The sequence below is a fragment of the Aeribacillus composti genome (assembly GCF_007827555.1).
Classification (GTDB): Bacteria; Bacillota; Bacilli; order Bacillales; family Aeribacillaceae; genus Aeribacillus; species Aeribacillus composti.
This window is the reverse complement of the sequence record NZ_VISS01000003.1, coordinates 57,672-115,342: the sequence shown is the minus strand read 5'-3', so window position 1 is coordinate 115,342 and position 57,671 is coordinate 57,672. Positions and strand designations below refer to the sequence as shown.

Genomic DNA, 57,671 nt, shown 5'->3' with positions numbered 1-57,671 from the left:
GCGATTTCATTAATATGTTTATAAAAAGATAACACTTGAATTTATCTGTGAAAACGGGGGAATTTTCAGTGACGATGATAGGGCCGTCGCTAATGTGTGCAGACATGGGAAATTTAAAAAGGGATGTGCAAGAACTTGATCAGGCCGGGGTCGATTTTTTTCACATTGACATTATGGACGGTTCGTTTGTTCCGAATTTTACGATGGGGCCGGATATGGTCAACGTCATCCGTGCGGCAACGGATAAGCCGTTAGATATTCATCTCATGATTATGAGGCCGGAGGAGCATATAAATTTATTCGCTGATGCCGGTGCAGATATGATTTCGGTTCATATTGAATCAACTATTCATTTGCAGCGCGTTTTGCAAACGATCAAATCTAAAGGCATAAAAGCGGGAGTGGCCTTAAACCCCTCCACTCCAATTGAATCGATTGAATATGTGATGGATGTGATTGATTATGTCACATTGATGACAGTGAACCCCGGTTTTGCCGGTCAAAAATTCATACCGACGATGTATAACAAAATCAAGAAACTTCATCAATTGATTGAAAAAGAAAGCTACAATATTTTAATTCAAGTTGACGGCAATATAGGTTATGAAACGATCCCAAAGGTTTTGGAAAATGGAGCAAAAATGCTCGTTTGCGGCACATCCAGCTTGTTTAAATCCAAAGGGTCTCTTCATGATGCTGTTATTCATCTTCGTCAATTTATTGAAGGAACAGCCAAGGTAAAAACGGGGGATTAATATGTCTTCAATTACAGTAGTTGGCAGCATTAATATGGACATTGTTGCGATGACAGACAAATATCCGAGCCATGGTGAGACAGTTTTCGGGAACAGCATGGTTTTGTTTAGTGGAGGAAAAGGCGCCAACCAAGCAACAGCTTGTGCAAAGCTTGGAAAAAAAGTTTATTTGATTGGTGCGATCGGAGAAGATGCTTTTGGCGCCGAACTAACAAAAAGACTAGTGCAAAACTGTGTCGACACGACATTAATCAAAATAGTGCCGAACGTTCCTACAGGCAGCGCCTTAATTACAGTTGATTCATCAGCTGAAAACACAATGCTCGTTATAAAAGGCGCAAATGATTCATTAACCGCTGAAGATATATTGGAAAGGATCAATACGATTGAGGACAGCAAGGTGCTTCTCATTCAAATGGAAATACCTGTTGAAGCCGTTATCCAGGCGATGAAAGCAGCAAAACGAAAAGGGATGTTTGTTATATTAGATCCGGCTCCTGCAGAAGGCATAGTACTCGAGGCTCTCCAGTATGCCGACATTATAACGCCGAATTTACAGGAAACCTATACATTGACAGGCATTAAAGCTGATTCAGAAGAAAGCGCAATCAAAGCAGCAGAACATTTCCACCTTCATTTTGGAATGAAAAAGAGCATTATTAAAATGGGCGGAAGCGGTCTTTTGCTTTATGATGAAGGCAAGACTTTATTCATACCTCCGTTAAAGGTAAAAGCTATTGATACGGTTGGAGCTGGAGATTCCTTTGCCGGGGCTCTTGCATGCGCAATTGCTGATGGAAAAACATTAGAGGAAGCTGCCAAATTTGCTGTTATTGTTTCCGGCATCAAAGTAACTAGAAAGGGTGCGCAAGACGGCATTCCGACACTTGAGGAAGTAAAGCAATATTGCAAAGAAAATGGAATAACAACTGGTTAGAAATAAGGTGATAGCATGAGTGAATACTTGCTTCAAATGTTAAATATCAGCAAAACATTTCCTGGTGTAAAAGCATTAGATGACGTGAAGCTTGAAGTAAAGAAAGGGGAAGTTCATGCCCTTATTGGAGAAAACGGCGCCGGTAAATCCACACTCATTAAAATACTAGCTGGAGTTTATCAGCCTGATCCAGGAGCCCAGTTTTTCTTTGAAGGAAAGGAAGCAAAAATACGAAGACCAATTGATGCCACTATGCGCGGCATATCAATTATTTACCAGGACTTAAGCTTATTTCCGAATTTATCGGTAGCAGAAAACATTTATATAGGAAGAGACAGCGATAAGCATTCTTGGAAAAAAGTTGATTGGGCTCTTATGGAAAAAACGGCCAAAAAGGCTTTAAAAGAGCTTGATTTTGAGATTGACGTTTCAACACCGGTAGAAAAACTGAGCATAGCCCAGCAGCAGATGGTCGAAATAGCGAGGGCGCTTGCGTTTGATGCGAAATTAATCGTCATGGATGAGCCGACATCATCACTTTCCGCCGGTGAAGTAGAGAAGCTGTACGAAGTTATATTTTCTTTGAAAAAAAGAGGGATTTCAATTATTTTTGTAAGCCATAAATTAAAAGAACTGTTTACAGTTTCTGATCGATTCACCGTTCTAAGAGATGGCAAATATGTCGGTACGTATCATGCAAATGAATTAACAGAAGAAAAACTAATTACGTTAATGGTTGGCCGGAAAATTTTATATGAAAAAAATAAAGAAAAGGCAGCCTCAGGCAAAACATTGCTTGAAGTAAGAAACCTTGCGAAAGAAGGAAATTTCAAAGATATTTCATTTGAACTGAGGGAAGGGGAGGTTCTTGGAATTACAGGGCTTGTAGGCTCTGGTCGAACCGAGCTGGCGCAAGCTATTTTCGGCATTAATCGTCCTTACAAAGGGGACATCATCATTAACGGTCAAAAGACTGTGATTAAGTCTTCAGAAGAGGCAGTAAAAAAAGGAATTGCTTATATTCCTGAAAGCCGGAAGACGCAAGGGCTTATTTTAAGACAATCAATCATTAACAATATTTCGCTTCCTGTGTTGAAAAAATTAAAAAATAAATTTTTGCTGATTAATCGAAGAAAAGAAATAGAATTAGCTGAGCATTATATACAATCATTAGATGTCAGACCGCCGCTGCCATACAGGGCTGCCGGCGATTTGTCAGGCGGAAATCAACAAAAGGTAGTCATAGGAAAGTGGCTGTCAACAAATCCTAAAATTTTGATTATCGATGAGCCGACTAACGGAATTGACATCGGTGCCAAGTCAGAAATCCATAAGCTTTTAAGAGGATTAGCGGCAAATGGAATGGGAATCATTGTGATTTCTTCTGAACTTCCTGAGGTGCTTGCTGTTAGCGATCGCATTATCGTTATGCGCCATGGACGAATTGCAGGCGAACTCGGGATTCATGAAGCGACACAGGAAAGCATCATGAACCTTGCATTGCTTGGGCAAAAGGGTAAGATCCGCGAGGAGGCACAATTATGAAAGCGTTTTTAAAATCAAAAGAAATGAGCGTTGCTGTCATTATTTTACTTCTATGCATCATATTGGCCTTCATTAGCCCGGTATTTTTAACAGCAGATAATTTGTTGGATGTTGTGAAAGGAAATGCAGTATTAGGCATTTTGGCTATTGGAATGACGCTTGTCATCATTACAGGGGGGATTGATGTATCTGTTGCAGCAGTGACAAGCGCGGTATGTGTCGTTTTGGGCAAGACGATGATGTTTTTGCCTGATAGCCCACTGACCATTGTGTTAATTTTTGTCATTGCTCCGCTTTTCGGAGTGCTGTTAGGCTCCATCAATGGAATTTTAGTTGCAAAAATTCAAATTCCGGCGATTGTCGTTACTTTAGGGATGATGAGTATTATTAACGGACTTGTTCTGTATATTACAAACGGCCAATACTTGAACAGCAGCAACTTCCCAACTGTTTTCTTGAAATTTTCGAATTTCTCTGTTTTTGGAATATCCATTATTATTTGGCTTTTTATCATTACAGCAGCTTTGACATGGTACATTCTTAAATACACATTAATCGGCCGCGAAGTAATGGCTATTGGCGGAAACAAAGAATCGGCTGTCCGAGTCGGAATTAACTACAGCAAAGTTCAAATATTTGTTTTTTCTTATATGGGCTTTTTAGCAGGGATTGCTGCGATTGCTCAAACTTCTTATACAAAAGCGGTAGATCCGAACGGAATGCTTGGCTTGGAATTAATGGTTATTGCTGCAGTGGTGCTGGGAGGAGCCAATATAATGGGAGGACGCGGAACAATATTTGGAACGATATTAGGTGTTCTTCTGCTAGGAATTATACAAAATGGATTAATATTAGCGAAAATTGATACTTTCTGGCAAAAGGTTTTTACAGGGGCAATTATATTAATCGCTGTATCGTATGACCATATTCAATATAAACGCTCGCAAAAGCAGCTTTCAAAAATTGAAGTGGAAGCTTAAGGGGGGAGAGGATGAAACAGGTTACGCTTTCAAAAGAAAATATACTCGGACTCATTGCCATCGGTCTATTTGTTTTGATGAGCATAAGTGTTCCGGGGTTTTTATCAAGCAATAACTTAACAAATATGATGTTTCAGCTGCCTGAGTTCGGTTTGTTTGCTTTAGCCATGATGGTGGTGATCGTAACAGGCGGAATCGATTTGTCGATCACGTATACGGCAGCGCTGGCAGGGGTAGCAATTGCGATATTATCAAGCAATGGATATCCGATGATCATTGCGATTTTAGGAGGCATTGCAGTTGGACTTCTTTGCGGTTTTATGAATGGATTTATTATAGCCAAGATCGGAGTATCACCGATTCTTGTAACACTTGGGACAATGGTATTGTTTGAAGGGCTTATTCTCAGCATTACAAAAGGAAATTCAATATCCGGATTCAGCCCTGAGTACACGCTGATTGGAAATGGTTATTATCTGGGGCTCATTCCGCTTTCGATTATAATCTTTCTCTTTGTCGCTATTTTGACTTCCGTACTGCTGAATAAAACAGTATGGGGAAGATCAGTTTATATGGTTGGAAGCAATCCGGTTGCATCCTTGTTTTCAGGGGTTAATAACAGCAAGGTTTTAATGAAGGTGTATTTATATAGTGCTTTGTTAGCAGCAATTGCTTCTATCATCATGACATCAAGATATAACACAGTAAAAGTTGATCTTGGATCATCCTATTTATTGCAAAGCGTTGCAGCAGCCGTTCTTGGCGGTACTGAAATCCAAGGAGGCTATGGGAAAGTGATCGGCACGTTATATGCAGTTATGATTTTTCAAATGATATCCAGCGGCTTAAATCTAATGGGAGTGCCGAGACCGATTGTGACAGTGATTATGGGGGTTATTTTAATCGCGGTGTTAATTATTAACTTTATTAAAGTAAAGGCTGATGAAAACAAGCAAAAAAAGCTTGCAGAAACAGCATAATGACTTTTCTTTAATTGGTTAAAAGATTTATAAACTATAAATTTACAAGGAGGAACAGTATGAAAAAAATTGCAGGTTTATTTGTCGCTTTATTGCTTGTATTTGGTCTTCTTGCAGGATGTGTTTCTCAGCAGGGTGCAGGGGGGAATTCAAATTCATCTAAAGATGGAAAAGATGAGGCTGGCGGGGGCGATGGAAAAATCAAAATTGCCGTTGTTCCTAAACTAATTGGCATTCCTTATTTCAATGCATCTGAAAAAGGAGCAATTCAAGCGGGAAAAGATCTTGGAGTCGAAGTGATTTATACAGGTCCAACAGAGGCAGATGCTGCCCAGCAGGTTAAGGTGATTGAAGATTTAATTAGTCAAGATGTGGATGTAATTGCTGTTGCACCGAATGATGCAGCTGCATTATCGCCTGTATTACAAAAAGCGAAGGATAAAGGAATTATCGTGATGGACTGGGATACACCAGCAGATCAATCTTTAGTTGAACTTTCTGTCCACCAAATTGATGACGAAGCTTATGGCCGTCATATCGCAAAATCATTAGTTGAACAAATGGGGACTGAAGAAGGGGAAATTGCCATTCTCACAGGTGGTCTTGCGGCAGCAAACTTAAATTCATGGATCGATGCAGCGAAGAAGGAGCTTGAAGAAAATTATCCAGGAATAAAGCTAGTAACAGATAAAATTGCGACTGATGAAAAGCAGCAAGTGGCATACCAAAAAACGCTTGATTTAATTAAATCATATCCGAACCTTAAAGGGATTATGGCATTTTCAACTCCTGCTCCTCTTGGCGCAGCTCAAGCTATTCAAGAGAAAGGTCTTCAAGACAAAATCGCTGTTGTCGGAACAGCACTTCCGAAGGATTCAGCTCCATTTTTAGAGGATGGCTCATTAGATGTAGCAATCCTTTGGGAGCCTGACAAATTAGGATATTTGACAGTTGCTTTAGCTAAAGATCTTGTTGATGGCAAAAAGCCTGAAAACGGCCAAAATATAGATGGTGTAGGAGAAGTGGAAGTTTGGGAGGATGGTAAAACGGTCATTATGGGACCGCCTACAGATTTCACAAAGGATAATGCCAAAGACTATGACTTCTAATTTTCGTTAAAGAGATTACCCCTCTCACATTTTTGCAATTGGAGAGGGGTTTCGTTATTTTGGAAAGTATTGCTATTTTTGCAGGTCCGGTAAGTTCTTTGCCTTGAAATAAAAAAGTGAAGGCTAAAATATCAATATTTTTATTGGCAGGAAACGTAAAGAGATTTGTGGAAAGGGAAAATTTTTTTAATGGTTACTGCCAATGAATTTTTTGAAGAATGGAAGAAAAGTTGTTTGCAAATGTTTACTCAGATTTTGACCTGCTGCATGAGCAGCAAGAAAATGTCTAGTTATGGAATGCTATCCTAATTTTTAAGCTAAACATTTAGCAGCTTCATAGATTGTGTGAATTTTAGGAGGGATAAAATGACACATATCGCAGTTGACATCGGTGCATCAAGCGGACGGCTTGTCATAGGGGATATAAAAAATGGGAAATTGACAATTGAAGAAATACACCGATTTGCCAATGGTTTTACGGAACGAAATGGAACGTATTATTGGGATATTGATCATTTGCTGACGGAAATTGTAAAGGGATTGGCATATGCCAAAACATTGGGAGTGAAAAGGTGTACACTTGGAATCGATACTTGGGCTACAGATTATGTGCTGGTCGATCAAGAAGGAAAAAGGGTGCAAGAGGTCATAGCATACAGAGATAAAAGAACAGAACGGACGATTGAGAAAATTACGAAGCATATTTCCAAAAAAGATATATATGAAAAAACAGGCATTCAGTTTTTATCCTTCAACACCTTATACCAGTTATATGAAGAAAAAAAAGAAAATCTTGAAAAAACGAAAATGATTATGACAGTTCCTGATTACTTAGGATACAAACTGACTGGATGTGCAGTGACGGAAGTGACAAGCGCATCTTGTACTCAGCTTTTAAACGTGAAAGAAAAAGATTTTGATCAAGATTTGCTTCAGCTGCTGTCAATTGAGCGTGAGCAGTTTCCGCCGTTTTCTTACCCCGGGGACATGCTCGGATATGTCAGAAACGAATATTTTCCTGATTACGATCTGCCCGAAACAAAAGTGATTATAGTTGGTTCTCATGATACAGCTTCCGCAGTTGCAGGAGTACCTGCTGCTGAAAAAAATTGGGCGTATTTAAGCAGCGGAACTTGGTCTTTGATTGGGATTGAATCGGATGCGCCAATCATTACGGAAAAATCATTATTTTACAATTATACAAATGAGTGGGGAGTGTTTGGGACATACCGTTTTTTAAAAAATATTATGGGCATGTGGATTATTCAAGAAGTGAGAAGACATTTAACGAAAGATTACAATTTTGCCCAAATGGTTGATGAGGCAAGAAAGGCGCCTCCGTGCAAACAATTTATCAATTTTAACGATCAGCGATTTTTTAATCCGGACAATATGGTAGAAGAAATTCAGAAATATTGCAGGGAAACGCTTCAGCCTGTGCCGCAATCAACAGGAGAAATTGCGAGATGTGTATTTACAAATATGGCTATACTATATTCCTTGTCAATGGATGAAATTGAAAGTATATCGGGCAGAACAATCGATTCATTATATATTGTCGGAGGCGGCTCGCAAAATGATTTCATAAACGAAATGACCGCTGCTGTAAGCGGAAAAACGGTTTTTGCCGGTCCCTCTGAAGCAACGGCTGTAGGAAATATTTTAATTCAGCTAATAGCGGAGAAAAAGCTTGCAAATTTACAGGAAGGACGGAATCTAGTCTTGAACTCTTTTTCTATTAAGCGTTTTGATCCAAGAGAAAGCGGAAACGATGCATTAAAAGAACAATTTAAACAAGCTGTTTTCTCCTGGATATGTACAGAGTACCGGCTCCATAAGAAAAATTGATCATAACACAATAACTCATAGTGCCTATGTTACATCAGGAATGAGCGGCGCTCCAATTTGTGTTCACCAGCAATTGGAATGCATTATCATTAAAAAGTACATCGAGTTGGGGAATAGCATTTCCAACAGCCTCAAAAAATTTCATTTAAACTTAGGGGCGCAAAATGAAACAGAATATGGAAAGGTTCCTTTTGATGGTCTTAATAGATTAGCTGCTGTTTTATCGGATCATGTACAATAAAAGAGATTTTAGAATAAAGACACTATTCCAAAAGGCAAATAAATGAACTTCAAAAGGAACCAAAAAAATTTTTCTCTCAATTTATTGCTCCAAGAAAAATGTTAACGGAATGTTGAACATAAATTTTAATAGAGAAATATTTAAAAAGGTAAACCGATTCTTTTTACAGTGAAAAAGTCAAGAAAAAGCGGTAAGACTTTACTTTAGCTGTTTAATTTTTTTCATCATTTTGTGAAAACCTTCCTCTCCCATTGTTAATAATTCTTTCTTCATTTGTTGATTGACTAGGCAAAAAGCAGGGATTCCTTGAATACCAAAAGATTGTGCGATTGCATAGTTTTGATCTAAAACTACAGGAATTGTAATCTTTTTTTCCTCTACTCGTGTTTTCACAAGCTCCAACGCTTTCTCTTCAGCTGTATAAGGTACATGAACGGCAATGACATGAAAGGTTTCAAGATTAACTGTTTCTTCTAATAACTGATCCGTTAATTCACTGCAATACGGGCAGCTAATTGACCAAAAATAAAACAAAAGCCGATTGGATGATGGGAAATCATGGCCATTTTTTGGAACGTTCAGCCACGGCAAGTCTTTTGTCATTGTTTGTATTAAATCCATGTGCTGTTCCTCCTCATTGATCCTTTAGTTGCATAGCGATAATTTTACCAATTGCTTCCTCCGCGGCAAAAGGACTGACCATTCCGGACGGCTTATCCAGTTCTTCTTTTAGACACTTCAACATAAGAGGTTCAATTTTAGACGGATCGATCAAGGAGATTGCCCATGATGCCCAAAAACGCGGTTTTCCTTCTGTATTTCGTGCAACTTCAACGAGGGCGTTCAGACTGTGATGTCCGATTCTCATTAAGGATAAAGCAGCTGACATTCTTATATCTTCGTCGTCATCTTTTAAAAGCGAAGCGAGTTCGGGAACTGCTTCCTTTGCATCTGCACCAAATTCCCCCAGCACAACGGATGAAATCATTCGGAGGGATTTCTCATCTTTTAAGGCTTTTATGAGTATTGGGACAGCGGCTTTTCCCGTTTTTTTTAGCTCTTTCACTCCTTGAAATACCGTTGCTTCATCGCTGCTTTTTAGTTTCGTTAAGGCTTGAGAGATTATTTCATTTGAACTCATGAAAATTCATCTCCTTAAGAAAAAGTATTAAATCCCTTCTGATTCAACGTTCATATTGATAGAAAGATAAGAATAAAATCGTGCTTAACACGATCATGAAAAGAGGCAGCCAATAGAAAAGAAGGTTTTTGAAAAGAAAAAACAAAACGATGTAACAAAGGGTGCTCCCCATACAAATGAAAGCAAAATTTTTATAGTATGAAATCAGGCTGAGAGAGGGGTCTTTTTTATATGTTCTAACAAATGCCGCCCAGCGGATGGAAAGCATGAGCATGTATCCTCCAAACCCGTACAAACTAAATGAAAGGAAATCTGTAAAAGCAGTGTTGAAATGGAAATGCCACATACCCACGCAATAAAGATAAAATAGAAAGATCCAAGCGGTATTCGATCCTTCCAGCAGCAATGCTTTTTTCCATAGTTTTCCCGGCAGCAAAAAAAGATCTCCAGACTTTGCATGTCTAATTAATCCTGAATAGTAGGAACTGCTGAAAAAAGCTCCGATTGTAAAAACGACCAAAATATAAAACCAATAAATGTTTTTTGCAATGAAAACGGGAACTAAGATGAGAAGAACAAACAAATGAGTAGCATGAAAAAAAATGTATTTCTTGGCAAGCAATATTTCGAGCCAAAGGAAAGAAAAAATACCGTTTAATCCTTTCAGCCCCCACCATGTGTGCATCTCTTTCAGGCTGTTTTTAAAAAAATCGGTTTGATGATCTTGAAACTCCGCCCAAAAATCAGCTTCTTTTACCAATTTTTCTTTGCATTCCGATTTTTTCGTTGTTATTCGAATAATCATGAACGAAAGGGCGATCATGATTAGAAAGGCAAGAAACCCTTGCAGCAAAAAGCTGTTTGTAAATAAATAGCCGATAAAGCCGATATGGTAGCTAATATACTTCTGCCAAATCAATTCATTGGCTTGAAAAAAAGAACCATAGAGAGCAATACCATATATAACGGTGAGAATGAAGGCAACAAAGGAGAAAGCAATTTTTGTTCCTTTTACAGTTCTGGCACAGGACATAGCCATTATCCATGATTCTAATAAAACAATGAGACAAAGTAATCGGATTGATTGTGCTGTTAACCGGCCAAATGGATTTCCTGCCAAAAAATAAACGGCATCAGCTGTGATTCCTGAGAGAAGACAGAGCAACCCTTTCCAAGACAATCGCCATAATAATATGGAATAAACGATTTTAGTGAAAGAATAAGGGGCGGTATAAAGCCATATGACGTCTTGCGTGAGCCCAGGTATGCGGTTGGAAAGCAGCCCAAAAATGGTCATGACAATAAAAATTCCTGAGCAAATCCATCCTGTATAGGCAATGTCCCAACTTCTGGAATTAGCCCCCCATTCAAGTTGAAATAGAAAAAACCATATAAATAAAACAAAAATGAACAGAAAGAATTTTATCCCGTGTTTTTGGCTATCGATTTCTCTTTTCGCTTGAAGGAACAAAAATGACCAAATATTAATCATTTGACCAATCCCCTAAACTGCGTATGACTTCTTGCTTCCAGGCTGGATATTCTTCGTTGTTTTTTGGTACGGCCATTTCTTTTACAATACGGCCTTCTCGAATTAATAACACTCTGTTAGCCGTTTCCAATACAAATTCGAGGCTGTGGGTGGATATGAGAATGGCGCAATGATGTTTTGATTTACGGACAAGCCAGTTGGCAAGCCATTGTTTGGAAGAAATATCCAAACCGATTGTTGGTTCATCCAATATATATATAGAAGCGTTTTGTATAATGGCGCCAGCCAAAATAACCCTTTGCTTTTGTCCCCTTGACAATTGCCCGCTTAATCGATCCGCCAACGATTCAATATTTACCGCTTTTAAAGCTTCATAAACTTTTTTTTGAAGGTCTTTTTTTTCAACTTTGAAGGCTCTGGCGCGAAATTGCAAATGTTCCGCTACGGTTAAGGTAGGGTACAAATATGGGTGATCCGGAATTAGCGAAGCGGATTGCTGCGCTTCAACCGTACCAGGGGAATGCCCCGCAATTTTGATCGTCCCATCATCAGGGGTGTATAATCCAGCGAGACACCTAATGGTTGTTGTTTTACCTGCCCCGTTTGGCCCTAATAAGGCTACGATTTCTCCTGAATGAACGGAAAAAGTTATATCTTCTACACCATCACCGTTACGATATTTTTTCTTCAAATTGGTTACTTGGATGATCTTCATGCCTCTCCTCCATTGTTATACTGAGGGTTGTTTGAAGGTTTCACTGGCCTTCAATTTTTTCTGGAAAGTGTAATCCCAAAGCGGCTTCATGACAAGAATAAAATTGTAAATAAAATGAATGGTTAAGGAGGACAGAAAACCGAACTGGATGAAAAAGAATCCCAGTATAATGCCAAAGATTACTAATTGGATCCATCTGATCCATCTGGGATGAAATCCTGTTCCTTGGTGCATAATGGCCCATAGAATGGAGGAAATGATGATCGCCAAAGCCCAATTGCCGCTCAACCACCATATCGTCGGAATGATCAACAAACGGTAGACTGTTTCCTCTGCAATGGAGCTTTGCAGGCCGATGCTTAATCCTTGTTTAAATGTAAAGCCTGACAAGTAAATGGTACGATTGGACAACTCGGGAGAAATTCGCAGCCAATTTTTCTCTTCCAGCCATGAAAAAATTGCTGAAAAAAAACCTAAGCAGCCGATGCCGACACTTAAGCCGACGAAAAACTGCCATACAGCATTATCAAAAAAAGCTATTTGGAGAACATTACTCAAAGAGTGCCCTGCCAATGAACATATATATACGACGAAACCTGTGGCCAATCCTGCTAAAATTGCCGATAAGATTCCAAGAGCATAAACCGTTTTTATGCTGAGGCGGGAATCATAAGTATTGACGATGCTCAGTTGAATGTCTTCTTTTATTGTTATGATGTTACAAAAGAATAGAACCGCCCCCAGCAAGATGCTTGCAGTGATGCCGGCATTTTGGCGAAGGTTGATAAGGATGATGATCGCTGCAATAACGGCCAGGCATGACGCTAATACTCCCGTCATATTTAAGGTAGATTCCATTTGCTCTTTCTTAACCGCTGTTTCGATGTCTTCTGTCAATATCTCTTGTTCTGAACCGATATAGAATATTTGCCCGTTATGGATTTCAACCGTTATTTTCATTCTTACTGGTTGAGATTCGGCAATATACCAGTACGTTTCAATATTTTCCAAGTCTTCTTCTTTTCTGCCTGCACCTGTGAATTGAGATGCAGCCCATAATCCATTATCTGAGACGGCAAGCTCTTTTTTTAATTGTTCCGGAGAGGAAAAAGCGCCTTTATGTTTCGCCATTTCTTTCTTTGACAGGTTCGCGGTGTAAAACGTAATTTCTCCATTTGAATTGATGCCAATGATGACTGATCGGTTTTCTCGAACGAATCTAATTCTCCATGATTCGACTAAACCCCAATGATATAAAATATGGCGAACTTTGTTTAACAATCCTAGGTGATGCAGCATATTGACGGTATTTCGGTCGTACCAATACATCGCATAAAAATCCCAATCTGATACATCAATGCCGGAATACCGTTTAATGAATTGCACTGCCAATTCCCGAGCTTCTTTTTTATGTAATAATAGCGATTCGTACGTTTTTGGTTTGAATTTGTAAAACAGAAAGGTTCCTGCAATAGGAAGGATGATCCATAATAAATGGATGATGGTCGTCATCATGGTTTAACCTCAGCTTCTTTTTGAATGGTAAAAGGCAAATCGGCTTCAGGTAATTCTATCTTTCCTATACATCTACATTGTTTAGCAAGTCGCTTCGCTTGCATTAGCCTTTCCGGTGAACCGATCTCCTGCATGCTGTTTTTTAAGACGTTTCCAAGGGATGTATCTTCAATTTGACAAGGTGTAACTTGTCCATCCGCACGAATATACCATGACAAAAATCCCGGCGTGCAGAAATCTGTAAGACTATCATTTTGATGGTGGTCTTCCCAATCCATAATAATGATTTGATCACTCCATCTTTTTTTTGCGTCTGCCAACTGCTGCTTTACTTTCTCCTTCATTTCGCTTGTCATGTCTTGATATTCAGATGCTCTGCCTACGGGAATAGTTTGACCCGCACGAAATACAACTGCGCCAACTTCCACCGATTTTTCGATTACTTCATAAACTTCTTTGTAGTTGAGTTGGTTAACAGTCATAGCAATGAGGACGGGAACCGATGATTGAGCAAAACGTTCGGCATTTTTCAAGCTTTCGGAAAATCCTCCTTCTCTCCCTCTTAACTTGTCATGGGTGCTGCTGTTTCCATCTATACTTATTTGGACACTGACATTTCCCAAGTGGCTGATCAGTTCAATCTCATCGTCGCGCCAATTTAGGCCATTGCTAAAAAGGTTGACGTTCGTAAATAAAGAACTGGCTGTGGCAATGATTTTCAAGAAATTTTTTGTTAGCTTTGCTTCTCCGCCTGTAATGGTGATGTCAGCTACACCGTGAGATGCGAGTTTTTGCAACACTTTTATCCATTGGGAAGATGATAGTTCATCTGGATACGGCTTTCCTGAGCTTGCATAACAGAAAGGACACTTCAAATTGCACATATTTGTTAATTGAAGGGTGCAGCTGATTGGCAAATAGTACTCTGTAGATCCGGTGATCATCAAAGGGTGATTTAGCAGGCCTTTTTTCCACGCTGATGTAAATGGATGTGAATCTAGCTCGTTATTTAATTCTTCCTCACTTACCTTTTCTTTTGAAAGAATCTCCCAAATTCTTGCCGTTTTTTGAACACTGTTATTTTTGGCAAGCATTAAAGCTAATTCTGTTCCCCTGCCGCTAAGTCTAAAATAGAACATGCTTTTTCTGTCAAGCAAAATGGCCCCATGAGGTTGGAAGTGGATCGCAAATTCTGGTGAAGTGTTAGTTGCCGTTTCTAACAATTTTGACATAAAATCCTCCCTCTATAAATGTTGATATATCAATGGTTGTAGCCATTTTAAGGGGTGTCAAAAAATTTTTTTTCGACACGTTTTCTAACTTTGTTTCTCAAATCTGTATATATATGACATTGGATGGGTGCGCTTCACTGCCGCTACTCCTTTACTTTAGGGAGCAGTTAAAAAACTGCTCCATTGCAATCCTTTTGAATATAATGGTTATAGCAGGCGCATTGCCGGATGTGGGAGCCAGCAGACTCTAGTCATCGAGATACTTTTTGAGGCCCAGCAGCTCATACATCCAGCCGCTTTCACAATCGAGGTGCCTGCTGGCTTTTTCAGTTCCTTGATAGCTGTTGGCTCCCACTGTTTTTTTTGCTTCTCCATAATCCCATCTCCTTCCAATTAAAAATGGTCATTATTGGAATAAAATATAACTGTTTAAAATTTAGCATAGCGATAATGTCGAAGTAAGAAATAAATTGTCATTTTGTTATAATTTTTTGAAAATTTAATATAAAGATTTCATAACAGCTTGTATTGGTGCAAGAGCTGTTTATTATTGATACAAGTTTCATGCTTATTAGCCTTTTGATACAGGATGTCCGTTTCAGCAACCGGTAAGCCTTATCATCCAACCAGCGATTAGCGATTTACGCTACGGTTTTTGTATAAACTCAAATCCATATGAAGACCTTGCCACTTCCTTCACCTCAGCCCTTTCAGTTACAAAGCGTTTCATTGATGAAAGGCATTTAGAGCGCCGCATCAGGAAAATGAAAAAAATATATAAAGCGCGGCGTGACTATGTAAAAAAATGTTTGACTGAACAATTTGGCGACACAGTTAAAATTTTTGGCGATTCCACCGGTTTGCATTTAGTCGCAGAATTTCAAAACATCGTGTTTTTAATCAAGTAGTAAATGAAATAATGAAGAAGCATAAAGTGAAAATTTATCCTGTAGAAGTTCATGCTATTCAAAAAGGAATCCATCAAAACAAAATTATTTTAGGATATGGAAATTTAACAAAAGAAGAAATTGCGGAAGGCATTTTTAGATTAAGGCAGGCTCTAAATTAGGAGGTGTTCATCGTGGGGCATCTAAACGTTTGATGAAGATGAAAACATGTAGGATATTCATTTTAAATGTCGATAATAAAATTGTCCAAACATGCCCATGAAACGATAATATTGACCAAATACAAAATTTGATGAGAGCGCTGTTTATGGAGGTAAGTTTGCTGGGACTTTAAGTCATGCAGGGTTTTAATCAAACGTTTGTTTAAGGGGTTAAACTCTCTCACAACTTTGAGGGGGTTTTTTTATGTGCTAAAAATTCGTTTCAAATGAATCAATTTCAGAGGATTTTATTTCATCAAATGAATTATCATAGACAGCCCCCGAACAAAACGGGGAAAAAGTTGGTATCATGCAAAACCACATGTATTTTGCCCTTTTGAGTTTTCGCTGGATCTTCAAATTCTAAGCGAATACATTTTACTTCAAGTAGAATGAAAGACAGCGGATCTTAAAGCATGCCGGATAGTGCGTCTGCTAAGTTTAAATGCCTGTATTGATTATAATATACGTTAGTTTTTATGTTGATGGCACATCATTTTGCTTTCATTCGTACCGTCTATGCCGAGTTTCTTTTTCAACGCTCGGATTTTTTCCTCAGGCTCTCGGTCGGGATTTCTGTTTTTTCCCTTTTCAGCATTATGTTGCCTGCATTGAATTTAAATTTTTGTTTGATTTGTTTGATGTTATAAGATATTATAAATCTGTAAAAAAGCGGAAGGATGATGGTTTGGATATGACTAACTAATTCTATCTTTAAGCTGCATTTTTAAGGAAGCGAATATATTTTCTGGATAGGATTAGTATGTGTTTGAAAATGCTAAATACAAATCACCGCAGTATGCCTGTAGAATAAACCTGCTGTCCAGAAAACAGAATAGCAGGTTTTCTATGTGCTTGAAATAGACCGGAAGAAAGCGTAGGTACTCACTATGTCAATGTCTCAGTGGAGAAAAATGATTATTTTAATGATTAACATGTTTATAACTATTGGAAGCTTCGGCATTATTATCCCCATATTGCCTGCTTATTTGGAGTCCATTGGTCAAGGCGGTACGGCAGCTGGTTTAATGGTCGCAATATTTGCAGGAGCCCAGCTTGTGTTTTCTCCAATTGCAGGGAAATGGACAGATCAGTATGGCCGGAAAAAAATGATTGTTTTAGGATTAATCGGTTTAACTGTTTCTATGTTTATCTTTTACGCATTTGATTCCATTTGGTGGCTGTACGCTTCGCGTGTAGTCGGAGGGATAGGCTCCGCGCTTCTGGTACCCGCTATTTTTGCTTATATTGCCGATATTACGACAATTGAGCAGCGGGCTAAAGGCAACAGTTTCATATCAGCAGCCATGTCGCTTGGGATTGTAATAGGACCAGGGGTTGGCGGTTTCTTTGCTGATTTTGGGTTGAAAATGCCTTTTCTTGTTGCAACGATCGTCTCTTTAGCTGCTGTTATTTTTTCATTAACAGTTTTAAAAGAAAGTGTTGAACAACAACATACCCCGGAACAAAAAACGCAAATCAATGATGAGCCGATGTTAAAAAAATTGGTTTCGTCCGCTCATAAGCCGTATTTTATGCTGTTGATTATTACTCTTGTTATGAGCTTTGGTTTAATGGCTTATGAATCTGTCATCGGGTTATATATGGATGATCAGTTTGGGGCAACACCGCAAGAAATTGCTTGGATGGTTACATTAACTGGACTGATAAGTGTGATTGTGCAGTTGTTTGTGGTCGATAAGCTTGTCGGCCGCTTTGGGGAAGGAGCCGTTTTAAATTTCTTTTTAGGCGTAGTTGCAATTGGATTTTTCCTTTCATTGTTTGCCGACAGCTATTCTCTGTTTTTTGTCATCACCCTCTTGATTTTTCTTGCAACATCCATCTTGCGTCCTGTTTTGAACACTCTTATTTCAAAGATGGCTGGAAATGAACAAGGCTTTGCCATGGGGTTAAACAACGCCTATATGAGTATAGGAAATATATTGGGGCCGATGTTGGCGGGAATATTATATGATATTCAAATTTTGTATCCTTTCATTTTAGGATGCATTTTATTAGTGTTTACACTTTTTATTACTGTCTTTTGGCAAAACAAGTCATTGAAAAATACGAAACTGGCCAAATCCAAGTCGTCTAGTTAACGCTAAGAACTGTTGTTATTTCTCACCTTTTTTAGACCGAAGTGACAAGATGAATAGGCTTGTAAAAATCTATTCTCGTTGGGAAAATTGATCCCAACCCGTAACTTGTTTTAAACAGTGCGGGGAATTGGATCATTTGCTGGCGCCGAAGTTCAATTGAAGCCGTCGTACAAGGAAAATAAAGCGCGATCGCTTGGGCGTTTACGGATTTTTGGACAGCCTCTTTAATCAATGGCTGTCCTTTTTTTGTATTTTGGCATGCCATTCGCATGAAACGTATTCGACCAGCTTGAAATATTGGTATTAGAAATTAGTTAGATAGTTTAAACTGTTGAACGAACCCGTTGAGCTCTTCTGACAGATTTGCCAACTTCATGGAATTTCTTCCATCGAGCTGTTCGTCTGTTCGTATGCGGCAGATGTTTGTTCAATTCCTGCTGCAGACTGTTCAGCTAAAGAAAATCCGCATAACATTTTTGCTTTTAAGCTTATTCTCATTTGCTTTCACCTCTGTTTTGATCTTTATTTTTGCATATGCCCATAAAGCAGGGGAGAAAATGAACTAAATGAAATGATAAAGATGAATAATTTTTATTCATATTAGATTATAACCAAATATGTTAATTATTGTAAATTTTAGCAGTACCTTTCCTTCTTCTAGACTAAAAAGAATTTGTCATATTTGGATGAAGAAATCATATACATTTAGTGAATTTTTTCACCTTGTTTTAAAAGAAAAATAAAAAGGCGCGGGGGGATATTGTGGATCATTATGTACAGGTGGAAAAAAGAATAGATGTGAGACGAGACCAATTTGCGCTTTCTGAAGGTTATATCCATTCTTCTTTAGAAACTTCGCCATGGGTCCCGTTTGTAGAAAACGTCTGGATACGCCATTTGTCTTTTGATATTCGCAGCAATACTTCCATCAATGTTCTTCGGGTTGGATCTGGCGGCACGCTTGGCAGGCATCGCCACCGCGGTCCTGTCACTGGTTATGTGATTAAAGGAAGCTGGTATTACAAAGAATACGACTGGATCGCAAAACCGGGAGATTTTATTCGCGAAAGTCCGGGCAGGACACATACACTCGTTTCCGACGAAGGGATGGAAACTGTGTTTCATTTAAACGGACCGCTTGAATTTCTCGATGATCAAGACCGTATCATTGAAACGGTAGATGTATTTTGGTTTATCGATCATTACTTAACTTATTGCGAGAAAAATAATTTGCCCATTAATAAAGATTTGTTTTTATGATCCTTTGAAACTGATACAAAAAATGACAGCGTTTACAAATATAAAGAACCGTTCTAGTTCGGAACGGTTTTTTTCATTTATATCTAAGAATTTCTATTTCATGAGTCAGTGCATTTGACATAATACCTTGTGGTTTCATATAATTTGAAACTAAATGATGGTAAAAAGGAGCAAGACTATGGAAAAAAATCATCAAAATCCATTACAAGACATTCATCAATCAATTGTATTAGAAGCCTTAATTGAAAAAGTTTGGGAGGCGGCGGCTACGTCAGAGGGGATTGCGTCATGGTTCATGCCAAATGATTTTCAGCCAAAGCTGGGACATGAATTCCATCTGCAATCTCCTTTCGGGCCGTCTCCATGTAAAGTGGTAGAACTTGAACCGCCTTACCGCCTCTCTTTCACATGGGATACAGAAGGCTGGGTTGTTTCATTTATTTTGAAGGATTTAGGGGATAAAACTGAATTTACTCTTATTCACAGCGGATGGAAGCATCCTGACGATGTGCTGCCTAAAGTAAATGAAAAAAGCTCTGTTGTTCGTGAACGGATGAATCATGGCTGGATGAACATTTTAAAAAAATTGCAAAAGGTTGTGGAATAACAAAAAATTCATTTACGTTTTCAGATCCAGCTCGAGGAAATAACTTGGAGGAAAAGAAAACAGCAAAAAAATTAGGGAGATGATGATCTCCCCAATGCAATCGCCATATCGTCCGAAGAATAGAGGAAAAGGCGGCTGCACTTTTTTGAACAACTGAAAAAAAGATTTTTTATTAAATCTTTTCGAATACTTCCAATTTTAGCGGATGTGCTAAAGCTTCAGTCATTAAATAGGAAAGAGTTGATTCCGCGCCCCGATTTTGATTAGGGCCATCGGAATTCAGACCGTCACAGCAGCTGCCATCGCTAGGATCGACTAAAGGAATGTGATGGTCATTCCCGCCATAAAACCAGTCTCGGCAGCGCAGTACAACTTGTAAGTAAGCAGAATCATCCAAAATATGATAAGCTTCGTTTGCAGCTAAAGCTAGTTTCATAACATCAATGGGCTGCTGATCCCAGTCGGCGCGATTGTGGCGGCTGCACCAACCCCGATTGCCGATTGGCCGAATGGGGGAACTGTTGAATCCGCCCATCTTTTCGATGAGAAAATCAAGACTCTCCTTGGCAATTCGCAATGTTTCATTGCGACGGTTGTATCGATAGGATAAAAATAATCCCCAAGGCAAAATTCCATTAGCATATGTCATTTGTTTTTCGAACCAATGCCAATCTTCCGTTCGGTGCTCTTTATATGCTGTTAATAAACTATGTTCGCATGTCTCTGCCAATTGTTTAAGTTCATCTTCTGCTATTCCAAGAGAGGAAATGCTGTTTTTCTTTTCCATGAGCAGTTTGCTGCAGCTGGCCAGCACCCATGCTTGGCTGCGGGCAAAACGAAGCTTGCGGCATGCAGAAAGGGCATTGCGCAAAATTTCTGCTGCCACATAGCGGCGGGCATTGTCATTAAGTTTTAAATAGGCCATTGTCACTGCCCAAACTGATCGACCAAGACAATCTTCAGAACGAGTTTCCGATTCAGGTGTTCGGTCATAATAAAAGTTATTATGAAACCATCCATCATCCCTTTGAGCCCAAAGCAAAAAGGCTAAATACCGATCAAGCATTCCGTAGAGTCTCTTCAATTCAGACGGTTCATCTTGAAGAAGCTCTATCCATTCAATACATAGCCAAAGGGCGCGCGCATTGTCGTCTGTTGAATATCCTTCTTTACGGCGCGGAATCCGGCCGAGGCAATGCTCGATCAACCCTGTATCGTCAGTTAAACGTTCCAAATGATCAAAATTAATATTTGGTTGGGGCAACGTGTTTCACCACGCTTTCGTTCGGCTCTTTCACACCCTTCTCATCCAAGTCCATTTCGCCGATTTTGGCAAACAGCTTCAAATATTGCATCCCGACAGTTGGCCAATGGGTTGCCTTTCCAATCTGCCGAATTCGATTTTCCCATTGGTGCAATGCATTGTCATCCATTAATAGCTCTTTTAATCGCTGTTCCCATGCTTTGATGTCGCCATACGGAAGAAGCAGTTCTTCACAGCCTTTTAATAAATCTTGCGCATGCTCGTATGGCGTGGAGAGAATCGGACGGCCTATTCCAACGGCATAAGCCAGCGTTCCGCTTGTGATTTGCTGCAAGCCCGGATAAGGAGTTACATATAGATCACACGCTGTTAAGTAGGAGACGAGCTCCTCTTCATTAAAGTAACGGTCAATCATTCGGACATTCTCTTCTAATCCGAGCTGACGAATCATGTTTTGCAGCTCTTCACGGTATGATTCTCCTTCCCGCTTTTTCACTTCAGGATGCGTTTGTCCCGCGATAATATATAACGTTTCCGGTACTTCACGGACAACTTCTGGGAGGGCTGAAATTAGAGACTCGATTCCTTTGCCGCGATTCAGTAATCCAAATGTAAGCAATACTTTTCTGCCTTCAAATCCCAGCTGGCGGCGAAGCTGATCCCGCTCGTTATCTCGAGGTTTAGGCGATCCATGTGGAATGTAGACAATTTTATTTTCGGGCAAATTATACGCTCGGACTAAATAAGAGACAGCCTTGCGGTTCATGACGACTATAGCGTCGCTTAAATCGGCAATTTCCTGCTGGACTTGCCGATATGGCGGCTTAGGATCAGAGAAAATCGTGTGAAACGTCGTAACGAGCGGTTTATTTAATGCGCGTACAAAGTCGACTATGTACTCTCCCGCTTCACCGCCGAAAATGCCGAATTCATGCTGCAAAACTACAACAGAAATATCGCTTCGATTGACCCTTTTGGCCATCTTCACATAAGCTGAACGATCTTGCATTGGCAAAGGCCAAAATCTCGGATTATTTTCATATACATTTCTGTCATCATTTTCATTATAAAGTACAATGATTGGATCACGATTACCGCGTTTGCCAGCAGCGCTTACGTTTGTAAATACATGTTCAGTGAAGGTAGCAATACCGCAGCGGCGCGGAGGATATGTGCTGACATATGCAATTCGACTCATGCTTGCATCACCCTCTCATATTGGTTCAAGATCAAGTTGTCGTACACTTTACCTTCATTTAAGAATGTCTTGTAAGCCATAATACTGTTGTTGACACGAATATTATCGCTTATGCTTGATTGATCCCAAAGAATAGAGTTTGAAAAATGCACTTTGGAGCCAATGCGGCAATGATCACCAATCACTGCAAACGGACCAATTACTGACTGATCGCCTACCTCGACATTATCCCCGATTAAAACAGGAGGGATAAAGCGGACGCCAGATCCGATTTTGGTGTCTTTTCCTAACCAAACGCCCGGTTGAACTTGATTTCCGCGAGTAGGCAACGGGTTCCGATTTTCAAGAACGTCCCAATGAATTTTCCGGTAACGTTCTGGTGTTCCCATATCAAACCAGTAACCGCTGCTTATTTTTCCGTATACACTTTTGCTTTTTTGAATAAGGGTGGGAAATGTTTCACGTTCGATAGAAACTTCGCGTCCTGCTGGAATGTAGCGCATTACTTCTGGTTCAAGAATGTACAAACCAGCATTGATCAAATTTGATGGTGCTTCTTCACGACGAGGCTTTTCAACAAAACGCAAAATCCGGCTGGAATCGTCCAGTTGAACGACACCGTAAGAAGAAGGGTCATCTACTTCCGTCAGTGCAATTGTGGCGATCCCGCCGCTTTGTTCATGAAATTCAAGAAGAGGAATCAAGTTTGGCAAGTGAACAATGTCGGCATTTACAACAAGAAATCTTTCCTTCAAAAATCTTTCAGCATTTTTGATAGCTCCTGCTGTTCCCATTTGATGTGTTTCATCAGAGTACTCAATGTCTACACCGAAACGTTTGCCGTCTCCGAAGTAATTTTTTATGACATCTGAACAGTGATGTGAGGCTATTACGAATTGGTTGATTCCTTGATCGCGAAGATAAGTGATGAGGTGTTCGAGCCATGGCCGGTTAGCAATGGGTGCCATCGGTTTCGGCAAATTTTCAGTTAATGGGCGTAAACGTGTTCCTAAACCACCAGCTAACAGTAATGTTTTCATTTGTCATCCCTCCATTAGTCTATGATTATGAAGTTCATAACAGATGGATGAATGAAAAATGAAAGTGGCGTATATTGTTAGCACTCAAACCTACTGGTTGCTAATAAATATTATAACAAAATTTCTTATATAAGTAAAATGTATGAATTTCATCTCAGTCGGGGGTTTTCCTATACTTAATGAAAAAAGGGGCAAATATAACACCTTTTGTTTAAAGTCTCTACTCCGATTGATAGAAGCTTAAAAAATGTTTGAAAAACCTCTAAGAAGAGTGCTGTTTGTTTTAATGTCTAATTATTCAGAAAATCTATCAAAAGCCTTATGAAATGATATAATCTCCTTGAATTTTATGAAGAAAGCAGGTGATATCGTTGAACTATTGTCAACAATGCGGACACCGATTAGAAGAAAATCAAACATTTTGTACGAATTGCGGCGCGAAAGTCGTAGAATCACAAAACGCCGTACAATCGCAAAATGTAATGAAGGCAGGGGAGGGATCAGGATCAAGAAGACCGGTGCTGGCAACGAAAAAATCTAAGATTTTTGCAAGTATTGGAGTTCTATTAATTTTAGTAATTGCAAGTTCATTTTTTATTGTAAAATCGGTCTATAAACCGACAAAACTGGCGGAAAATTTTATTCTAGCGATCAACAATCATGATGCAAAAAAAGTGGCTCATTTACTAAACTCGAAGCAATCGGATATAAAAATAGATGAAAAAGTGGCCAAACAATTAATTGACCATTATCAAATGAACCCATCGGAATTTTCTGAACTGAAAAATAGCTTGCATAAAGAAGCCGTTATTTATGAAAAAGGGGCATTTCCTGAGCATACAGATGCAGATATTTCGATCAATAAATTAGGAAAAAAATGGTTATTTTTTGACTATTATGCACTCATACCTAAAAATTTATATATTGTCGTAACGGCAAATCATGATAGCCATATTTACATAGATGGAAAAAAATATGAACCTATAAAAAAAGACGAAGAACGGACTTACGGGCCGTTTTTGCCAATCAATCATAAAGTGCAAGCAGTATACAAAGGAGAATACGCAGACGTAAAGCAAGTGGAAGAAGTTTCGCCAAGTGATGCAGAAGAAAATAAAGTGTACATAAATTTTGATTTAACTGGAGATTATGTATATTTATATTCAAATATTGAAGATGCCACTTTATTCGTCAATGGAAAGAGCACAGGTTTAAAAATTTCGGATGTAGAAGAGTTTGGACCAGTTGCAACAGACGGTTCGATGACGCTTCATGCCGAAATAAAAACTGCTGATGGTACGGTGAAAAGCAATAAAAAGACAATTAAAGAAGCCGGGGAAACGATTGATCTATTATTTGAACAAGAAATTCCAATGGAAGATTTCGAAGATGTTGGAGATTCATTAAAAGACTATCATGATGAACAATCGGAGATCGAAAATGTGATTATGAGCCATTATACTAGTATCTCAAGCGGTGACTACGAAACTGCATATGCAATGTTTTCCTCAAGCCGTCGCAGTAAAATTAGCTATGAAAAATGGTCTAAAGGGCTAAAAAACAATTTTAAAAATGAAGTTACGAATGTAAGTGTGGAAAGTATAGAAAATGATCAAGCGACAGTGAGTTTTCAATTAACTTCTTATGACAAACAGGACGACGGCTCCACATTAGTACAAGAATGGGGAGGGAAATGGTATTTAGTGAAGGAATCAGACGGCTGGAAATTAGCAACGCCTGAAATTAAAAAGCTAAATACTAGAACGGAATGAAATGGAAATCTTTGCTTCTCATTTTCGCCATATTTATTTTGAGTATTTTTGCCATTATATCAATCCCGAAATTGCCGCTCTTTCAGGAAAATCAAAAAACAAAGATTCAAGACCAGCATGAAGAACCGGAAGTAAAAGAAGCGGGTAATGTTGCAGCTTTGCAAGAAGAAAAAAACGATAAGAAAGAAGAAACGGTCGAAGAAAAAGCAGCTAGAATAGTGGATGATATGTCTTTGGGCGAGAAGGTCGGCCAGCTTTTGATGGTGGGCTTTAAAAGCACGGAAAAAGACGAGGAAATAACCGATTTAATCGTAAACAAACATATCGGTTCTGTCATTTTGTTTGACCGCAACATGGAGACTCCGGAACAAGTTGCGCAATTAAATAATTCTTTGCAAAGGCTCGCGCTGAAAAAGCGGTTTGGAGTGCCGCTTATGATCGGAGTGGACCAAGAAGGGGGAGACATTTTGCGGATGAGAGAAAAAGTGTCTCCCATCCCATCCCAACAGAAGCTAGGGCAAGCTGCAAATGAAAAAGCGGTGTACGATATTGCTCTTCTGAACGGAAGGGAATTGGCTGCCATGGGATTTCATCTAAATTTTGCACCCGTTTTGGATTTGTCAGAGACTGACAGCCGATCTTTTGGTACAAATCCGGAAGCGGTCTATACGTATGGTGCAAAAGTGGTTCAAGGATTGCATGAAGCGAAGATTACAGCAACGCTCAAGCATTTTCCCGGCAACGGAAGAAGCAGCGTTGATCCGCATATTGACACTTCTTCTGTAAAAGCGGACAAATTGGATTTGGAGAATTCCGATATTTATCCATTTAAAAAGCTCATTGAAAATACAGATCACAATCAATTCTTCATTATGATGACTCACATTAAATATCCAAGTTATGATCCTAGCAAACCAGCAAGTTTATCTTCTGTTATGATTCAAAAGCTGCTTCGGGAAAAGCTGGGGTATAAAGGAATTGTTGTCACGGATGATCTTGAAATGGGCGCAGTAAATAAATATTATTCATATGAAGATATGGCAATCGAAGCGATTAATGCCGGAGCGGATTTGCTGCTTGTTTGCCATGAATATGAGCATCAAGTGGAGGTTTATAATGGCTTAGTGAAAGCAGTGAAAGACGGAAAAATTCAAGAAAAGCGCATCAACGAAGCGGTGACAAGAGTGCTAATGCATAAATTATCCACTATTCAAAATCCGATCGTTGATCCGCAATATGCGAAAGAAACAGTTGGAAGCAAGGAGCATAAAACACTGATCGAAAATTGGATGAATACAAAGGAACAGTGATTCAATTAAATTCGTAGAAGATCTTCATTCAATGTTTGGGCAAGCCGATTGTAGGCGGCTGCCCATGTTATACCAATCAATAGAGGAGGAACAATAGAGGAAAATGATTTGTCATCAATGTGGAAATGAACAAGAAAAAGGAAATTTTTGTGGGAAATGCGGGGCAAAATTGAATAATGATCTAAATCTACAAGAAACAGCGGGAGGCGGCGGGGATCAGGTTTCAATTAACAGAAATCCCCAACCGTCTTATGGCCAAGCAGCTTCCACGCAAATGAATGAACATGTAGAAAAGGTTAAAAAGCAGTCGAAAGTGTATGGAAGCTATTTCGTTCATTTTTTGAAACATCCGTCATCCATTTTTGGCAAAGAAAAAAATGAATGGGTGAATGGCTTTATCAGCATTATTTTATTTGTGTTCATTGTCACACTAACGGTTAGCGTTTTTGTCCGCAATCTATTTAAATCGGCAATTCATGGTACTCAAGGACTGATAAATGAGTTTTATGATGGACCTTCGTATATTTCGGTCTTTTTTAATGTTTTTATATTTGTTTTTCTTATTGTTGCGCTCGTGTTATTGTGTATGTTCATTGTTAATAAATTGTTTGGATCAAGTGCATCTTTTAAAGAGGTAACAGCTATATATGGAGCACATCTTACCACTGCGATCATTGTTTCGCTTATCGCGTTATTGCTAGTTTTGTTAAAATCCCATGTTTATGGAAACATTGTGCTGAGCATTTCACTTTTGCTTGCGATCGTTTTAATTCCATATTATTTGATAAGTGTACTGCTAACGAAATATTCAAAAGGAATAGATCCTTTATACTCATTTATTATCTATGTTGCTATATTTTCCATCGTGTTTGCGATTTTTATCGGTATATTGGCTGATTCGGCAATGGGGAGAATTGTTGATCAATGGAGATATTTTTGGTGATGGAGTGACATTGAACATTTTGAACGAATCTAAATATTAGCTGCTTTAATTTTCATACAATATAGACTACACAATGAGTACCGTTAAGCCTTAAAAGCATCAGATCACCTTCTGCGCTGGTATGCCCGCCGCATACCAGCGTTTCATATGTTAATAGGCTGATTTTCATTCTATTGTATGATATGACGTTTTAAGTTGAGGTCATTATGAGAGAATTGGAAGCAGTATGGAACAATTGGCCGATATTCTAGGCAAACTATAAGCTGAAACTGGACATATTTTAATCGTTTGCCTAAAATGAAGCTAAAGGGAATACCAAAACAATCCAAAAAATTGTTTTCAAAGGAAGGTGATGCTCAACATGGATGCAAAGGCGAAAAAAACGGCTTTACGTGGAATTACATATGGCTTGTACATTGTCGGAACGAAAGATGAAAACGGAGCCAATGGATTTGCTGGAAATTGGTTGACGCAAACCTCTTTTGAACCGCCTTTAGTTGCAGTTGCCGCAAAAGCGGGTACACGTTCACAACAACAAATTGCCAAAAGCGGAGTGTTTAGCGTCAATATTTTGGAGACGGGTCAGAAGGACATGGTTACTGCCTTTTTCCGATCCATTGAGCCGGAAGGAAACAAGCTGGCTGGATACGAATTTTATACGGAAGAAACAGGATGTCCGATTTTTAAAGATGCGTTGAGCTTTTTTGAGTGTAAAGTGGTGGAAAAAATAGAAAAAGGTGACCACTATATTTACGTTGGTGAAGTGTTCAATGCCGGAGTGCATCGGGAAGGCGAACCGCTAACATTGAAAGAAACCGGTTTCTATTATGGAGGCTAAACTTTTTATAAGAATAATGTTCCGGTTAAAAAGACCTGCAAATTTTATTATTTGAGACAAAAAATAAGAATATAGTTTTGTTCGGCTAAAGGTTGAAGCAAGATTTTAAAGGATAAGCGATGATGACTTACGATTATTTGAAGCAGGCGTTCATTTCCGCCTGCTTCAAGCGTTTTTTCCAAGTGAATGTACGTAGTATAAGTATATGAATTCATTGAAATTTTCGTAAAAAAATAGTATAATATAATTTATTGTACGAATCATGCAAATTATTTTAATAAATTAATTTTAAAAAATTTCATCATGGTGGGATAAATAATTATGGATAAGGATAACAAGCTATCATTTTCTTCGCTTGCTGTCATTGGAGTTATGTTGTTTGCCCTATTTTTTGGGGCAGGGAATCTAATATTTCCGGCTCAGCTTGGACAAAATGCCGGGGAAAATCTGTGGTTTGCTGTTACTGGATTTATCATTACTGGAGTTGGATTGCCGTTTCTCGGGATTATAGCGATGAGTTTTTCCGGAAGCAGTGATTTACAAGAGCTTTCTAGTAGAGTTCATCCGACTTATGCCGTCTTTCTTACATCATTGCTCTATTTAACAATTGGTCCTTTTTTTGCAGCACCGCGGACTGGAACTGTTGCGTATGAAGTCGGTATTGCGCCGTTTGTTGCTGAGGAATTTCATCAAGTTGGATTGTTTATTTATACGCTGCTATTTTTTGCTGTGACTTTTTGGTTTTCTTTATACCCGTCTAAGATTGTCGATAATGTTGGAAAACTTCTAGCGCCTGGAATTGTGATTCTTCTTGCCATACTTTTATTTATGGTAGTTGTGAATCCTATTGGGGACATTGGTTCAGCGCAAGGCGTGTATAAAATTCATGCGTTTTCCCAAGGTTTTATAGATGGCTATAGTACAATGGACGCCCTTGCATCACTTGTATTTGGCATTATTGTGATCAATGCCATACGCAAATTAGGTGTAACATCAAAAAAAGATATTCTGAAAGCAACAACAAAATCAGGAACTGTTGCCATTGCGCTTCTCGCACTGATTTATATTGGAATTGCTTATTTAGGAGCAACAAGTACAGAAGCTTTCGGAATTTTTAAAACAGGCGGACCCGTTCTCAGCAATGCAGCTTCACATTATTTTGGCACATTCGGTTTAATTATGCTGGCTATTATTATCATCCTTGCATGTTTAACGACTGCCATCGGATTAATAACGGCGAATGCTGAATATTTTCATAAATTGATTCCGAGAATCGGCTATAAAACGTGGGTTGTCTTCTTTAGCATACTTACTTTTATAATAGCAAACTTTGGATTAGCGAATATTATTACATTTTCTATCCCTGTCTTAATGTTCATCTATCCGCTAGCGATTGTTTTGATTTTGTTAACGTTCTTGTCGCCGCTTTTCCATCACGCACGCATTGTATATGCTTCAGCGACTGGAGTTACATTTTTAATTAGTATTTTTGATGGTTTGAAATCATTATGTGATTCACTTGGAATTGATTATTTCGGATGGATGGTACCAATTGTTTCGTTCTATGAACAAGTATTGCCATTTTATAAACAAGGACTCGGCTGGTTTATTCCAGCGATTATTGTCATTATTATTACAGGTATTGTCGGAAGGATTCAGGCCAAATCAACTGTTAAAGCGTAAAATGTTCTATTATATATAGAAAGAATAGTTTGAATTTTTGTAAGCTATAAAAAAGGAACTTTCTTAAGGAAGGTTCCTTTTTTGATCAAACTTGACCATTGACAATTTTTTTATAAAGTAAAGGAAGATTCTTTTTATTATTTAGTGATTATGGTATTTTTCTTGTAGAGGTTAAAGTCTATCCACCCTTCGCAAGTTCGGATTTAAAAATAAAGGATATTTAGCAGCTGCTAGAAGTATCCCCTTTACAATATAATGGAATGATATCAGAAGCTTTGAAGATGTATGCCGTTCTTTAGACTTTATTAATTGAGAGAAAACCTTTAAGGAAGGGAAATAGGAATATATATTGTAAGGGTAACATCGGCCGCCAGATGGTTCTATGTTCGGCAGCTGAATGCAATTTGTGATTAGTTGATGAACAGAAAAGAAGGATTTCATTACACTTTATAAAAGGAAGTGTGACGTTGTGAAAGCCAAACAATTATTGGTATTACTATTTATTACAATAATCATTTCTGCTTGCAGTTCAAATAAAGAACAATCAACCATGGAGCACGCGCCGAATGGCGACTTGTGGGAAACAACTGCTTCAAGGGATGAACTGCCGACCTTTTTAAATGAATATAGCGAAAACATTCAAATCATCTATCAAGCAGCCGGAAAATCAATGGAGCTGCTGCAATGGATTCCTTGTTATTGTGGCTGCGGCGATCATGCCGGACATCGGAGCAGTCTAAATTGTTTTGTTAAGCAAGTAAATCAAAATGGTTCTGTTGTATGGGATGACCATGGAACACGCTGCAACGTCTGCTTAGAAATTGCAGCAGAAGCAATCAAAATGAAGCAAGATGGAAAAACGGTAAAAGAAATTCGCCAATATATAGATGAAAAATACAAAGAAGGCTATGCGAACCCGACAGATACACCAATGCCGTTATAAAGAAAAGGATGAGACCAATTATTGGTTTCATCTTTTCTATGTTTTATGCTTTGTCGAAACTGTTTTTGTCCTCAGGACTTGATCATGATGGAAAAAGGCTTGTGATTAGACATTTAATCTTGAATATCCGTCAATACTGTTTTTTGTTATTTTTACATAATAAAATTGTCGGAGAAAGCTCCTTCGGCTTTTTTTTTGACCGATCCTCCACGCTTTCCAACAAAGAATTATTTATAATCATATTCCCTTTCGCTCCATGACCCATTTTCCATTCTGCCTTTCCCTCATGTCTAATTCTAAGGACTGATCTAATAAAACTAGCAAGAAAAGTCGAAATTTTTAAAAACATACTTGACAAATAGGAATAATGGAATTAATATCATACTTAAATCTTTTACTTTTATCCGGTTGCCCACTGGACCGCCAGAGGCTCATATCAGTTCCTAATATTAGGATCTGATATGAGCCTTTTTTATTAAAATTTAAGGAGGGAAAATCAATGGGTTTACAATTTGCTTATTGGGCGCCAAACGTTAGTGGAGGGCTTGTGATCTCTAATCTGCCACAGAAAACAGGCTGGTCATTTGAGGATAACAAACGTTATGCACAAATAGCTGAAGAAAATGGTTTTGATTACGTCCTGCTGCAAACAAGATTTTTCGCCAGCTACGGAGCTGAAAAACAATTAGAAGCCGCTGCGCTTGCTTCTGCACTTGCCGCTAGTACCAAAAAATTAAACATTATTACAGCTGTGCTGCCCGGCCTATGGCATCCAGGTGTCATAGCAAAAATTATTTCAACGATTGATCATATCAGTAATGGCCGTGCTTCAATTAATATTGTCAGCGGATGGTTTAAAAATGAATTTATCGGTTATGGGGAACCGTGGTTAGACCATGATGAACGTTATCGACGGTCTGAAGAATTTATACAGGTTCTACGAGATTTGTGGACAAAGGAAACCACTACTTTTAAAGGAGATTTTTATCGTATAAATGAAGCGCCATTAAAGCCTAAACCTATTAATATCCCGAAAATTTTCCAAGGCGGAAACTCGAAAGCAGCAAGAGAAATGGCTGGACGAGTTTCAGATGTTTATTTCATGAATGGAAACTCGCTGGAAAATCTGAAAAAGCAAATTGATCATGTGAAATCATTGGCTGAATCGAACGGAAGAAACATCCAATTCGGTGTTAATGGCTTCGTGATTGTTCGTGATACAGAAGAAGAAGCAAAACAAGTTTTAAAAGATATTGTTTTACATGCAGATAAAGAAGCTGTGGAAGGCTTTGAAAGTCAAGTGAAATTCGCAGGGAAAGCCTCTCCTGAAGGTGAAGGAATGTGGGCGGAATCCACCTTCGAAGATCTTGTGCAATATAATGACGGTTTCAAAACAGGTTTGATTGGAACGGCAGAACAAGTGGCGGATCGCATCATTGAGCTGAAAAAAATAGGAGTCGATATTGTTTTGACAGGATTTTTACATTACGATGAAGACTTAAAAGCCTTTGGTGAAAAAGTCATTCCGCTCGTAAGAGAAAAAGAAGCAAAATTGGAGGGAATCCTAGCCAACTAATATAAAGAAGCATAAGACTCGAAATGAGTAAGCTTTCGGAACAACTAACAAATGAATACGAATGATGTTGGGCATTCAACATCAAGAAATGAGGAGTCTCTTTCTTTAAATAATACTTGACATATAGGAATAATATGTATTAATTTAGTTATAAACAAAATAGTTTGATGAATGCTGACTGGACAACTAGAGGCTCTCAATTCAAGATCATATTTCTTGAAATGAGAGTCTCTTTCCTTTTTTTACAAACATGGAAAGGTGGATTAGCGGTGGCAAATAGTTATGTGAACATATTGGATTATAAAGCGGAAAAACAAAAATCTTTGCGAGAAAATGAATATTTGAATTTGCCGGATTTACAATTTTTCCTTTGGTGCCAAAAGAATTATCGGATAAATAAAGGTGTTTTCAATACGATTGACAATTGGTTTTATACAAATGGAGTCGTTTCTATTATTCATCGTCGAATTTATATTTTAGCTTTTCTGGAATTTGTCAAAAGAGAAGATGTAGATTTTAAAAAACGCAAATATATCCGTTTTGGAAACGGAGGTCTTTCAAAGAAGCTTCATCAATTTATGAATGAAATAATGGAACAATAGAACGATTATGTCAGTAAACTATTAATCACAAACATTATTTAGATAAAGAAGACAAAGGGGTAACTAATGAATGAGTGTTGCAGAAGGAACAGGTCATTACCTTGACACAGCTTTGCAGTTAGCAAAAGAGTTTGCTAAAACTGCAATTGAAAGGGATGAACGAGGAGGAACAGCAAAAGCAGAACGTGACCTGCTTAGAAAAAGCGGATTACTTTCACTTATCATCCCGAAGTCTTTAGGCGGACTGGGGAAGGATTGGAAAGCTGTGCTGCAAATTACGCGTGAGCTGGCAAAAGTAGACGGGTCATTGGCTCACTTATTCGGCTATCATTTCTTATGCTTGACATCCGTACATCTATTCGGTTCCCCTCAGCAGAAAGAGAAGTATTATAAGGAAACGGCTGAAAATAATTTGTTTTGGGGAAATACCTATAATCCTCTTGATGAAAGCTTGCTCGTAAAGCGAGAAGGGGATCAGTTAAAGCTAATTGGGAAAAAAAGCTTTTGCTCGGGTGCTAAAGATTCAGAGCGGCTGCTTATATCAGCTAAAAGTCCAAATCAAGATCGCCCTGTTATTGCCGTTATTCCTACTAATCGGACAGGAATAATCATTAATGATGATTGGGATAGCTTCGGCCAACGGCAAACGGACAGCGGCACTGTTGTTTTTCAAGATGTACTGCTGAAGGAAGAAGAGATATTAAATTTCTATGAACAAGAACCTGAAAGCTTTTTCCCTACTATAAGGACGCATACTGCTCAAACCATTTTAGTTCATGTTCTTCTTGGAATTGCGGAGGGAGCATTTGAAGAAGCGAAAAACTATACGAAAAATATCACTCGTCCTTGGCTGACCTCTAAAGTAGATCAGGCGACGAGCGATCCATATACGATTCGCCAGTATGGAGATTTATATGTGCAGTTAAAAGCTGCAGCTGCATTGGCCCAAGACGCTTCAAATGCTCTGCAAGAAGCATGGGATAAAGAAAGGGCATTAACAGAAAAGGAACGTGGAGAGTGTGGAATTATCATTGCGACTGCAAAGGTTGCAACAGCAAAAGCAGCTTTAGAGGTTACCAGCCGTATGTTTGAAGTAATGGGGGCAAGGGCAACTTTAGGAAAATATCGGTTTGACCGCTTTTGGCGAAATGTAAGGACTCACACGTTGCATGATCCCATTGAATATAAAATCCGTGATATCGGAGAATGGGCTCTTAACGGTAAATTGCCTGAGATTACACCGTATTCTTAATGTATAAACGATCGAATTTAATTGAAGAAAGGTGATGACATTATGTCAAATATCGTGATTATTTCCGGAAGTCCATCTAAACCATCAAGAAGCTTAGCTATCTCAGCTTATTTAGAAAAAAGGATCAAGGCTGAAGGGCTGAATGCGTCTACCATTTCAGTTCGTGACCTGCCGGCAGAAGATCTTTTATTTGCCAACTTCAACAGCCCAAAAATTCAAGAGGTTTTAGCACAGATTGAACAAGCACAGGCAGTTATTATTGTAAGTCCTGTATATAAAGCAAGCTATCCAGGGGTGTTAAAAGCCCTGTTAGATTTCATTCCTGAAAAAGGATTCGTTGATAAAGTTGTTCTCCCAGTGGTTACCGGCGGAACAGCAGCTCATCTTTTAACATTGGAATATGCTATTAAGCCGATTGCTTCTGTGTTAGGCAGCCAGGAGATTTTAAAAGGAGTGTATTTCGTAGATTCTCAAATTGGCTATCACGAAGATCAGGTTACTTTTATTGATGCGGAAATAGAATCGAGATTACAAACATCATTGAATGATCTATTAAGCCGGTTAAAAGTTGAACAATTAAAATAGTGATTTATATATTGTTTGCACCGAACAGAAAGGATGTTTCATCCTGCTCACGGAGATGGAAAATAATGGTGCCAGAACTGTCGCCAATAAATTGCTTAAGCTGCCGTTGATTCCAACCAAAAAAAACTTACCTTTGTATAGGGAAATATATTACTTTAGCAAAAATTTCATACGATCAAATGTATCATGTTGACTGGACGACCAGAGACATATCATCGCAAGTTTCGTACTTGCAAAGATAGTCTCTGTTTTTTTTCGTTATAAACCTTTAAATAAAACGAAGAAAAAGATGTAACAACAAGTATTTGAGAAAGAGACACGTACCTTTCAAAAATGATCCCACTCCATTTCAGTTTTGATATATAGAATCACAGACATTATCGGTCCATGGAATGATAACTAAACTACAATGTCAAATTTACGGTTAGTCGGGAGGAAATCATATGAAGAAAAAGCGAATTTATTTAAACGCTTTTGATATGAATTGTGTGGCGCATCAATCTCCGGGATTATGGGTGCATCCTGAAGATCAGTCATACCGATATAAAGATATTGAATATTGGGTTGAGCTGGCGCAATTACTGGAAAAAGGGCGGTTCGATGGATTATTTATTGCAGATGTAATCGGCATTTATGATGTGTATGGAAATGATAAAACAACAGCAGTACGTGAAGCAACCCAAGTTCCAGTCAATGACCCTATTTTACTTGTTTCTGCAATGGCGCATGCAACGGAGCATTTAGGCTTTGGGATCACATGCTCTACAACATTTGAGCATCCATATACATTTGCACGCAGAATGTCGACTTTAGACCATTTAACAAAGGGCCGAGTAGGCTGGAATATTGTTACTTCCTATTTGGAAAGCGGAACGAAAAACATCGATATTGGCGATCGGTTCCTCCATTCAGAACGATATAATATTGCGGAAGAATATTTGGAAGTTTGCTATAAATTATGGGAAGGCAGCTGGGAAGACGATGCTGTTATAAAAGATAGAGATAGAAAAATTTTCACAGACCCAGCGAAAGTTCATGAAATAAATCATCACGGCAAATATTTTAATGTGCCAGGCATTCATTTGTGCGAGCCGTCGCCGCAAAGAACACCTGTTTTATATCAAGCAGGCGCTTCAGCGAGAGGGCGTCAATTTGCAGCAAAACATGCTGAGTGCACATTTGTTTCGATGCCAGGAAAAGAGCCTATCGCTTCATATGTTAAAAATTTAAGAGCCCAGGCTGCTGAATTTGGCAGGGATCCGCAAAGCATAAAAGTATTCGCTTTGTTCACACCGATTGTTGGGCGGACGGAGGAGGAAGCGTGGGCGAAATATGAAGAATTATCGCAATATATCAGCTATGAAGGGGCCCTTTCTTTATTAGGCGGCTGGTCAGGTGTTGATTTTTCAAAATATGATCCTGATCAAGAAATTGAATACATTGATACTAACGCCATCAAATCAGTGCTCGAATCATTAACGAAAGCAAGTCCAAATAAAAAATGGACTGTCCGCGAGCTGGCGAATTTTGCTGGAATAGGCGGAATGGGTCCTGTAGTAGTCGGAACACCAAAGCAAATAGCTGATACGTTTGAGGAATGGATTGAAGATACGGATATCGATGGATTTAATCTCGCCTATGCAATAACGCCGGGAACTTTTAAAGATTTTGTTGATCTTGTCATTCCGGAGCTTCAACAACGTGGAGTCGTGAAAAAAGAATATGAAGAAGGAACTTTGCGGGAAAAATTGTTTGGCAAAGGCCAGTCCCGTTTACCGGAAGACCATATTGGAGCTAAATATAGAAATTTAAGCTATCAACTGCAGGATTAACCTTACTTTTTTGTATCAAAAGAAGCTTTGAACTTCGTATGATCAGCCTTGAAAAAAAGAAACTGTAGGTTAGTCGTTAGTCAGTATTACTTTTGCATCATCTTTATTTGACTTGTTTCCAATTTTGCTGCGGATTCATAAGTCCTTTAAGTCGTTTATGAAATGAATTCTTTTTTTGGTTAAACAAATTTTTAGGATAAATGGAGATATGGGGAATATGACAAAGCCATTATCATTTTCTGCTTTTGTTATGAATACACCTTCTCACATTCTTCACGGGATGTGGCGTGATCAAGAAGGTCATCAGCTTAACTTTAATGACGTAAATCTTTGGGTTTCTTTAGCGAAACGGCTGGATGAGGGAGGTTTTGACGTCATCTTTTTCGCCGACGTCGTCGGGCTGTACAATGACTTTCGAGGAGGATGGGATTTCCATATTGAAAATGGCTTGCAAGTACCTAGTAATGACCCAATGGTACTGCTTTCAGCACTTGCAGTAAATACAAAACATTTGGGCTTAGCTTTTACGGCGGCTCCGGTTCAAGAACCTCCCTTTAACTTTGCACGCCGTGTATCAACATTAGATCACATCACCAAAGGACGAATTGCCTGGAACATGGTTACCAGCTACTCAGCAAATGCCTTTCGCAACTTTGGCTATGACGGCTTAGTTCCGCATGATGAACGATATGAGTGGCTGGATGAATATGTTGATGTTTTATATAAGCTTTGGGAAGGTTCATGGGATGAAGGAGCGCTTTTGCAGGACCGTGAAAGCGGAATTCATGCGGATCCGGCGAAAGTCCATAAAATTCATCATGTCGGCAAGCGCTACAAGGTGGAAGGACCGCACTTAGTGGCTCCATCACCGCAGCGCACACCGTTGCTTTTTCAAGCTGGTTCGTCCCCTACTGGCAGAGATTTTTCGGCTCGCAATGCTGAAGCGATCTTCATTGGAGCACCTGATCCTGAAAATGCCCGCAAGCTGATCGATGAAACACGAAGGTTGGCGGTTGAAAATGGCAGAAAGAGTGAGGATATCCACTTTTATCAGGGATTGTACTTTGTGATCGGAAAGACGGAGGAAGAAGCTCGGCAAAAAGAATATGAACTTGAAAATAAGATTGATTTCGATATGATGATCGCTCATTCCGCTGGGGGGATGGGAATTGATTTAGGGAATGCTACTTTAGATACTCCATTGGAAGATATCAAAACTGAAGGGATCAGAAGCACATATGAATGGCTAAAGCAAAGCACGCCGGGAAGGACTCCTACAGTTAGAGATCTTGCTAGGCTCAGGAGCAAAACAAACCGTATTGTCGGCACTCCTGAAATGATTGCAGACCAGCTTGAGCTTTGGAGGGATGCAGGTGTTGACGGCATCAATGTCATCAATGCGACGATTCCCGGTTCCTATGAAGAATTTATTGATCAAGTCATGCCTGTGCTTCGAAAGCGCGGTTTAGCGCGCAATGGATATGGAAAGCCAGGAACATTGCGGCGCAAATTGTTTGGGACAGATCGTCTCAATGAGCGTCATCCTGCTGCAAAATACCGAGGTGCATTTGCAGCGAAAAGCCCTGTAAATTGATCTGAGGTGCTAGTAATTGCTGTTTGGCTCTTTTTTTTACAAATAAATATTACTAAAAAGATGTGAATAGTGAAATTTAAAATACGATTAAAGGAGTGCATAAAAGATGTCAATTCAAAATCAATTAAATGAAGCAAGCTCTTTGACTTTTAACGGTCCGGTAAAAGTTGATTCGCCTGAATTAGATCAATTGATTGATGTAATTGCTAAAGACGCTGAGGAACGAAGAAATGCCGGCAGTGAAGAACTGCCTTATCACGCCTTCGATTTAATTCGGCAATCTCGATTGGGTGCTTTACGTCTGCCTGTTGAACTAGGCGGTGGAGGAGCTAGTATTCGTGATCTTTTCTATGTCCTAATCCGTTTAGCTGAAGCCGATCCGGATGTGGCGCACAGCCTTCGTGCCCATTATTGGCAAGTAGAAGAAATACTTCGAAATCCGGATAAAGAACGACGTGAGCAATTGTTGGGAATCGTGGCAAAAGGAGATATTATTGGGAATGCCTTTACGGAAATTTCATCAAAAAATGTTGGTCATTTGATTTTTGAAACAACTTTGACTCAAGATGGCGAAGGGTACCGATTAAACGGTACGAAATATTTTAGCACCGGTACCATATATTCCGACTGGGTAATCGTTATGGCATCAACCCCTGAAGGAAAACCTGTTTCCGCGTTTATTCCGACAAATCGTGATGGCGTCATCATTGAAGATGACTGGGATGGTATCGGACAAAAATTAACAGGAAGCGGTACAACACGCTTAAACAATGTATATGTCAATCGAGAAGAAGTAACATTTATTGATGAGACGAAGACGCCTTTCAATTCATTTTTACAGCTCTATCTGCAAGGAGTGATAGCGGGTATTTTGCGGAATGTGGTGACAGACGCTAAAGCTTTAGTTCATGGAAGATCCAGAACCTTTACTTTTGCATCGGCAGATACGCCAGCGGCTGATCCGCTGCTTCAGCAAATTATTGGGCAGCTTTCAAGCAGCGCGTTTGCCGCAGAAGCACTTGTGCTGGCTGCCGCAGATGCATTAGACATAGCAGTGAATGAGGCGGTTAATGGAGAAATAGACTTTGATTTAAGTCATGAGGCTTCCCTGCGAGCTGCTCAGGCGAAAGTTATTATCGATCACCTTGCATTACAAGCAGCTACACTTCTCTTTGAGGTTGGCGGCGCTTCAGCTACGAGACAATCCAAGCATTTTGACCGCCACTGGCGCAATATTCGCACACTTGCTTCCCATAATCCGATAGCCTACAAAGCAAGAGCTATTGGCGATTATGTTGTGAATGGTACGAAGCTTCCGATAAGAGAGGTTTACTTCTAAGGATTTTATTGGAGGATGCACAATGGATTTTAACGCAAGCAATCAGACGATTCGAAATGAACGAGATGCAAGGCTCGTAGAATATGCGGAGCGCATTGCAGAGAAAATTCGACAGACAGCTGATAAATATGATGAAACAGGAGAATTTCCGTTTGAGCATATCGAAATCCTAAAAAAAGAGGGGTATCATAAGCTAACAATCCCTAAAGAATATGGCGGTGAAGAACTTTCATTATATGAAATTTTGCTGGTACAAGAACGATTAGCGAAAGCCTGTGGTTCTACGGCACTGGCGATAGGATGGCACTTAATGGCATTCTTTAGCCTTAGGGATTTCCGGCCTTGGAAAGAAGAAATTTTTGCGAAAATATGCAGAGAGGCTGTTGAGGAAGGTTCATTATTAAATGTTTTTGTCACGGAGCGGACATCAGGCAATATTGTAAGAGGCGGAACCCCATCAACAATTGCGAGAAAAACGAAAGACGGATATATCATTTCAGGAAGAAAGGCATTTGCAACATTGGCGCCAATTGTGTCGCATTTTACGATTTTGGCATATGTCGAAGAAGAAGATAAAACGGCCGAATTTTTAATTAAAAAAAATGATTCGGTACAATTGATAGATACATGGAATGTTTTGGGAATGAGAGCAACAGGCAGCCATGATATCGAACTGCATGATGTGTTTGTGCCGGAAGAGGCGTTATTGTCTTACATTGACAAGGGGAAGAACAACCGCTTTAAGGGCAACAGCAGTGCCTACACGCTGCAGTTGCCAGCCATTTATTTAGGGATTGCGATTGCTGCCAGAGATTTTATTTTAAAGTATGCGGCTGAGAAATTTTCACCAAGTCTAGGAGATGTTATTCTAGAGGCGCCGCATGTTCAGGATAAAATTGGAGAAATCGAAATTTTAATCGCTGTATCAAGATACCTGTTATACGGTTTAGCTGAAAAATGGGACCGAAATTTACATGTTCGAGACAAGTTAAGCAATGAAGTCTCTATTACAAAATATACAGTATGTAATAATGCGATCAAAATAGTAGAGCTGGCTATGAGAATCGCAGGCGGTCATTCGTTATCGAAAGATTTGCCATTAGAAAGATATTTTAGGGATGTTCAGTGTGGTTTATATAATCCTCCTTTAAATGACATGGTCGTGAGTCAAGTTTCGAAATCCGTGATTGAAGAATATCGAAATAGCTTGAAAGAAGTGCAATTTAAATAGGAGGATGCTGGAGACTGTGGGAGCATTTTCTGCTGCTGAGCAGAAAAGTGCATAATATTTGCTGACTGGAACACCAGAGGCCTTAATTTCATGAAAAATGAAATTAAGGCCTTTCTTTTTCACAATATGACAAGGAAAAAAATTTTTTGCATTGCACAAATGTGTCAAAGTATTATGGTTCATCGCCATTTTTCCAAGTTAAACAAATTAAATTAAACATAAAGAGTTAAGATGGGAGAAGCACCATCCCCAAACACTCGAGTAGTTCCCTCATTAAACGTTTTGAACAAAGGGGATATTGTGTATATAGATCTGGATAAATTTTCGGTTGGTGGAGGAAATTGATGATTAGGCTAGAGAGAGTTAGTAAAATATACGAGTCTGGTGGGAAAAAAGTAGAAGCTGTAAAAGATGTTTCGCTTCACATTAAAAAAGGCGACATTTTTGGAATCATCGGCTTTAGCGGAGCCGGAAAAAGTACACTGCTTAGGTTAGTGAATTTACTCGAACGTCCGACAAAAGGAAATATTATAGTCGATAATTATGATTTGAATTCCATATCTTCGAAAGATCTGCGGCAATTAAGAAGAAAAATTGGAATGATTTTTCAAACATTTAATCTATTTAATTCTCGCACGGTATATGGCAATATTGCTTACCCTTTAAAATTGGAGAAAAAATCGAAGGAGGAAATCCACCAACGAGTTACAGAGCTATTACAATTTGTTGGTCTTGAAGACAAAGCTGACAAATTTCCTGAACAGTTGTCAGGAGGTCAAAAACAAAGAGTAGGGATTGCACGAGCGCTTGCAACTTCACCAGACATTCTGTTATGTGATGAGGCTACCTCGGCTTTAGATCCAGAAACCACTAATGAAATATTAAATCTATTGAAAAAAGTGAATGAAGAATTCAATATTACGATTTTATTAATAACACATGAAATGAACGTGATTCGAAAAATTTGCAATCGCGTAGCGGTTATGGAAAATGGGAGAATCATTGAAGAGGGCGAGGTTTTTAATATATTTTCAAATCCTCAAGAAAAAACGACGAAAAATTTTATCAGTTCGGTTGTAAATGAAAAATTATCTTCGAGCTTGCTTGAAAAGTTAAGGAAGGATCATGAAAGAAAGCTTTATCGAATTGTATTTTCAGGAGACACTGCGAGTCAACCTATATTATCGACATTAACAGCTAAACATAATATTCACTTTAATATCATTTACGGAAGCATCAATGAACTTCAAAATCAATTGTTTGGCAATTTAATCGTGGAATTCATTGGAGCTGATTCTCAAATTGAAGAAGTATTAAAAGAGTTGACAGAGATAGTTGAAGTAAGGGAGGTCACAAACGGTGAAAGTTGATTGGACGACGTTTTGGCCTAGAATACTTCAAGCAACAGGTGAAACGATTACAATGGTCATTTTCACATTGATTTTTGCTAGTATTTTAGGAATTATCATGGGACTACTGCTATTTGCCACCCGTAAAGGCAATATTTTAGAAAATAGATTCATCTTTTCATTTTTGAATTTATTAATCAATATTATTCGACCTATACCGTTCATCATATTTTTAGTTGCCATCAGTCCGCTTACGCGATTCGTTGTGGGAACTACAATTGGAACGACAGCGGCTATTTTTCCGATGACCATTGCTGCAGCTTTTGCCATTGCCAGGGTGGTAGAAAATAATTTAGTCTCAATTGATCCAGGTATTATCGAGGCTGCAAAGGCGATGGGGGCATCACCCATTCAAATAATATTTGGGGTACTAATCCCCGAAGCATTAGGGCCTTTAATTTTAGGAATTACATTTATCACCGTAGGACTTATTGATTTTTCCGCCATGGCTGGAACGGTCGGCGGAGGGGGCCTTGGGGATCTTGCGATGACATATGGTTATCAGCGGTTTGATACATCCGTCATGATTGTTACGGTTGTCATATTAATTATTCTTGTTCAAATTGCCCAATTTATTGGCAACATGCTTTCACGTTTCTTTTTACGCAGATAAATCAATCATATATTAGGGGGATTATTATTTTATGAAAATCAAACTATTCCATTTACTAGTAACAATTTTGGTGATTGGCCTCCTGGCAGGCTGCAACAGCAATTCAGCATCTGGGGATAAAAAAGAAAAAGTCGTTACTGTTAAGGTGGGGATTACCGGATCAGATGGACAGTATTGGGACATCATTAAGAAAAAAGCGTTAGAAAAAAATATTAAGGTAGAATATGTCGAATTTTCCGATTATGTGCTGCCAAATACTGCACTTGTCAATGGCGAGGTAGATGTGAACGCCTTCCAGCATCTTGCATTTTTAAGCCAATTTATCGCGGAAAATAATGTGAATATTGTGCCGATTGGCTCAACTGTTGTTGCTCCTTTAGGATTGTATTCGGAAAAATATAAAGATGTATCCGAGATCCCAAATGGTTCAAAAATTGCGGTTCCAAATGATCCGGCTAATTTAGGAAGAGGGCTAAAGGTTCTGCAGCAAGCTGGATTAATTGAGTTAAGGGAAGATGTCGGTCTTTATCCAACAGTAAAAGATATCGTTAAAAATCCAAAAAATATTGAAATAGTAGAAGTCGTTGCCCAACAGACTCCTAGAGTGCTGCCTGATGTAGCCGCATCTATTATTAATGGCGGAATAGCTGGTCAAGCCGGCTACACTTTAGCAGATGCCATTTTTCATGATGATCCAAACAGCAAAGATACACTGCCGTATGTTAACGTTTTTGCCACTCTAGAAAAGAATAAAGACAATGAGGCATATAAGACCATTGCGGAAATTTATCAGACAGAAGAAGTAGCTAAAGCAGTAGAAGAAGATACGAAGGGTGCAAGCATTGTCACAAAGGTGCCAGTACCAGAACTGCAAAAAGAATTAGATCGCTTAGTTGAAAATATTAAACAAGGCAAAGAATAACATAAGGAAGGAATTGTTTATTTGCGAGCAAGGCTGCATTTGAATTTGATGACAATCGACTGATAGAATCGGAATTTGTACTTTTGAAAAGATGCTGGAGTGAGAAATATGGCAAAGCAGATAATATTAAATCTTTTTGATATGGCAGGAGCTATGCATAATTCTCACGGATTATGGAAGCATCCTCAAAATAAACGCCATCTTTATTATAATGATCTACATTATTGGATTGAGTTAGGAAAATTGTTGGAAAAAGGGAAGTTTGACACCATTTTCTTTGCAGATGTAGCAGGAGTGTATGATGTCTATCAAAATAGTAAAGATGCTGCGATTCGAGACGGCGTTCAAGTTCCGCTAAATGATCCGGCCTTTATTGTACCAGCGGTGGCAGCTGTTACAGAGCATTTGTCATTTGTAGTAACGGTCAGCACAACGTATGAACATCCGTTTTCAAATGCACGTCGTTTTTCCACATTAGATCACTTTACAAACGGCAGAATTGGCTGGAATGTTGTCACTTCATATTTGCCAAATGCTGCGCAAAACTACGGCCATAAAGAAATTGTTAAACATGACGAGCGTTATGATATTGCCGATGAATTTATGGAGGTTTCCTATAAGCTTTGGGAAGGCAGCTGGGAGGAGCATGCGTTTGTTGGCGATGCGGAAAATGAAATTTTATTTGATCCCGAAAAGGTTCATGAAATAAACCATAAAGGGCGGTATTTCAGCGTAAAAGGCCCGCATTTAACATATCCTTCTGCACAGCGGACACCTGTTATTTTTCAGGCAGGTTCTTCTGAGCGCGGCAGAGATTTCGCCGCCAAGCATGCAGAGTGTGTGTTTGTTGGCGGGTCGACGCCCGAAAAATTAAGATTTTATATTCAAGATATTAAAGAACGGGCTGAAAAATACGGACGGAATCCTGATAATATTAAAGCATTTACGTTTTTAAATGTCATTGTGGCAGAAACGACAGAAGAAGCTGAATTAAAATATGAGGAATACAATCGATTGTGGAGTGCTGAAGCGGCAAAAGCTCAATATAGCGGTTCAACAGGCTATGATTTATCTAAATATGAAGATAAAGACGCCTTTTTTGAATATAAGCATACGGAACATGGTCAGTCTCGAGCTGCTTCATTAACGAAAGATGCGCCAAGAAAATTAACTGTTCGAGAAGTGTTAAACAAGTTTGAAACGATCGGAAGGAGTAATGTATTAGTCGGCAATCCCGTTGAAATAGCTGACAGCATTCAATTCCAGATCGAACAAACTGGAATCGACGGGTATAATCTTGCACATCTTATAACGCCTCGAAGCATTGAAGAGTTCATTCATTTCGTTGTTCCGGAGCTGCAAAAACGTGGAATCTATAAAAAAGAATACGAGAAAGGAACACTGAGGGAGAAGCTGTTTGGTACAGGGAAAAAGCTGCTGCCAGATGATCATACAGGTGCAAAATATCGGAATTTTTAACAAATTTAAAGTTTGCTTCTCCTTCAGCTCATAATGTTGGAGGTAATAATGGAATTTCGTACAGTTGGAAGGACAGGCATTCATGTTTCAAATTTATGCTTTGGAACAATGTCATTCGGCGGCATTGCAGATGAAGAAACTTCCATTATGATGTATAAGCAATGTCGAGAAGCCGGGATAAACTTTTTTGATACAGCAAATGTTTATAATGATGGACGTGCTGAAGAAATTCTTGGAAAGTGTATTGCCGGTCATCGAGATGAGATTGTTTTAACCTCTAAAGCAGGCTTGCCTACAGGCAAAGATTTAAATAGCGGCGGTTTATCGAGAAGAAATCTTTTTTTATCAGTTGAACAAAGTTTAAAAAGATTGGGCACTGATCGGATTGAATTTTATTTTGTTCATCTGTTTGACGAGTATACAGATATTGAAGAAGTCGTTAGAGCTTTAGATGATTTACAAAAACAAGGGAAGATTTTATTCCCCGCTGTAAGTAACTGGGCTGCCTGGCAAATTGCAAAAGCTCTAGGAATATCTGAAAGAAAACAGCTAGCACGATTTGAGTTAATTCAACCGATGTATAATCTCGTAAAACGGCAAGCGGAGGTAGAAATTTTTCCGTTAGCTCAATCAGAGCAATTAGGTGCCATAACTTACAGTCCGCTCGGCGGAGGTTTATTAACCGGAAAATATAACAGTACAAACAAGCCGGAGCAAGGAAGATTAGTAGAACAAAAGAATTATGAGAAAAGATATAGTCATCAGTATTATTTTACTATTGCACATCAATTTACGGAGCTGGCGAAACAATTTGGATATCATCCTGCTTCTTTAGCAGTTTCATGGGTATTACATCATCCTGCTGTAACTGCTCCAATTATAGGAGCACGTAATCCGGAACAACTGGCCCTATCGATTGCTGGGGCAGAAATCCCTTTAACTGCCAGTGAAAGAGAACTGATATCCGCATTGTCAGATGCGCCTCCATTACCAACGGATCATAGTCCAGATGAGGATTTATTTAGCAAATATAGAAAGTAATCCAGAGGAAATGGTGCTAGTGTTTTAAAAATCTAGCGTAAGAATCGATTTCACACTTTGACAAATTTGAAATCAGAGAATGGTTATGCTGTCTTTTCCTTTAAAGCCAATTTGTGAAAAGCTGTTGGAGCAATCTTTTCTTACGAGAGGGTGGACTTAAGTATTCTAATGATGAACATCAGAGCTTGATAAATAGACATCCATTTCCTCAATCAAAACAATCGTGGTGTAAGCTGCGGTGTAAAACAAACGGATTGATGAAACAGTTGAACGTTTGAACTTTCACATTATTTTTTGCGGTAATACAGCGAAAAAGATGTGGTTGGTAAATTTAAAAAACAAAACAGGAGTGTTTGATGAATGTCAAGCCAAAAACCATTAAATCAAAGGATTAACTTCAAAAATAAAGATGAATCAAATTCTCTAACTTTTACCAGCCCAGTAAAAGTTGATTCACCAGAATTAGAATACTTAATTGCTGCAATTGCAGAAGATGCTGAAAAACGCAGAAGTACTGGGAGTAAAGATCATCCATATTATGCCTTTGATTTAATCCGAAAATCTCGATTGGGAGCATTGCGATTACCTGTTGAACTTGGCGGCAGCGGTGCAAGTATTCGTGATCTTTTTCAAATTTTAATACGTTTAGCGGAAGCTGATCCAGATGTCGCACACAGCCTTCGTTCACACTTTTCCCAAGTGGAGAAATTTTTGCTGCTTACGGATGAAAAACTCCGTGAAAAGTGGCTGCAAAGAGTAGCCAATGGAGAAATCATCGGCAATGCTTCTGCTGAAATTTCATCCAATAATGCTGGAAATTTGGTTTTTGAAACAACTTTATCACCGGATGGTGAAGGCTTCCTATTGAATGGCAAAAAATACTTTAGTACCGGCACACTGTATGCAGACTGGGTAGTTGTTACGGCATCAACTCATGAAGGAAGGTCTGCATCGGTAATAATTCCGACAAATCGTGAAGGTGTCATCATTGAAGATGACTGGGACGGCATCGGACAAAAATGGACAGGAAGCGGTACTACACGTCTTCACAATGTGTATGTCAATCAAGATGAAATAACATATATTGATGGCTCCAAAACGCCTTTCAACTCTTTTCTGCAGCTCTATTTGCATGGAGTGATAGCGGGCATCTTGCGGAATGTGGTGACAGACGCTAAAGCTTTAGTTCATGGAAGATCACGGACATTCAGTTTTGCTGCTGCGGATACACCTCGACAAGATCCGCAACTGCAGCATGTCATTGGACAGCTCTCAAGCAGCGCGTTTACCGCAGAAACTATTGTTCTAGCTGCCGCAGATGCAATTGATGCTGCCCTGAATTCAGCAGTTAATGGAGTGATCGATTATTCTCTAAGCCATGAAGCTTCCCTGCGAGCTGCACAGGCCAAGGTTATTATAGATCAACTTGCCTTACAGGCCTCGACGCTTCTTTTTGAGGTTGGAGGGGCATCCGCAACGAGACAATCAAAACATCTTGACCGTCACTGGCGTAATATTCGCACTCTTGCTTCGCATAATCCAACAGTTTACAAAGCTAGAGCTATTGGCGACTACGTCGTGAACGGTACAGATCTTCCAATAAGAGAGGTTTACTTTTAAGGATGTTTTAAAAATTTTATATATAAAAAGGAGCGTTTAAAAATGAGTAACTATGAAACAATTAACAAAAAGTATTCAAGAGCATTTATTGAGGAAATTAGGGAGAAAGTTAAGCCAATTATTGAAGAAGTCATTAAACCAAGCGCTGAACGAATTGACAAGAGTGGGGAGTTCCCGCGTGAAAGTTTGTTAGCCCTTGCGAAAGAAGGATGGAATTCAGTAACATTTTCTGAAAAATGGGGAGGATTAGATTTAGGATATTTAGGATTTTCCATCGTGGCTGAAGAAATCGGGAAAGTTGATGCGTCAACAGCTTTAGTATATGCCATGCATGTTGGAGCAGCACAAGTAATTGTTTTATATGGAAACGATGATCAAAAGAAACGGTGGCTGCTCCCTATCAGAGATGGTGCGATCGGAACCTTTGCTGTTAGTGAAAAAGCTACAAGAGGTCATGTATGGTTTAGCTTAAGCCAGGCTGAGCGCGATGGCAGCGATTATATCATTAATGCTGAAAAATCCTTTACGACAAGCGGAGGCCAAGCAGATTTTTATATTTTGCAAACGAGAACACCTGATTCTGACGACCCTAGTAACATTAGCTTCTTTATCGTTGACGGCCATAATGACGGTATAGTTGCAAAGCCATGGAATGCATTAGGTGTAAGAGGAAGCCACAGTGGTCCAATTACGTTTAACAATATAAAAGTAAGCGGCCGCGATCTAGTGGGATACGAAGGGTTAGGAAGAGAAATCATGGATGAAGGCGCAAACCCTATTTATATACTGGGTATTGCATCTGTTTGGCTCGGTGTTGCCCAAGGTGCACTAGAACTGGCTGTTAAACATGTTAAGAATGCAGTTAACAAAGGATTTAATAATAGTTTGGCTGACCATCAAGTCATTCGTGAAAAATTGGCAGAAGTGAAAATAAGAATTGCAGGTTTAAAAGCATGGCAGATAGATTTAGCAAGACATTATGATGAATTGCTGGCAGAAGGGCAACCTATAAGCTCATTGGCATCCGAAGTCATAGAATTTAAAGTGAAAGCATCCGAAACAGCAGATTTTGCTGCACGAATTGCGATGGATGTAGCGGGCGGTTATGGCTATATTGAAGGACCTTTTGAACGGCTTTACCGCGATGCCCGGGCAGGTATCCCAATGGCTCCATCTAATAATATCGCCCGCGACCAAGTGGCAAAAATTTTATTAGAATTGCCGTTGAATCTTTGGAATGAGAATGAAAGAAAATAAACCAAACCAGCAATGCATTTTTATTAGGAGTCTGAAATCTGTAAGAATTTTACTGCCTATTTAGGATAATGATGAATGGATGAGTCGGTAGGTCAATTGTCTGTAACGCTGTTAGAATAATTATGAATTAATGAATAAATGACCAATTACTCAAAAAATCTGTTGTTTTTTACAGTGTTTTAAAGACTTATTCTGCCAAACTTTAAAAACTCTAGATATAACCATTTCGGTGAACTATATGAATAAGCCTCACACTTCTTTTTTATAGTAGGTGTGAGGTTTTATTTTGTGAAAAAAAAAAGAGGACATTTGCAATTTTAAGTGGCTGATAATTTACAAGGAAAGTAGACGAGAGTTTTGCTTGTCAGGGAAGCGTATAACAAACAACATTTCAACTTTAAAACAGAAGAAAGCATTGGAAAACTGAAAGCGCGAGACTTAAAAGTGGTTTTTCAACGTTTATGGGAAAAGACAGATTTTCACGTTAGACTTCTATGAACCATAAAAAATCACAAATCATTCTTCACTGTGAGAAGTTGTGCGGCAGGCAAATTCCTTGTAATACCATTGAACAGTTTTTTACAATCCTTATAAGGAGAGTTTAAAAGGAGTTGAAAAAATGACGAATTCTAAAGCGAAAAAAAGACTGGAAGAGATTGAATTCTCAGTTTTGGATTTGGCTCCTGTTTTATTAGGGAAAACGCCGGCTGACACATTCAAAAACAGTTTAGACCTTGCGCAAAATGTTGAACGATTTGGATATAAACGTTATTGGCTTGCAGAGCACCATAATATGGAGGGCATCGCAAGCTCAGCTACTTCTGTATTAATAGGCTATATTGCAGGAGGTACGAAAACGATTCGTGTAGGATCTGGAGGCGTCATGCTTCCGAACCATGCTCCTCTTGTGATTGCTGAACAATTCGGGACATTAGAGTCGTTGTATCCAGGTCGAATTGATTTAGGGATAGGACGTGCTCCTGGAACAGATCAGGTGACATCCATGGCATTGCGAAGAAATTTACATGGGTCAGTATCAGAATTTCCAAACGACGTCCAAGAACTCATCAATTATTTTGCTCCGAAAGAGAAGCGGAAAGGATATGTACGCGCAGTTCCTGGTGAGGGATTAAATGTTCCTGTTTGGCTGCTTGGATCAAGTACGTATAGCGCTCAGCTTGCAGCAAAGCTTGGACTTCCTTTTGGGTTTGCAAGCCATTTTGCACCGAATCACTTATATGAAGCACTGAAAATATATCGTGACCAGTTCCAGCCGTCAGAACATTTGAAGGAGCCGTATGCGTTGGCGTGTGTGAATGTCGTGGCAGCAGATACCGATGAAGAGGCGAAGTATCTTGCAACCAGCTTGTATCAAATGTTTTTGGGCGTGATCCGAGGAACTTCTAGATTGTTGCAGCCTCCTGTTGAAAGCATGGATGGAGAGTGGAATGAATTTGAAAAAGAAGCGGTACGCCATCAGCTTTATTTTTCGTTTGTTGGATCTAAGCAAACAATAAAAGAGAAGCTTCAAAAATTTTTGGATGACACTCAGGTAGACGAAATAATGGTTGTTTCATATATATACGACCATTCGGCTCGCGTGCATTCGTACCGTATTTTATCTGAGATAAAGAATGAAATGTAGTTCTTTTATTTTAAATATGTTATTTTCGGCAACTATCAATACTGTTTAACTTTTTCAGTTCGGGAAGAGATCTGAGAGCGGCAGACTCCTTTTTCAGAAATGTTATTTATGCTGTCATAAAAGCAACGATGTTTATGAATTGTGGATTCTCGAAACAGGCTATCAGCTTTGCTGACAGCTTGCTATTATTTCTCTGATAGCAGATATTTGATGTAGTTATAACTTTTCTGAAATGGGCTGCCCGATGAGTTCCTAAAATGAAGGATTTTGGAGCAATACTACTGTGAAGGACAAAAAAATCCTGTCCTTCATAGAGGCATGAAGTCAACTAGAAGCAATTGTATGTGCTGAATGTCTGTCATAAAACTTTTGAAGAACGAATTCAGAAAGAGAGCATAAGAAAAGTCCTTCATAGACTTCTGAAGGATATAAACAAGATAGAAAAAATGACCTGTCCGATAAGTTCCTAAAATGAAGGGGCTCCAAAAAGTCAGTTAATCCTGACTTTTTGGACAGCCCCGCAACATTTTTTATATGATGCGATTTTAAGAGAATTGCTGAAACTAGGCAAAAAAAGATGCCATTTCAGGGAATATTCCAATTCTAATAGCCTTATAAAATAACAGTAAACGCTTACAAAACAGGAGGTTCAAAATATTTTTTTTCAAAACGTTGTTGTTTTTTAAACGACGGCATGTTTCTTTATTATTGATTGAATGTTAGTTCTTAACTTTTGGGGCTGCCGGCTGACTTACTTTCTCAAATGTGATCAGTGCGTTCCAGCTGCCGGAAGATTGGCCGTCTGCCCAATATTTCGGTTGGTCATCGTCTTCAAGCATGCTTAATAGCATGGCGAGATGTCTTCCTCCTGATTCTACCTTTGCCAGACGGGCGTATTGAGGAAGCATTTGATAGGCTGCATCATATTCTTTGTTTAATATATAACTAATGAATTGTTTATCTAGTGCATGTTCTGAAGCGGTCGGTTTATTGTGTCTGCCGCGGACTAAATTGTGGGAAAGTGCGCCGCTTGAAACAAATACAATTTTCTTTTCGCTTTCTTTTAATACTTTTGCAATCAGCTGTCCCCATTTATACGTTTCATCTAAAGTGGCAGCCATCGTCACGGACAAATTCACAACAGGTATGTCTTCATTCGGCACAAGGTATCTAAGAGGCACAACCGTTCCGTAATCCCAAACATAGTAAGGGTCGTCTATTCCTACAACTTGCAGTCCAGCATCTTGACCGATTTTTACTAGTTCATCACCAAGCTGTTTATCTCCGGGATATTCATATGGAACATCACGAATTAAATCAGGACATTCAAAAGCGGTTAAAATGCCCTTATGGACAGGAGTGCAATCAACATAATGGAAAAAAGTCGACGGCCAATGGCAGGAAACAAGAACGATGGCATCCGGTTTTAAATCATAAATTGTCTTTGACATCTTTTGCATTTCAATGGCCATATTCTTTTGAAAGTCGGGGACTTGGTCAAAATGGCACATGCTTGGCACATGAGGCGCTAACATAGCCAGCTCAATCGTCATCGCTACTTCTCCTCCTTTAAAATTATTTTCTTACTTCAGATGCGGGTTTGCCCGCAATTCCCCAATGGGTTTTTGGCACCTCTGTCACTAAAACGCGGATGTTTTCTTTTGGTGAATCGAGCGTTTCCGATACAGTATTTGTTACATTTTGAATTAACTCCTTTATTTTCTCTGGCGGCCTGCCCTCCATGATTTGAATAGTAACAAAAGGCATGTCATCCCTCCTATCAGGTAAGAAATTTTTTTCTTTCGCTATTTAAACAACATGGAAGCTTACTTCGCCCAATCCGTCAAATTTTCCTGTGACATAGTCGCCTTTGTTTATCAAGACGGCGCTCGTGATTCCTCCTGTTAGAATGACATCACCTGCACGCAGCTTTTGTCCTTTTCGTGATAACATATTGGCAAGCAGAGCGACGGAATGGGCAGGATGGCCAAGCACAGCGGCTCCGGCTCCTAACTCTTTTATTCCGCCGTTTATGGAAAGAGTCGATCCAACTAAATCAAGTTCTAATCCTTCCGGCTTTTTCAAAGACGTTCCGAATACAACCCGGGATGTTGACGCATTGTCAGCGATTACATCAGGAAGCGTAAAATCAAAATTTTCATATCGGCTGTCGATGATCTCAAGAGCCGGCATCACGTATTCTGTTTTCGCAAGCACCTGTGCACCATTGACACCAGGTCCTTCAATATCTTCTTTTAATACAAAAGCGATTTCCGCCTCCACTTTTGGGTGGATTAAGTCATGAAAAGGCAATGCTCCGCCGTTATTGATCACCATATAATCGAATACATAGCCGTAAATAGGCTCATTGACCTTCATTTGCTTCATCTTAGCAAAACTTGTCAAACCCATTTTTGGACCGATGATACGGTGACCTTCATTTATTTTCATATTGACAATCTCTTGTTGAATGGCGTAGGCTTCTTCGACGGACAAATCCGGTTTTAATGAGGCCGTTACCTTTTTTACTTCACGTTTTTCCTTTTCCGCTGTTACTAAGTAGTCAGCAATTTTTTTTATATCTGCGCCAGCCATTTGCTGCATCCTCCTTAAGTATGTGCCGTTTGTTTTTGTTTTGAAATTTCAGCAGCTACATCAATAATCATATCCTCTTGACCGCCAACAACCTTTCTTTTGCCAAGCTCAACTAATATGTCGCGCGAATCAATTCCGAATTTTTTGCTGGCAGCTTGTGCATGCAACAGGAAGCTTGAATATACTCCAGCATATCCGAGTATTAGTCCATCTTTTGTAATTTCTTGCGGCTTTTCCAAAATGGGGGCTACTATGTTTTCGGCTACGTCCATAATTTTGTATAAATCGATTCCGGTGTTGTTTCCTAAACGGTTGAGCACCGCGATTAATACTTCCGTTTGAGTGTTGCCTGCACCGGCGCCTAAGCAGCGGATGCTTCCGTCAATCCGCGTCGCTCCTTCTTCAATGGCTGCTAATGTATTGGCCATTGCTAGGGAAAGATTGTTATGGCCATGGAATCCGATTTCAATTGACAAGCTGTTTTTTAAAGCTTGAATCCTTTCTTTTACTTCATGCGGCAGAAAAGCGCCAGCTGAATCGACAACGTATACAACATCAGCTCCATAGCTCTCCATAAGCTTTGCTTGCTCAACCAGTTTTTCTGTTGGAACCATATGGGCCATCATCAAAAAACCGACAGTTTCCAATCCTAATTCTTTTGCGAAAGCAATATGCTGTGCTGAAATATCCGCTTCTGTTACATGAGTGGCGATTCTCGCCATTTTTACCCCCAGCTGTGCAGCTTGTTTTAATTCTTTCATTGTCCCGATTCCCGGCAAAAGCAAAACAGCAATTTTGGCATTCGTGACAGTAGATACAGCGGCTTCGATCAATTCCATTTCATTTGTTAAAGAAAGTCCGTATTGCAGAGATGAGCCACCTAAACCGTCTCCGTGCGAAACTTCAATATAAGGTACATTGGCATCATCCAACCCTTTTGCGACGGCTACGACTTGATCCACAGTATATTGATGTCGAATCGCGTGGCTGCCGTCTCTTAAAGCGACTTCAGTAATCAGTATGTTACGTTCTCCCACGATATTCACTCCTTCCTTAAACATTCACTTTAGAAGTAATATTTTTCGCCCATTCCTCCGCCACTTTCACTGCTGCGGCTGTCATGATATCCAAATTGCCTGAATAAGTCGGCAAATAGTCTCCAGCGCCTTCCACTTCAATAAAAACTGTTATTTTATTTCCGTCAAAGAGAGGTTCTTGTCTTAAGCGATAGCCCGGTACATAAGATTGGACTACTTCCACCATATCTTTGACGGATTGAGTAATCTTTTTTTGATCGACAAAATCATTTTCTACAAGGCAATATATCGTATCTCTCATCATAATCGGCGGTTCAGCAGGGTTTAAAATAATGATAGCCTTCCCTTTTTTAGCGCCGCCGATTTCCTCGATTCCGCGCGCTGTCGTTTCGGTAAACTCGTCAATATTTGCTCTAGTTCCGGGACCGGCGCTTTTGCTTGAAATCGTTGCCACAATTTCTGCATATTTGACAGGCTGAACTTTGTTGATGGCATGAACGATCGGAATCGTCGCTTGGCCTCCGCATGTAATTAAATTAATGTTGTCGGCATCCAAATGTTTAGCAATATTTACAGGAGGTATGACAGACGGACCGACGGCAGCAGGTGTTAAGTCAAGAACTTTTTTCCCTGCTTGCTTCAGCAATTTTGCATGGCGTATATGAGCTTTTGCGGAGGTGGCATCAAATAGAATATCCGCTAGATCGGGATTTTCTAAAAAACCTTTAATGCCGGTATCAATCGTGTAATATCCGAAATCTTTTGCTTTTTTTAATCCGTCCGATGAGGGGTCAATTCCGATGACCGTTGTAAGCTCCAACACATCTGATCGACGGATTTTGTACATTAAATCTGTTCCGATGTTGCCGGACCCTAAAATTCCAACCTTTACTTTATTCATAAAATTCTCCTTTCAATCTATTATTCTGTAAATGATACAGTTACATGCCCGAGATGAGCGAACCGCGCCGTAAAGACGTCTCCAGCTTGTGCATCAGCGGCTCTGGATAGAGCGCCTGATAAAATGATTTCTCCGGGACGTAATGAAATATCAAAATCAGCCAGCCTGTTGGCGAGCCATGCGACACAGTTTGCCGGATTGCCTAATGCTGCTGCGCCGACACCGGTATTGACTAGTTCCCCGTTTTTTGTCAAGCTCATTCCAATTAATTCGAGATCAACATTTTCTATTTTTTCCGGTTTTCCTCCCAATAAGAAATATCCGGATGAAGCGTTGTCGGCAATGGTGTCAGCCAGCTTGATTTTCCAATCTTTAATGCGGCTGTCGACAATTTCTAATGCCGGAACAATATAGTCAGTTGCTAAGATCACGTCTAAAGCGGTTACGTTTGGACCTTTAAGCTCCTTTTTTAAAATGAAGGCAATTTCAGCTTCTACTCGCGGCTGCAAAACTTTTTTCATGGAAATGCTTCCGCCGTTTTCAACGACCATGTAATCTAATAAATGTCCATAGTCCGGTTCATCGACTCCAAGCAGCTTTTGCATTGCTAAAGATGTTAAGCCGATTTTTTTTCCGACAATTTTTTGACCTTGATCGACCTTTCTTTTTATATTTTCCAGTTGTATAAGATAAGCTTCTTCGGCAGTCAGATTCGGATCAACGGAAGTAAGAGGATCTGTCGCCTTGTTTAAAGCTTCAGCTTCCTGCAGTTGATTGGCAAAGTTGGCAATTTTCGTTGTTAACATTTTTTCCTTCCTTTCTCATTCAGACAGAATGATTTGGTAAGCAGGCTATTTTAACATACTCCTTATGTTTCAACGGCACCTGAAATTATAGCTTTATCGTTATGTTTGAAAGCTCTGTATAAAAATCTAAGCTGTGCATGCCGCCCGTTCTGCCAATTCCGCTGTGCTTCATTCCTCCAAACGGCGTTCGTAAATCACGCAGGAACCAGGTGTTGACCCAAATGATGCCTGCTTCAATTTGATGTGCCACCCTGTGTGCACGCCGTAAATTATTTGTCCAAATAGTTGCGCTTAATCCGTAATGTGTATCATTGGCTTGGGCTATAACTTCCTCCTCCATGTCAAACGGAGAGACAGTTACAACTGGGCCGAATATTTCTTCCCGTACGCAGCGGGAATTTCGATCCAAACCAGTTATGATTGTAGGTTCGAGATAATAACCCTTATCTAATCCGTCTGGACGCTTTCCGCCTGTTAAAATTTCTGCCCCATCTTGCTTGGCTATGTCGATGTAGCTGTTGACGCGTTCGTAATGTTCCATGCTTACGAGTGCGCCGACATCTGTGCCATTTTCAAATGGATCGCCAATCTTTAATTCTTTTGTTTTCTTTACAAATTTTTCTAAAAACTCTTCATAAGCTGGGCGCTCTACATAAATTCTTGAACCGCAAAGACAAACTTCGCCTTGGTTAATAAAGCTTGATTTGATGGTAGTTTCAATGACTTCATCTAAATCTGAATCGGCAAAAATAATGTTTGGATTCTTGCCGCCCAATTCATATGAAAGTTTTTTCAAGGAATTAGATGCTGCTTTCATAATGGCTGCTCCTGTACCGGGTTCACCGATAAAGGAAATGGCGTCAATGTCAGGATGTTCGGCAATTGCTGCCCCAGCGGAGTTTGGACCGAAGCCATGAACAAGGTTGACAACTCCGTCCGGAACACCGGCCTCTTTGCAAATTTCCATTAATGCAGTAGCGGTTAAAGGAGTCCACTCTGCAGGTTTAATAACAGCTGTGTTGCCCATTCCTAAACATGGAGCCAGCTTCCAGGTCAATAATAAAAGAGGTAAATTCCAAGGCTTGATAATTCCCACTACTCCGACTGGGCGTCTGTGTGCATAATGAATGGCCTGATCATCTTGCTGATAAGCTTCATTCGTAATCGAAATGATGTAGTCTGCGAAGAAGTGGAAGTTATAGGCAGCACGGGGAATGTCAATTTTTTTGGCAAGAGATAGCGGTTTTCCTGTATCCAATGATTCCAATCGTGCAAGCTCATCCTGTCTTTCTTGGATTAAATCGCCAATTCGCCGCAAAATTTTTGAACGCTCCGTTAATGTTATGTTTTTCCAAGGACCGTTCAAAGCCCTTTTGGCAGCGGAAACGGCATAGTCGACTTCTTTTTTTCCTCCTTCAGCGACTGTTCCGATTACTTCCTCAGTTGCAGGATTAATATTGTCAAAGGTCCTTTTGTTATCGGATTCAACAAATTGTCCGTTAATAAAATGCAAGCAGTTAATCGTTCCGTTTGAGTTGATTGGCATGATTCACCCTCCCGAATATCATCATAAATTTCAACTGTGACTTTAATGGTAGTTTCCCTATGTTGCACTTTCAACTTCTAAATTGCTATATATGCAACAAATATAAAAATTTTTAAAAATATCGAAATATTTAATTTTTTGCTTTTCAGTTGTTCATATATTTGATATATTCTCGTATAAAGAAAATTGATGTAGAGGGGGAGGGTGTACATTGAATGGAAAAGATGAGAA

At 39.3% G+C, this 57,671-nt stretch carries 52 protein-coding genes (1 of these 52 only partly in view); 34 read left to right on the top strand and 18 right to left on the bottom strand.

Annotated features, from left to right (window positions below; translation table 11 throughout):
- Positions 1-74 precede the first annotated feature (74 nt).
- The 7 genes from rpe to rhaB all read left to right on the top strand — a co-directional run bounded on the left by rpe (position 75) and on the right by rhaB (position 8,154).
- The gene (gene rpe / locus FB379_RS02670; RefSeq protein WP_311067313.1) at positions 75-755 is read left to right on the top strand and encodes a ribulose-phosphate 3-epimerase; all 681 of its coding nucleotides are present in this window, start codon (positions 75-77) and stop codon (positions 753-755) included.
- A 1-nt stretch (position 756) separates the two neighbouring features.
- A complete protein-coding gene (gene rbsK, locus FB379_RS02665; protein ID WP_144596909.1) occupies positions 757-1,692 on the top strand; it encodes a ribokinase in 936 nt (311 codons plus the stop codon).
- A 15-nt stretch (positions 1,693-1,707) separates the two neighbouring features.
- Positions 1,708-3,237 carry a sugar ABC transporter ATP-binding protein gene (locus FB379_RS02660; protein ID WP_144596907.1) on the top strand — a complete coding sequence of 510 codons (1,530 nt, stop codon included), beginning with the start codon at positions 1,708-1,710 and terminating at the stop codon, positions 3,235-3,237.
- Positions 3,234-4,217: an ABC transporter permease gene (locus FB379_RS02655; protein ID WP_063386514.1), complete on the top strand. Its 984-nt coding sequence runs from the start codon at positions 3,234-3,236 to the stop codon at positions 4,215-4,217. The genes FB379_RS02660 and FB379_RS02655 overlap by 4 nt, the downstream gene beginning before the upstream one ends.
- A gap of 11 nt (positions 4,218-4,228) precedes the next feature.
- Positions 4,229-5,197 carry an ABC transporter permease gene (locus tag FB379_RS02650; protein WP_117017010.1) on the top strand — a complete coding sequence of 323 codons (969 nt, stop codon included), beginning with the start codon at positions 4,229-4,231 and terminating at the stop codon, positions 5,195-5,197.
- Positions 5,198-5,256: 59 nt separating this feature from the next.
- Positions 5,257-6,306 carry an autoinducer 2 ABC transporter substrate-binding protein gene (locus tag FB379_RS02645; protein ID WP_144596905.1) on the top strand — a complete coding sequence of 350 codons (1,050 nt, stop codon included), beginning with the start codon at positions 5,257-5,259 and terminating at the stop codon, positions 6,304-6,306.
- A 366-nt stretch (positions 6,307-6,672) separates the two neighbouring features.
- Positions 6,673-8,154 (top strand): rhamnulokinase, encoded by a 1,482-nt coding sequence (rhaB, locus tag FB379_RS02640; protein ID WP_199757323.1) that lies wholly within the window; start codon positions 6,673-6,675, stop codon positions 8,152-8,154.
- Between the two features lie 439 nt (positions 8,155-8,593).
- On the opposite strand, the gene FB379_RS02635 is transcribed toward rhaB, so the two are convergent.
- From FB379_RS02635 to skfA, 7 genes are all read right to left on the bottom strand, one after another.
- The gene (locus FB379_RS02635) at positions 8,594-9,016 is read right to left on the bottom strand and encodes a TlpA disulfide reductase family protein (protein ID WP_094244947.1); all 423 of its coding nucleotides are present in this window, start codon (positions 9,014-9,016) and stop codon (positions 8,594-8,596) included.
- A gap of 13 nt (positions 9,017-9,029) precedes the next feature.
- Positions 9,030-9,536, bottom strand: a complete 507-nt coding sequence (locus tag FB379_RS02630) for a HEAT repeat domain-containing protein (protein WP_063386519.1) — start codon at positions 9,534-9,536, stop codon at positions 9,030-9,032.
- A gap of 43 nt (positions 9,537-9,579) precedes the next feature.
- Positions 9,580-11,028, bottom strand: a complete 1,449-nt coding sequence (skfF, locus tag FB379_RS02625) for a sporulation killing factor system integral membrane protein (protein WP_144596903.1) — start codon at positions 11,026-11,028, stop codon at positions 9,580-9,582.
- Positions 11,021-11,743, bottom strand: coding sequence for an ABC transporter ATP-binding protein (locus tag FB379_RS02620; protein WP_144596901.1), 723 nt, complete (start codon positions 11,741-11,743; stop codon positions 11,021-11,023). Before FB379_RS02620 ends, skfF begins: the two co-directional genes overlap by 8 nt.
- Before the next feature lie 15 nt (positions 11,744-11,758).
- On the bottom strand, positions 11,759-13,255 hold the full coding sequence (locus FB379_RS02615) for a CPBP family intramembrane glutamic endopeptidase (protein WP_066250462.1): 1,497 nt from the start codon (positions 13,253-13,255) through the stop codon (positions 11,759-11,761).
- Entirely contained in the window at positions 13,255-14,490 is a 1,236-nt protein-coding gene (skfB, locus tag FB379_RS02610; RefSeq protein WP_117017014.1) for a sporulation killing factor system radical SAM maturase, read from the bottom strand. Before skfB ends, FB379_RS02615 begins: the two co-directional genes overlap by 1 nt.
- A gap of 207 nt (positions 14,491-14,697) precedes the next feature.
- Positions 14,698-14,865 carry a sporulation killing factor gene (skfA, locus tag FB379_RS02605; protein WP_063386524.1) on the bottom strand — a complete coding sequence of 56 codons (168 nt, stop codon included), beginning with the start codon at positions 14,863-14,865 and terminating at the stop codon, positions 14,698-14,700.
- A 544-nt stretch (positions 14,866-15,409) separates the two neighbouring features.
- On the opposite strand from skfA, the gene FB379_RS18405 reads away from it, so the two are divergent.
- On the top strand, positions 15,410-15,559 hold the full coding sequence (locus FB379_RS18405) for a hypothetical protein (protein ID WP_158640152.1): 150 nt from the start codon (positions 15,410-15,412) through the stop codon (positions 15,557-15,559).
- 929 nt (positions 15,560-16,488) lie between these two features.
- Positions 16,489-17,700 (top strand): MFS transporter, encoded by a 1,212-nt coding sequence (locus tag FB379_RS02600; protein WP_066250471.1) that lies wholly within the window; start codon positions 16,489-16,491, stop codon positions 17,698-17,700.
- A 372-nt stretch (positions 17,701-18,072) separates the two neighbouring features.
- On the opposite strand, the gene FB379_RS18945 is transcribed toward FB379_RS02600, so the two are convergent.
- The gene (locus tag FB379_RS18945; protein ID WP_257790162.1) at positions 18,073-18,198 is read right to left on the bottom strand and encodes a hypothetical protein; all 126 of its coding nucleotides are present in this window, start codon (positions 18,196-18,198) and stop codon (positions 18,073-18,075) included.
- 264 nt (positions 18,199-18,462) lie between these two features.
- Between FB379_RS18945 and FB379_RS02595 the strand changes: the two genes are divergently transcribed.
- Positions 18,463-18,960 carry a 2,4'-dihydroxyacetophenone dioxygenase family protein gene (locus tag FB379_RS02595; protein ID WP_198318555.1) on the top strand — a complete coding sequence of 166 codons (498 nt, stop codon included), beginning with the start codon at positions 18,463-18,465 and terminating at the stop codon, positions 18,958-18,960.
- 178 nt (positions 18,961-19,138) lie between these two features.
- Complete coding sequence (locus FB379_RS02590) at positions 19,139-19,567, top strand: SRPBCC family protein (RefSeq protein ID WP_066250478.1); 429 nt, start codon at positions 19,139-19,141, stop codon at positions 19,565-19,567.
- Between the two features lie 172 nt (positions 19,568-19,739).
- Here the strand turns inward: FB379_RS02590 and FB379_RS02585 are convergent, their stop codons facing one another.
- Genes FB379_RS02585 through FB379_RS02575 form a run of 3 tightly spaced genes read right to left on the bottom strand, consistent with a single transcriptional unit; the run spans position 19,740 to position 23,069 of the window.
- Positions 19,740-20,831, bottom strand: coding sequence for a glycosyl transferase (locus tag FB379_RS02585; RefSeq protein WP_117017018.1), 1,092 nt, complete (start codon positions 20,829-20,831; stop codon positions 19,740-19,742).
- A complete protein-coding gene (locus FB379_RS02580; protein ID WP_117017019.1) occupies positions 20,812-22,029 on the bottom strand; it encodes a glycosyltransferase family 4 protein in 1,218 nt (405 codons plus the stop codon). The genes FB379_RS02585 and FB379_RS02580 overlap by 20 nt, the downstream gene beginning before the upstream one ends.
- On the bottom strand, positions 22,026-23,069 hold the full coding sequence (locus tag FB379_RS02575) for a nucleotidyltransferase family protein (protein ID WP_063386531.1): 1,044 nt from the start codon (positions 23,067-23,069) through the stop codon (positions 22,026-22,028). Before FB379_RS02575 ends, FB379_RS02580 begins: the two co-directional genes overlap by 4 nt.
- A gap of 371 nt (positions 23,070-23,440) precedes the next feature.
- On the opposite strand from FB379_RS02575, the gene FB379_RS02570 reads away from it, so the two are divergent.
- The 22 genes from FB379_RS02570 (at position 23,441) to FB379_RS02465 (ending at position 50,555) form a co-directional block, all read left to right on the top strand.
- Entirely contained in the window at positions 23,441-24,841 is a 1,401-nt protein-coding gene (locus FB379_RS02570; RefSeq protein WP_158640151.1) for a zinc ribbon domain-containing protein, read from the top strand.
- Positions 24,838-26,151, top strand: coding sequence for a beta-N-acetylhexosaminidase (gene nagZ, locus FB379_RS02565; protein ID WP_117017021.1), 1,314 nt, complete (start codon positions 24,838-24,840; stop codon positions 26,149-26,151). Before FB379_RS02570 ends, nagZ begins: the two co-directional genes overlap by 4 nt.
- Before the next feature lie 103 nt (positions 26,152-26,254).
- Positions 26,255-27,094, top strand: a complete 840-nt coding sequence (locus FB379_RS02560; RefSeq protein WP_117017022.1) for a zinc ribbon domain-containing protein — start codon at positions 26,255-26,257, stop codon at positions 27,092-27,094.
- Positions 27,095-27,455: 361 nt separating this feature from the next.
- A complete protein-coding gene (locus FB379_RS02555; RefSeq protein ID WP_066250491.1) occupies positions 27,456-27,932 on the top strand; it encodes a flavin reductase family protein in 477 nt (158 codons plus the stop codon).
- 321 nt (positions 27,933-28,253) lie between these two features.
- Positions 28,254-29,615 carry a branched-chain amino acid transport system II carrier protein gene (brnQ, locus tag FB379_RS02550; RefSeq protein ID WP_144596898.1) on the top strand — a complete coding sequence of 454 codons (1,362 nt, stop codon included), beginning with the start codon at positions 28,254-28,256 and terminating at the stop codon, positions 29,613-29,615.
- A 469-nt stretch (positions 29,616-30,084) separates the two neighbouring features.
- Positions 30,085-30,558: a PCYCGC motif-containing (lipo)protein gene (locus tag FB379_RS02545; RefSeq protein WP_063386536.1), complete on the top strand. Its 474-nt coding sequence runs from the start codon at positions 30,085-30,087 to the stop codon at positions 30,556-30,558.
- A gap of 499 nt (positions 30,559-31,057) precedes the next feature.
- Positions 31,058-32,134, top strand: a complete 1,077-nt coding sequence (gene sfnG / locus FB379_RS02540) for a dimethylsulfone monooxygenase SfnG (RefSeq protein WP_063386537.1) — start codon at positions 31,058-31,060, stop codon at positions 32,132-32,134.
- A 269-nt stretch (positions 32,135-32,403) separates the two neighbouring features.
- Entirely contained in the window at positions 32,404-32,736 is a 333-nt protein-coding gene (locus FB379_RS02535) for a hypothetical protein (protein WP_242009271.1), read from the top strand.
- A 70-nt stretch (positions 32,737-32,806) separates the two neighbouring features.
- Positions 32,807-33,988 (top strand): acyl-CoA dehydrogenase family protein, encoded by a 1,182-nt coding sequence (locus tag FB379_RS02530; RefSeq protein WP_144596896.1) that lies wholly within the window; start codon positions 32,807-32,809, stop codon positions 33,986-33,988.
- A 42-nt stretch (positions 33,989-34,030) separates the two neighbouring features.
- Entirely contained in the window at positions 34,031-34,573 is a 543-nt protein-coding gene (ssuE, locus tag FB379_RS02525; RefSeq protein WP_063386539.1) for an NADPH-dependent FMN reductase, read from the top strand.
- A gap of 443 nt (positions 34,574-35,016) precedes the next feature.
- Entirely contained in the window at positions 35,017-36,405 is a 1,389-nt protein-coding gene (locus tag FB379_RS02520; protein ID WP_066247175.1) for an LLM class flavin-dependent oxidoreductase, read from the top strand.
- Positions 36,406-36,622: 217 nt separating this feature from the next.
- Positions 36,623-37,999 carry an LLM class flavin-dependent oxidoreductase gene (locus tag FB379_RS02515; protein ID WP_063386541.1) on the top strand — a complete coding sequence of 459 codons (1,377 nt, stop codon included), beginning with the start codon at positions 36,623-36,625 and terminating at the stop codon, positions 37,997-37,999.
- A gap of 106 nt (positions 38,000-38,105) precedes the next feature.
- On the top strand, positions 38,106-39,338 hold the full coding sequence (locus FB379_RS02510) for an acyl-CoA dehydrogenase family protein (protein ID WP_144596894.1): 1,233 nt from the start codon (positions 38,106-38,108) through the stop codon (positions 39,336-39,338).
- Positions 39,339-39,360: 22 nt separating this feature from the next.
- Positions 39,361-40,569 carry an acyl-CoA dehydrogenase family protein gene (locus FB379_RS02505; protein ID WP_144596892.1) on the top strand — a complete coding sequence of 403 codons (1,209 nt, stop codon included), beginning with the start codon at positions 39,361-39,363 and terminating at the stop codon, positions 40,567-40,569.
- Between the two features lie 344 nt (positions 40,570-40,913).
- Positions 40,914-41,939 (top strand): methionine ABC transporter ATP-binding protein, encoded by a 1,026-nt coding sequence (locus FB379_RS02500; RefSeq protein ID WP_130157495.1) that lies wholly within the window; start codon positions 40,914-40,916, stop codon positions 41,937-41,939.
- Entirely contained in the window at positions 41,929-42,591 is a 663-nt protein-coding gene (locus FB379_RS02495) for a methionine ABC transporter permease (RefSeq protein WP_144596890.1), read from the top strand. The genes FB379_RS02500 and FB379_RS02495 overlap by 11 nt, the downstream gene beginning before the upstream one ends.
- 31 nt (positions 42,592-42,622) lie before the next feature.
- Positions 42,623-43,513, top strand: a complete 891-nt coding sequence (locus FB379_RS02490; RefSeq protein ID WP_063386546.1) for a MetQ/NlpA family ABC transporter substrate-binding protein — start codon at positions 42,623-42,625, stop codon at positions 43,511-43,513.
- 108 nt (positions 43,514-43,621) lie between these two features.
- On the top strand, positions 43,622-44,992 hold the full coding sequence (locus FB379_RS02485) for an LLM class flavin-dependent oxidoreductase (protein ID WP_144596888.1): 1,371 nt from the start codon (positions 43,622-43,624) through the stop codon (positions 44,990-44,992).
- 48 nt (positions 44,993-45,040) lie between these two features.
- Positions 45,041-46,033 carry an aldo/keto reductase gene (locus FB379_RS02480; RefSeq protein ID WP_144596886.1) on the top strand — a complete coding sequence of 331 codons (993 nt, stop codon included), beginning with the start codon at positions 45,041-45,043 and terminating at the stop codon, positions 46,031-46,033.
- Positions 46,034-46,393: 360 nt separating this feature from the next.
- On the top strand, positions 46,394-47,653 hold the full coding sequence (locus tag FB379_RS02475) for an acyl-CoA dehydrogenase family protein (RefSeq protein ID WP_144596884.1): 1,260 nt from the start codon (positions 46,394-46,396) through the stop codon (positions 47,651-47,653).
- Between the two features lie 42 nt (positions 47,654-47,695).
- Positions 47,696-48,910 (top strand): acyl-CoA dehydrogenase family protein, encoded by a 1,215-nt coding sequence (locus tag FB379_RS02470; RefSeq protein ID WP_063388388.1) that lies wholly within the window; start codon positions 47,696-47,698, stop codon positions 48,908-48,910.
- Between the two features lie 619 nt (positions 48,911-49,529).
- The gene (locus FB379_RS02465) at positions 49,530-50,555 is read left to right on the top strand and encodes an LLM class flavin-dependent oxidoreductase (RefSeq protein ID WP_094244965.1); all 1,026 of its coding nucleotides are present in this window, start codon (positions 49,530-49,532) and stop codon (positions 50,553-50,555) included.
- 719 nt (positions 50,556-51,274) lie between these two features.
- On the opposite strand, the gene FB379_RS02460 is transcribed toward FB379_RS02465, so the two are convergent.
- From FB379_RS02460 to FB379_RS02430, 7 genes are all read right to left on the bottom strand, one after another.
- Entirely contained in the window at positions 51,275-52,108 is an 834-nt protein-coding gene (locus FB379_RS02460) for a DODA-type extradiol aromatic ring-opening family dioxygenase (RefSeq protein WP_094244966.1), read from the bottom strand.
- Between the two features lie 22 nt (positions 52,109-52,130).
- Positions 52,131-52,364: a 4-oxalocrotonate tautomerase gene (locus FB379_RS02455; RefSeq protein ID WP_257790172.1), complete on the bottom strand. Its 234-nt coding sequence runs from the start codon at positions 52,362-52,364 to the stop codon at positions 52,131-52,133.
- The gene (locus tag FB379_RS02450) at positions 52,365-53,150 is read right to left on the bottom strand and encodes a 2-keto-4-pentenoate hydratase (RefSeq protein ID WP_144596882.1); all 786 of its coding nucleotides are present in this window, start codon (positions 53,148-53,150) and stop codon (positions 52,365-52,367) included.
- Positions 53,151-53,164: 14 nt separating this feature from the next.
- A complete protein-coding gene (gene dmpG, locus FB379_RS02445; protein ID WP_144596880.1) occupies positions 53,165-54,211 on the bottom strand; it encodes a 4-hydroxy-2-oxovalerate aldolase in 1,047 nt (348 codons plus the stop codon).
- Positions 54,204-55,088, bottom strand: coding sequence for an acetaldehyde dehydrogenase (acetylating) (locus tag FB379_RS02440; RefSeq protein WP_144596878.1), 885 nt, complete (start codon positions 55,086-55,088; stop codon positions 54,204-54,206). The genes dmpG and FB379_RS02440 overlap by 8 nt, the downstream gene beginning before the upstream one ends.
- 20 nt (positions 55,089-55,108) lie before the next feature.
- Positions 55,109-55,894 carry a 2-keto-4-pentenoate hydratase gene (locus FB379_RS02435; RefSeq protein WP_066247143.1) on the bottom strand — a complete coding sequence of 262 codons (786 nt, stop codon included), beginning with the start codon at positions 55,892-55,894 and terminating at the stop codon, positions 55,109-55,111.
- A gap of 85 nt (positions 55,895-55,979) precedes the next feature.
- Positions 55,980-57,440, bottom strand: coding sequence for an aldehyde dehydrogenase (locus FB379_RS02430; RefSeq protein ID WP_144596876.1), 1,461 nt, complete (start codon positions 57,438-57,440; stop codon positions 55,980-55,982).
- Positions 57,441-57,651: 211 nt separating this feature from the next.
- Between FB379_RS02430 and FB379_RS02425 the strand changes: the two genes are divergently transcribed.
- Positions 57,652-57,671: the 5' portion of an IclR family transcriptional regulator gene (locus tag FB379_RS02425; protein WP_063388379.1), read on the top strand. It continues 760 nt past the right edge of the window; 20 of the gene's 780 nt are visible here — the first part of the coding sequence; it begins with the start codon at positions 57,652-57,654; its stop codon lies off the right edge, out of view.

Bases quoted from the DNA above. Each gene is read 5' to 3' on its own strand.
- FB379_RS02440 (WP_144596878.1), bottom strand. From the start codon at position 55,088: ATGAATAAAGTAAAGGTTGGAATTTTAGGGTCCGGCAACATCGGAACA.
- brnQ (WP_144596898.1), top strand. From the start codon at position 28,254: ATGGATAAGGATAACAAGCTATCATTTTCTTCGCTTGCTGTCATTGGA.
- FB379_RS02580 (WP_117017019.1), bottom strand. From the start codon at position 22,029: ATGAGTCGAATTGCATATGTCAGCACATATCCTCCGCGCCGCTGCGGT.
- FB379_RS02480 (WP_144596886.1), top strand. From the start codon at position 45,041: ATGGAATTTCGTACAGTTGGAAGGACAGGCATTCATGTTTCAAATTTA.
- FB379_RS02490 (WP_063386546.1), top strand. From the start codon at position 42,623: ATGAAAATCAAACTATTCCATTTACTAGTAACAATTTTGGTGATTGGC.
- nagZ (WP_117017021.1), top strand. From the start codon at position 24,838: ATGAAATGGAAATCTTTGCTTCTCATTTTCGCCATATTTATTTTGAGT.
- rbsK (WP_144596909.1), top strand. From the start codon at position 757: ATGTCTTCAATTACAGTAGTTGGCAGCATTAATATGGACATTGTTGCG.
- FB379_RS02655 (WP_063386514.1), top strand. From the start codon at position 3,234: ATGAAAGCGTTTTTAAAATCAAAAGAAATGAGCGTTGCTGTCATTATT.
- FB379_RS02520 (WP_066247175.1), top strand. From the start codon at position 35,017: ATGAAGAAAAAGCGAATTTATTTAAACGCTTTTGATATGAATTGTGTG.
- FB379_RS02620 (WP_144596901.1), bottom strand. From the start codon at position 11,743: ATGAAGATCATCCAAGTAACCAATTTGAAGAAAAAATATCGTAACGGT.
- FB379_RS02450 (WP_144596882.1), bottom strand. From the start codon at position 53,150: ATGGCTGGCGCAGATATAAAAAAAATTGCTGACTACTTAGTAACAGCG.
- FB379_RS18405 (WP_158640152.1), top strand. From the start codon at position 15,410: ATGAAGAAGCATAAAGTGAAAATTTATCCTGTAGAAGTTCATGCTATT.
- skfA (WP_063386524.1), bottom strand. From the start codon at position 14,865: ATGGAGAAGCAAAAAAAACAGTGGGAGCCAACAGCTATCAAGGAACTG.
- dmpG (WP_144596880.1), bottom strand. From the start codon at position 54,211: ATGTTTAAGGAAGGAGTGAATATCGTGGGAGAACGTAACATACTGATT.
- FB379_RS02430 (WP_144596876.1), bottom strand. From the start codon at position 57,440: ATGCCAATCAACTCAAACGGAACGATTAACTGCTTGCATTTTATTAAC.
- FB379_RS02645 (WP_144596905.1), top strand. From the start codon at position 5,257: ATGAAAAAAATTGCAGGTTTATTTGTCGCTTTATTGCTTGTATTTGGT.
- FB379_RS02460 (WP_094244966.1), bottom strand. From the start codon at position 52,108: ATGACGATTGAGCTGGCTATGTTAGCGCCTCATGTGCCAAGCATGTGC.
- FB379_RS02470 (WP_063388388.1), top strand. From the start codon at position 47,696: ATGAGTAACTATGAAACAATTAACAAAAAGTATTCAAGAGCATTTATT.
- FB379_RS02475 (WP_144596884.1), top strand. From the start codon at position 46,394: ATGTCAAGCCAAAAACCATTAAATCAAAGGATTAACTTCAAAAATAAA.
- sfnG (WP_063386537.1), top strand. From the start codon at position 31,058: ATGGGTTTACAATTTGCTTATTGGGCGCCAAACGTTAGTGGAGGGCTT.
- FB379_RS02435 (WP_066247143.1), bottom strand. From the start codon at position 55,894: ATGTTAACAACGAAAATTGCCAACTTTGCCAATCAACTGCAGGAAGCT.
- FB379_RS02635 (WP_094244947.1), bottom strand. From the start codon at position 9,016: ATGGATTTAATACAAACAATGACAAAAGACTTGCCGTGGCTGAACGTT.
- FB379_RS02600 (WP_066250471.1), top strand. From the start codon at position 16,489: ATGTCAATGTCTCAGTGGAGAAAAATGATTATTTTAATGATTAACATG.
- FB379_RS02465 (WP_094244965.1), top strand. From the start codon at position 49,530: ATGACGAATTCTAAAGCGAAAAAAAGACTGGAAGAGATTGAATTCTCA.
- FB379_RS02615 (WP_066250462.1), bottom strand. From the start codon at position 13,255: ATGACGACCATCATCCATTTATTATGGATCATCCTTCCTATTGCAGGA.
- FB379_RS02575 (WP_063386531.1), bottom strand. From the start codon at position 23,069: ATGAAAACATTACTGTTAGCTGGTGGTTTAGGAACACGTTTACGCCCA.
- ssuE (WP_063386539.1), top strand. From the start codon at position 34,031: ATGTCAAATATCGTGATTATTTCCGGAAGTCCATCTAAACCATCAAGA.
- FB379_RS02500 (WP_130157495.1), top strand. From the start codon at position 40,914: ATGATTAGGCTAGAGAGAGTTAGTAAAATATACGAGTCTGGTGGGAAA.
- FB379_RS02485 (WP_144596888.1), top strand. From the start codon at position 43,622: ATGGCAAAGCAGATAATATTAAATCTTTTTGATATGGCAGGAGCTATG.
- FB379_RS02530 (WP_144596896.1), top strand. From the start codon at position 32,807: ATGAGTGTTGCAGAAGGAACAGGTCATTACCTTGACACAGCTTTGCAG.
- FB379_RS18945 (WP_257790162.1), bottom strand. From the start codon at position 18,198: ATGAGAATAAGCTTAAAAGCAAAAATGTTATGCGGATTTTCTTTAGCT.
- FB379_RS02510 (WP_144596894.1), top strand. From the start codon at position 38,106: ATGTCAATTCAAAATCAATTAAATGAAGCAAGCTCTTTGACTTTTAAC.
- FB379_RS02590 (WP_066250478.1), top strand. From the start codon at position 19,139: ATGGAAAAAAATCATCAAAATCCATTACAAGACATTCATCAATCAATT.
- rhaB (WP_199757323.1), top strand. From the start codon at position 6,673: ATGACACATATCGCAGTTGACATCGGTGCATCAAGCGGACGGCTTGTC.
- FB379_RS02505 (WP_144596892.1), top strand. From the start codon at position 39,361: ATGGATTTTAACGCAAGCAATCAGACGATTCGAAATGAACGAGATGCA.
- FB379_RS02555 (WP_066250491.1), top strand. From the start codon at position 27,456: ATGGATGCAAAGGCGAAAAAAACGGCTTTACGTGGAATTACATATGGC.
- skfB (WP_117017014.1), bottom strand. From the start codon at position 14,490: ATGTCAAAATTGTTAGAAACGGCAACTAACACTTCACCAGAATTTGCG.
- FB379_RS02560 (WP_117017022.1), top strand. From the start codon at position 26,255: ATGATTTGTCATCAATGTGGAAATGAACAAGAAAAAGGAAATTTTTGT.
- FB379_RS02630 (WP_063386519.1), bottom strand. From the start codon at position 9,536: ATGAGTTCAAATGAAATAATCTCTCAAGCCTTAACGAAACTAAAAAGC.
- FB379_RS02660 (WP_144596907.1), top strand. From the start codon at position 1,708: ATGAGTGAATACTTGCTTCAAATGTTAAATATCAGCAAAACATTTCCT.
- FB379_RS02650 (WP_117017010.1), top strand. From the start codon at position 4,229: ATGAAACAGGTTACGCTTTCAAAAGAAAATATACTCGGACTCATTGCC.
- skfF (WP_144596903.1), bottom strand. From the start codon at position 11,028: ATGATTAATATTTGGTCATTTTTGTTCCTTCAAGCGAAAAGAGAAATC.
- rpe (WP_311067313.1), top strand. From the start codon at position 75: ATGATAGGGCCGTCGCTAATGTGTGCAGACATGGGAAATTTAAAAAGG.
- FB379_RS02515 (WP_063386541.1), top strand. From the start codon at position 36,623: ATGACAAAGCCATTATCATTTTCTGCTTTTGTTATGAATACACCTTCT.